This is a genomic window from Polaromonas sp. P4_F6 (assembly GCF_056401275.1).
Window position 1 is genome coordinate 440,376 of record NZ_JBFUJQ010000003.1, and the last position, 43,280, is coordinate 483,655.

Genomic DNA, 43,280 nt, shown 5'->3' on the forward strand with positions numbered 1-43,280 from the left:
TGCACGGCCTGGGCGAGCATGCCATCCGCTACGACCATGTGGCGCGCCAGCTGATGGAATGGGGTTTTGCCGTGCGCGCCTACGACCAGCGCGGCCACGGCGAGTCCGGCGGCGCGCGCGGCGTGCTGCCCGCCGACAGCACTTTGCTCGAGGACCTGGCCGAGGTGGTTGACGACACGCGGCTGCGCTGCATGCGCTTGCTGAAGGAATCTCCCTCGCACCATGCGTCGGCCGAACCCGACCAGATCCCGCTGGTCCTGCTGGGCCATAGCCTGGGCGGCTTGGTAGCGAGCCGTTTTGTCTCGCTGGGCATACGCCCCGTCGAAGGCCTGGTGATGTCTTCGCCGGCGCTGGATGCGGGCCTCAATCCCCTGCAGAAATTGCTGCTGGCCTTCATGCCCAGGCTGGCCCCCGACTTTTGCGTGGGCAACGGCCTGGACCCGCACTACCTCTCGCACGACCCGGAAGTGGTCAGGAAATACCTGGCCGACAAGCTGGTGCACAACCGGATCTCGCCCCGGCTGGGCAAGTTCATCGCGACGGCCGGCCCCGCCACCATAGCGGCCGCCGCCCAGTGGCGCACGCCCACACTGCTGATGTATGCGGGAGCGGACCGCCTGGTCGACCCGGCGGGCAGCCGTGCTTTCGCGGAAAGCGCCGCGAGCTCACGCGCCGTCAAGCCCGGCACGGTGACCGCGCGCTGCTTTGAGGACCTCTACCACGAGATCTTCAACGAAACCGACGCGGTGCCGGTGTTCGACACGCTCAAGGCCTGGCTGGACGCGCGGTTCTAGGCTGCGCTTGCGGGCGCCGGCCCCTTCAAGAAATCAGCGCGCCTGCTTCAGCAGGCCGCCCAGCATGCCCATCAAGTCCTCGCCGTTGCCCAGGCCTTGCTCGGGCGCCTGGCCTTCGGGCGTCAGGTGGTTGATCAGGCCCGGCAGGATGTGGGAGAGCTGGCTGGCGGCATCGCCGGGGTCCAGCCCCAGCTTCGCGGCGATGTCGGACACGGTGCCGGCACCCAGCGCGCTGGTGACCTGGTCGCCGGAGACGGGCTGGTTGGCCCCGCTGCCTATCCAGGACTGTATGGCGTCGCCCAGGCCGGCTTGTTCGAACTTGCTGACCAGACCACCCAGGCCACCCTGGCCGCCGTTGTTGGCCAGCATGTCCGTGGCGACCTGGATCAGCTGCGGGTTGCTGGCCAGCATGCCGATGAGGCCGCCCAGGCCCGCGCCGGCCTGGCCCTGCTGGCCATTGTTGTTGTTGAGGACGCTGCCCAGGACGGAATCAAGTAAACCCATGACGAACTCCTCAAGTGGGGGTGAAATAAAAACGGGAGAAAACGGGAGACACAACCGTGGAAGGCCTCAGGCATTCTGTTCCCTGCGCCGGCCCAGTGCAAGCCAGGCCAGCAACGCGCCGGTCAGGCCCAGCGGCAGCAGCGAACCGAGGTTGAGCAAGGCCCAGCCCTGGGTCGTGACCAGCACGCCCGAAGCCAGCGACGAAACCGCCAGCACGGCAAAAATGCAGAAATTGAGCGCGCCCTGCGCTTTGTCTTTTTCTTCGGGGCGGTAAGCCGTGAGCGCCAGCGTGGTGGCGCCGGTGAACAGGAAATTCCAGCCCAGCCCCAACAGAAAAAGCGCCCCCAGGAACTGCTTGAGGTCCACGCCCGAGAGCGCGATCAGCACGCACAGGAGGTTCAAGGCCAAGCCCACCGCCATGATGGGGAGGGTGCCGAAGCGGCGTATCAGGTGGCCGGTGAAAAAGCCCGGCGCGAACATGCCGATCACATGCCACTCCAGCACCAGCGCGACGCTGGAAAACGGCAGGCCGCAGACTTGCATGGCGATGGGCGTGGCGGCCATCAGCAAATTCATCACGCCAAAACCCAGGGCGCCGGCGGCCGCGGCCACGATAAAGACCGGCTGGCGCATGATTTCGCCAAGCGGCCTTCCGCCGCGGGCCGCATGCGCCGCGGGCGGTGGCGGGAACTGGATGAAGGCCAGCAAGGCCATGGACAGCAGCGCCACGCCGGCCAGCGCCAGGTAGGCACCGGCAAACGGCACAGCGGTCAGCTCCCGCGTGTGCGCCGCGAGGTTGGGCCCGGCGACGGCGCCCAGCAGGCCGCCGGCCATGACCAGCGAAATGGCTTTTTCGCGAAAGGCCGGCAGGGCCAGCTCGGCCGCGGCGAAGCGGTAGAGCTGCGCGTTGGCGCTGTAGTAGCCGGCCACCACCGTGGCCGTCACCAGCAGCCAGAAGTTGCGGCTGTAGGCCGCATAGCAGCACAGCAGGGCCGAGGCCACGGCCACCAGCAGGCCCAGCTGGAAAGAGGTCTTGCGCCCGAAGCGCGATTGTGTGCGGGCCACCACCGCGGTCGACAGCGCCCCGCCCACCACATAACCCATGACGGGCAGGGTGGCCATCCAGCCCAGCGGCGCCAGGTTCAGGCCGACCAGGCCGTTGATGGCGATGAAGGTGACGTTGTTGGTCAGGAACAGGCCCTGGCAGATGGCCAACAGCCAGAGGTTGCGGTTCATGCGGCTCCACCCAGCGTCAGCAGGGACAGGCAGGCCAGCGGCGCGGTTTCGGCCCGCAGCACACGCGGGCCCAGCGTGACGGGGCTGAAGCCGCCGGCGATGGCCGCGGCTTCCTCGGTGGGGCTCAGGCCGCCCTCGGGGCCGCTCAAAAACGTCAGCGCGCCGCTGCCCGGCACCGCCTGGGCCAGTGGGCGGCTGCCCTCGCGCAGCGACAGCAGCAGGCGGCTACCGTCCGCGGCCGCGTTCCCGGCGCTCTTGAGCCAGTCGGCCAGGCTGGCGACCTCGTGGATCAGCGGGACGCGGCTGCGGCCGCACTGTTCGCAGGCGGCGACGGCCACGCCGCGCCAGTGCGAGATTTTTTTGTCGGCACGCTCGCCTTTGAGGCGCAGCACGCTGCGCTCGCTCATCAGGGGCTGGATGCTGGCCGCGCCCAGCTCGGCGGCTTTTTCCACCAGCCAGTCCATGCGCTCGTTGGCCGGCATGCCGACCGCCAGGTGGATGGCGCGGCCGGCCTCGCGCATCGTCGGGGTGTATGCACCGATGGTGACTTCAACCTCGCTGCGCCCCATGCGCGCGACCGTGGCGCCGAACTCCCCTTCGCTGCCGGGCAGGCCGTCGCCCCGGCCGTTGAACAGCGAGAGGGCGTCCCCGGGCTGCAGCCGCAGGACCTGCACGTGGCGGGCGGCGTCCGGCGGCAGCTGGACCGTCGTGCCCGGCACCAGCGCGATGTCGGCGTAGAAACGGGCATTCATGGCATGGCCTTAAAACGTGTAGCCCACGCGGGTCTCATTGCCTTCGATCTCGTCGAGCAGCACCATCAGCGGGCCCAGCTGCCGGTAGCGCGCGGCGGTGTTGCGCGCGTATTTGATGAAGCGCGGGGTATCGGCCAGGTATTTGGGCTTGCCGTCGCGCAGCGTGAGGCGGGCGAAAATGCCCAGCACTTTGAGGTGGCGCTGCAGGCCCATCCATTCGACGGCCCGGTAAAACTCGCCGAAATCGTCACCCACCGGCAAGCCCGCCTTGCGGGCCTTCTGCCAGTAGCGCACGGTGATGTCGAGCACAAAATCCTCTTCCCAGCTCAGGAAGGCATCGCGCATCAGGCTGGCGATGTCGTAGGTGATGGGGCCGTAGACCGCGTCCTGGAAGTCCAGCACGCCGAGCGGCGGCGCATCCGCGGGGGCTGTTGACGCTCCATCTGGAATCATCAGGTTGCGGGGCATGAAGTCGCGGTGCACGAATACGCGCGCGCCGTCGAGCGAATTCAGGTTGCTGGCCTTGATCTGTGTGAACAGGACCTCGAGTTTGTCCCGCAGGCCGGTGTCCAGCGCGAGGCCGCGATGTTTGGCGACGTACCAGTCCGGAAACAGCGAAAGTTCGCGCGACAGCAGCGCATCGTCATAGGGGGGCAGCACGCCTGGTTTCGACGCGAGCTGCCAGCGCACCAGGACGTCCACCGCATGGGCGTACAGCTCGTAGTGCGCGGATGTGGGGCTGGCAATCGCGTCGACCGCGGCGGGCGGGGCGATCACTTCCATCATGGTCCGCGCGCCCAGGTCGCTCAGCAGCATAAAGCCCAGGGGCTCGTCCCATGCCAGCACGCGCGGCGCGTTCAGGCCGGCGTCCGCCATCAGGCCGGCGACCTTGGCAAAGGGTTTGCAGTCTTCCTGCGCGGGCGGCGCATCCATGATGATGCAGCTGCCCCCGCCGGATGCGGCGTCTACCCGGAAGTAACGGCGAAAGCTCGCGTCGGCGGAGGCCGGTCTCAGCGTGCTGGCTTGCAGGTGGTGCTGGCGGGCCGTGGCGGCCAGCCATTGCTCGAAGGCGGCGGCGCGTGCCGGATCGGCCCAGGCGATGGACGGTGCGGTCATGCTGGCGAAGCCTTCGCCGGGCGCGCGGCCGGGCTCGGGTTCGGCATTGTGGGGAGGGGATGGAGGGTCATGGATAATCAGGCCTGATTTTACAAACGGGTTTATCTCACATAAACGATGCGCCACGCATCCCGCTCGCCTTTTATTCTCTCCCCGGTAGCTCTTGCTGTCTCCAGGCTGGCTGTGTTTTGCGCCACGCTGGGGATGACTGTTGCCGGGACGGCGCACGCCCAGGCGGTGCCGCCGGCGGCACCGCGCGGCGCGTCCGCCGCCGCGGAGACGGCGGAACCCGGGGGCGGGCTCAAGCTCAAGCCCTCGCCCATGCTGGCTGAGGAAGTCTCCAGTGATCCGCAGGACCGGGGCCCGACCTTTGTCTTCGGCGACCGCGTGTCGGGCCGCCCCGACCTGGAGACGGTGATAGACGGCAATGCGGAATTGCGCCGCGGGGCCACCTCCATCCGCGCCGACCGCATCGAGTATTACCAGCCCGACGACCAGCTCAAAAGCCGCGGCAATGTCCGCGTCAACCGGGCCGGCAACCGCTTTGAAGGCCCCGAGCTGGAACTCAAGCTGGACCGCTTTGAGGGGTTTTTCACCACGCCGGACTACCGTTTCCTGAGCAATGGCGGCAACGGCCGGGCGCAGCGGGTCGACTTCCTCGATGAACACCACCTGACGGCCCAGCGCGCCAGCTACACCACCTGCGAGCGCGGCGATGAAGCGAGCTGGGAGCCGGCCTGGGTGCTGCGCGCCAACAGCTTTGAGTTTGACCTGGAGACCGAGGTCGGCGTGGCCCGGGGGGCCGTCATCCGCTTCAAGGATGTGCCCATCCTGGCTTTTCCCAAGTTCAGCTTTCCGCTGAGCGACAAACGCAAGTCAGGCCTGTTGCCGCCCAGCATCAGCATGGGCTCGACCGACGGCTTTGAGTTTCGCCAGCCCTATTACTTTGATATCGCGCCGAATCGGGACGCGACCTTCTCCCCGGCGATCATGACCAAGCGCGGCATAGACCTGGCCGGCGAGTTCCGCTACCTGGAGCCCACCTATTACGGCCAGCTCCGTGCCAACTACCTGCCGAGCGACAAACTGCGCGACCGTGACCGCTGGTCTTATGGTTACCAGCACACCGGTACCATTAATACCGGCTTTCCATCCATCGGCAACCTGGGGCTTAACCTCAACCTGAACCGTGTCAGCGACAACGACTATTGGCGCGATTTCCCGGCACGGCTGGGGTCCACCACCCAGCGGCTGTTGTCGCAGGACGCCACCCTGTCCTGGAACAGGGGCTTTTTCTCCTCCAGCTTGCGCACTCTGAAATGGCAGACGCTGCAGGACGTGACTTCGCCCATCGTCCCGCCCTATGACCGTCTGCCGCAGCTCACGGCCAGCTACACCCGGGTGGATGCCCCGCTGGGCCGCCTGGGCAATGGCTTTGACTGGTCCATCGAGGGCGACTACACGCGGTTTTCCGCGGACCGGGTGCTGACGAACCAGCCCAACAGCAACCGGGCCTACACCAAGCTGCAAGTCAGCCGCCCCTGGCTGTCGTCGTCCGGCTTTATCACGCCCAAGGTGCAGCTGCATGCCACCAGCTACCAGTTCGACGCGCCGCTGGTCGACGGCGCGCGCTCGGCCTCGCGTGTCGTTCCGACCTTCAGCCTGGACAGCGGCCTTCAGTTTGAGCGCGAGGCGAGCTTCCTGGGCCGCAACTTTACCCAGACGCTGGAGCCGCGGGCCTTTTATGTGCGTACGCCCTTTCGCGACCAGAGCCGGCTGCCGAACTACGATTCCGGCCTCAACGACTTCAATTTCGCGACGGTGTTCACCGAAAACGCCTTTGTCGGCAATGACCGCATTTCCGACGCGAACCTGTTGACGCTGGGCGTGACCTCGCGCCTGCTGGACCCCGCGACCGGCGCCGAGGCCGTGCGCGTGGGCATTGCCCAGCGCCTGCGCTTTGAGGACCAGCGCGTAACGCTGCCCGGCGCGCTGCCCGTCACCGACCGCATCAGCGACATCCTGGTCGGCGCGTCCGTCAACTGGGTGCCGCAGTGGTCTTTCGACAGCACGGTGCAGTACAACCCCAAGACCAAACAGTCCGAGCGCGCCTCTTTCGGTGTGCGCTACAACCCGAGCAACTACCGCGTCATCAGCGCGGCGTTCCGGCGCCAGCGCAATGTCAGCGAGCAGATCGACATCGGCTGGCAATGGCCCATCAACGACCTGTGGGGCGACAGGGGCAAGGACCTGGGCGCCGGGCAGGGCCAGGGCGGCGGGCGCTACTACGCGGTCGGCCGGCTCAATTACAGCGTGCTGGACAAGCGGCTGGTCGATTCCGTCATCGGCGTCGAGTACGACGGCTGCTGCTGGATAGGCCGCGTCGTGCTGCAGCGCTCGCAGACCGGTACGGGCACTACGGACACCCGGATCATGTTCCAGCTGGAGCTGGTGGGTTTCTCCCGCATAGGCGCCAACCCCCTGGAAACCCTCAAGTCAAATGTCCCGCGCTACCAGTACCTGCGTGAGAAAATCGAGGCTCCAAGCCGCTTTACCACTTATGACTAATCACCGCTTTGTTCCAGAATTTTTCTCGGGCCTGCCGCGCCTCGCCGGGACGGCGTTCGCGCTCGCCATGCTGCTGACGGCGCAGGCGCAAGCACAGGGGCTGAGGCCCTCCGCGCCGCTGCGCCTGTCGTCCGATCCGGCCGCGCGGGCCCCGGCTGGTCAGCGCCAGGCCGATTTCATCGTCGCGGTGGTGAATTCCGAGCCCATCACCAACAGCGAGGTCCGCCTCAAGCTGATCCGCACCGAGCAGCAAATCCTCCAGCAGGGCACGGCGCTGCCGCCGCGCAGCGAACTGGTGGTGCAGGTCCTGGAGCGCATGATCAGCGACAAGGCGCAGCTGCAGCTGGCGCGGGCTTCCGGTGTGCGGATCGATGAAAGCGCGATCCAGGCCGCGGTCCAGAGCGTCGCGACCCAGAACCAGATTACCGTGGACGAGCTGCGCAGCCGCCTGAAGGCGGACGGCATCGACTACACGCAGTTCCGCTCCGAAGTGCGCGACGAGCTTTTGGTGGGCCGCCTGCGCCAGCGCGAACTCGAGTCGCGTGTCAGCGTGACCGAGCAGGAGATCGACCAATTCCTGCGCGACCAGGAAGGCGGCACCGCCGAAGCTTCTGCCCTGGCCCTCAACCTGGGTGAGATCCTGGTGGCGGTGCCCGAGAACGCCACGCCCGAGCAGGTCGCGGCGCTGCAGGCCCGAGCCCAGCAGGTGGTCGACCGTGCCCGCGCGGGCGGCGATTTCGCCGCGCTGGCGGCCGAGTTCTCCGCTTCGGCCACACGCGCGACTGGCGGCCAGATGGGTCTGCGCACCGCGGACCGTTATCCTCCGCTTTTTGTGGATGCCACCAAAAACCTGCAAACCGGCGGAGTGGCCGGCCCGGTGCGAAGCGGGGCGGGCTTTCACATCCTCAAGGTGATTGAAAAGCGCCAGGGCGGCATGCCGGGCGCGACCGTGACGCAGACCCATGCCCGGCACATCCTGCTGCGGCTGAACCCCAAGGTGACGGAAGCCGCCGCGACCGAAAAGCTCGCTGAATTCAAGAAGCGTATCCAGGCCGGACAAGCCGATTTTGCCGCCCTCGCCCGCGAGAACAGCGATGACGGCTCGGCCAAGGAAGGCGGCGACCTGGGCTGGGCCAGCCCAGGCATGTTTGTGCCCGAGTTCGAAAAAGTCATGAACAGCCTGGCGCCCAACCAGGTGTCCGATCCGCTGGTGTCGCGCTTCGGCGTGCACATCATCCAGGTGCTGGAGCGCCGCGACACCCAGCTCTCGCAGCGCGACCAGCGCGAGATCGCGCGCAACGTGCTGCGCGAGAAGAAACAGGGCGAAGCCTACGCACTCTGGGCCCAGGAGGTCCGTGGCCGCGCGTATGTGGAGTACCGTGAACCGCCGCAGTGAGATGGCCCCCACGGTCGCTCACTGCGTGTAGCCTGCGGCTTCTCCCTGCCCCTTTCATTATGAGAGGGGCCGCCCGCCTGTGGCCCGGCAAAGCCGGTTCCACGGCTCATGCTGATTTAACGGGTAAGGCCGCTGCATCGTGAAACACATTCCTCGCAAACGCTTTGGCCAGCATTTCCTGACTGACCAGGGCATCATCGAAGGCATAGTCCAGGCGATCGCGCCGCGGCCTGGTCAGGCTGTGGTCGAAATCGGGCCCGGGCTGGCCGCCCTGACGCAACCCCTGGTCGAACGCCTGGGCAAGCTCACGGTGATCGAGCTGGATCGCGACCTGGCCCGGCAGCTGCGCGAGCATCCCCAGCTCAGCGTGGTCGAGTCCGACATCCTCAAGGTCGACATCCATGCGCTGGCGGGCACCGCCTGCGCGGCGGGGCAAAAACTTCGGGTCGTCGGCAACCTTCCGTACAACATCTCCACGCCCATCCTGTTTCACCTGCTGGGCGCCGTGGACGTGATTGAAGACCAGCACTTCATGCTGCAAAAGGAAGTGATAGACCGCATGGTGGCGACGCCTGCCACCGGCGATTACGGCCGGCTCAGCGTGATGCTGCAGTGGCGCTACGCCATGGAAAATGTGCTGTTCGTGCCGCCGCAGAGCTTTGACCCGCCGCCGCGCGTGGACAGCGCCGTGGTGCGCATGGTGCCGCATGCGGCACCGCCGGCGCTGGACGCCAGGCTGCTCAGCGAGCTGGTGCAGGTGGCTTTCAGCCAGCGCCGCAAGCTGCTGCGCCACACCCTGGGCCAGTGGCTGGCCGCGCGCGGCTTTGGCGGGACCTTTGACGTGCAGCGCCGCGCGGAAGAGGTGCCGGTGGCCGAGTACGTGGCGCTGGTGCAGGCGCTGCAAGCCTGAACGCCCGCATTCGGCATAAAAAAAGCCCGTCGTCGACGGGCTTTTTTGCGGGCGCCAGCGGCGCCCATTTCCATTTGGTTTACTTCAAGCAGCGGCGAGCCAGTAACCCGCGTTAAACGGGCTGCTCATACGCAATGCCAGAGGTGACACGTCCACCAGTTTGTCGGTAGGCATGACTTCTTCACCTTCTGCAACTGCTTGCTGGGCCTCATTCGCCCGATCCCCTTGGCCGATGTCTGGGGAGCGGGCTACAGAAAAGAATAGAAGCATCTGAACGGTATCTTTCGATCCGCCCAGTAGTCCGAGGCATCCCGGAAGATGTCGAGCAGCTGCTCGCGCGCTTCCTTGTCAAATTTGGCGTTGGCCGGAATCTGCTCGAGCACGACGATGAAGCCGGGCTGCGGGCCCGACTTGTGGACCAGGTCCGTCATGCAGTCGTACAGCGCGTCGAAATTCTTGCCGAAGTGGGCCGGGAAGGTGTACTGCGCCGCAATCATGTCCAGCACGTCCTGCTTGCTCTGGGCATTGCCCAGGTTGGCGTACAGGAAATGCTGGTTCAGATGCGTCGCGGCATCCTGCAGGTCCTGCACCCGGAAGGCGCGTATGGATTGAACGATATTGGGCCGCACGCCGCGCAAGGGCGTTTCGCTGTCCTTGCGCACCGGCGTTTCGTTGTCCCGACGAAGTGGTGTATCCATCTCCGCTACTCTTTCTCTGAAGTCAAAAACTCGTAATAACAACCACAGCTCATTTACTGAACGATTCTGCGAAAACTCGCATAGTGGTCGTCGGTGTAATAACAGGCATCCGGGGCGGTGGGTTTCAAGCCGCCACAAACAATGCGCCGGGCTCCCCGGCTGCGTTCATTGGGCGTTCGGACGGTGTATTCGCGGTAGTAACCGCGACGGTTGGCCGGAAGAAGTCGCTCCCGGTTGCCAAACACCACGCCGTCCTTGTCATGCCTGAACGGCCCACCCTGGTAAATCAGCGTCATCATGTCGCGCCCTTGCGGGGGCAATTGGGCCGCTGCGATCGTGCCGACCGGCGCCGGTGAATCCGCGCCCTTGGCCTGCACCACGCTGGGGATCAGCCCGCTCAGGCTGGTTGCCAAGACCAGCAGGCCGGCCATTCTGGCTGCCTGCCGACGTCCCCACCCATTGCGCAACATGAAAAAGAAGCCTTTCCTGAACCCAGGGTCCGCCCGCCGATTTCGGGTTAACCCTTAAATTTCAAGAGAGCTAGTTTGCCGCAAGTGGCCGGAAAACGCAAGTGGCTGCTGAAAATTTAGGCAGTAAAGAGCGGGGTTACTGCCTAAATAAGTTAGTACTGGCTATCTAATTAGGGCTTATCGGGCCGCGTTAGCGTCCGCTACCGTGAGGGCCGTCATGTTGACGATGCGGCGCACCGTGGCGGTGGCGGTCAGGATGTGCATGGGTTTGTTCGCGCCCAGCAACACGGGGCCGATGGCGATGTTGCCGCCGGCTGCCGTTTTGAGCAGGTTGTACGAAATATTGGCCGCATCAATATTGGGCAGCACCAGCAGGTTGGCCTCGCCGGCCAGCGTGCTGTTGGGCATGATCAGGCCGCGCGCGTCGGCGTCCAGCGCCATGTCGCCGTGCATCTCGCCGTCGACTTCCAGCCAGGGCGCTTTTTCGCGCAGCAGTTCCAGCGTACGGCGCATCTTCAGGGCGCTGGGCAGGTTGGAAGAGCCGAAGTTCGAGTGCGACAGCAGGGCCGCCTTGGGCTTGATGCCGAAGCGCATCATTTCCTCGGCGGCCATGGTGGTGATCTCGGCGAGCTGTTCGGCCGTCGGGTCGCAGTTGACGTGGGTGTCGAGCAGGAAGACCTGGCGGTTCGGCAACAGCAGGCCGTTCATGCAGGCATAGGTGTTGACGCCCTCGCGCTTGCCGATGACCTGGTCCAGGTAGTCCAGGTGGTGGGCCGTCGTGCCCCAGGTGCCGCAGATCAGGCCGTCCACGTCGCCCTTGTGCAGCAGCATGCCGGCGATCAGCGTGAGGCGGCGGCGCATCTCGATCTTGGCGATCTGCACGGTGACGCCGCGGCGCTCCATCATGCGGTGGTAGGTCTGCCAGAAGTCGCGGTAGCGGTGGTCTTGTTCGACGTTGACCACGTCGTAGTCGAGCTCTTCCTTCAGGCGCAGGCCGAATTTCTCGATGCGCTGGGCGATGATGGCGGGCCGGCCTATCAGCGTCGGCCGTGCCAGGCCTTCGTCCACCACGATCTGGCAGGCGCGCAGCACGCGTTCTTCCTCGCCCTCGGCGTAGGCCACGCGCTTGCGGCTGGCGGCCTTGGCGGCCGCGAAGATCGGCTTCATGACCGTGCCCGAGGCATAGACAAAACTCTGCAGCTTGTCGCGATACGCGTTCATGTCCTGGATGGGCCGCAGGGCCACGCCGCTGTCGGCCGCCGCCTGCGCCACCGCAGGTGCGATCTTCATCATGAGGCGCGGGTCAAAGGGCTTGGGAATCAGGTATTCGGGGCCGAAGGCGAGCTTCTCGCCCACATAGGCGGCTGCCACAACTTCACTCTGCTCGGCCTGCGCGAGTTCGGCGATCGCATGCACGGCCGCGATTTCCATCTCGACGGTGATGGTCGAGGCGCCGGCATCCAGCGCGCCGCGGAAGATATAGGGAAAGCACAGGACGTTGTTGACCTGGTTGGGATAGTCGGTGCGGCCGGTCGCCATGATGGCGTCGTCGCGCACGGACTTGACGTCCTCGGGCGTGATTTCGGGATTCGGGTTGGCTAGCGCCAGGATGATGGGCTTGGCCGCCATCTTGGCGACCATGTCCTTCTTGAGCACACCACCGGCCGACAGTCCCAGGAAGATGTCCGCGCCCGCGATCACGTCGCTGAGCGTGCGCGCGTCGGTCTTCTGCGCGAACTGGATCTTGTCCTCGTCCATCAGTTCGGTGCGGCCTTCATAGACCACGCCGGCCAGGTCGGTGACGAACACGTTTTCACGCTGAATGCCCAGCTTGAGCAGCAGGTTCAGGCAGGCCAGCGCCGCGGCGCCCGCGCCGGAGGTCACCAGCTTGACCTGGCCGGGGCCCTTGCCGACCACCTTGAGCGCATTCAGCACCGCCGCGCCCACCGTGATGGCCGTGCCGTGCTGGTCGTCGTGGAACACCGGGATCTTCATGCGCTTGCGCAGCTCGCGCTCCACATAAAAACAGTCGGGCGCCTTGATGTCTTCCAGGTTGATGGCGCCGAAGGTCGGCTCCAGCGAGGCGATGATGTCGACCAGTTTGGCCGGGTCTTTTTCGTCGATCTCGATGTCGAACACGTCGACGCCGGCGAACTTCTTGAACAGCACGCCTTTGCCTTCCATGACCGGCTTGGAGGCCAGCGGGCCGATGTCGCCCAGGCCCAGCACGGCGGTGCCGTTGGTCACCACGGCCACGAGATTGCCGCGGCTGGTGTACTTGAAGGCGTTGTTCGGGTCCTTGACGATCTCTTCGCAGGGCGCGGCGACGCCGGGGGAGTAAGCCAGTGCCAGGTCGCGCTGGTTGGTCAGCTGCTTGGTTGCCGCGATGGCCACCTTGCCGGGGGTCGGAAACTCGTGGTATTCAAGGGCGGCGCGGCGCAGTTCAGCGCGTTTTTCTTCACGGTCGGCGGGCGTCGCGGCGGTGGGTGTCGGCATCAGCAGGGTCTCCAGCGGAAACGGTCGGGCGACCGTCAATTTCTTGTAAGGGTCTGGATTGTAGGCCGTTGGACGGGAAAACCCTAGTAAGTGAATCTACGCAAAAAGGTGGATCGCTTTTGACTTTTCAGCATGGAAAGCCGTATTGCCGCGAAGCTGGTTCACGATAACAGCGCGTAGATGTTTTTTGGGCGCTTTAAGCGCGAAATACTGAACGGAGCGGCCGGGCGCGCAGCCCGGCCGTTCAACGCGCCACGCCCAGCAACTGGTCCAGGCGCTCGGGCTGATCGCGCAGCGCCTGGGCCGTGCCCGTGTGCACCACCATGCCGCGGTCCAGCACCACGGCGCTGTCGGAAATCGCCAGGATGGCCTGCGGGTGCTGCTCCACGATGATGGCGCTCAGGCCCTCTTCGCGCGTGATGCGGCGTATGGCGCGCAGCAACTCTTCCACGATGATGGGCGCCAGGCCTTCCAGCGGCTCGTCGAGCAGCAGCAGTTTCGGATTCAGCACCAGCGCCCGGCCCACGGCCAGCATCTGCTGCTCGCCGCCCGACAGCTGCGTGCCCAGATTGGTCTTGCGCTCGGCCAGGCGCGGGAACATGGCGTACACCCCATCGGGGTTCCACTTGCCCGGCCGCGCCACCGCCGTCAGGTTCTCGTGCACCGTCAGCGACTTGAAGATGTTGCGCTCCTGCGGCACCCAGCCTATGCCGGCCGCTGCGCGTTCGTGCGAGGGCAATTGGTGCAGCGCGACTATGGCCGGACCCGCGCCGAAAGAGATGGACCCGCCGTGCTGGCGGGTCGCTCCCGCCAGGGTGTTGATCAGCGTGGTCTTGCCGGTGCCGTTGCGGCCCAGCAGCGCGAGGGTCTGGCCCTCACCCAGCGTGAACGAGACCTCGTGCAGCACCACCGCTTCGCCGTAGCCGGCGCGCAGTTTGTCGACCTTGAGCAGTTCAGCCATGGGCCACCTCCCCATGCTCCTCGCCATGGCCCAGGTAGACCGCCTTGACCTGCGGGTCGGCTGCGATCTGCTCGGGCGTGCCCTCGGTCAGCAGCGTGCCGTTGACCAGCACCGTCATGGTGGTGGCAAAGCTGAACACCAGGTCCATGTCGTGTTCGATCAGCAGCACCGAGACATCGGCGGGCAGCGCGGCCACGGTTTGCAGCAGCTCCTCGCGCTCGCCGGCCGGCACGCCCGCCACGGGTTCGTCCAGCAGCAGCACGCGCGGCTCGCAGGCCAGCGCCACGGCGATCTCCAGCAGGCGGCGCTTGCCGTAGGCCAGCACGCGGGTCGGCTGGTCCATCACCTCCGTCAGGTGAAACTGTTCCAGCAACTGTTCGCAGCGCTCGGCCACGGCCCGGTTGCGGCCCAGCGCCTGCCACCATTTCGCGCCCAGGCCCACCTGCTGCGACACGGTGAGCGCCAGCGTCTGCAGCGGCGTGAGCGAGTCAAACAGCTGGTTGATCTGGAAGGTGCGCACCATGCCGCGCTTGACGCGCTGGTGCGGCGCCAGCCGCGTGATGTCCTCGCCCTCGAGGAAGATGCGGCCCTCGGTGGGTTGCAGCACGCCCGTCAGCAGGTTGACCAGCGTGGTCTTGCCCGCGCCGTTCGGGCCTATCAGCGCATGGCGCGCGCCGCGCCGCAGGTTCAGGCTCACATTGTTGGTGGCGGCGATGCCGCCGAAGCGCATCACCAGGCCTTGCGCGGACAGCACCGCGTCCTGGGCCGGCGCGCTCATGGCCGGCCCCCGCGCCGCGGCAGCCAGGTCCAGGGCCGGACCAGGCGTTCGCGGCCCACCAGCACCAGCACCACCAGGAACAGGCCTATCCAGAAGGTCCAGTACTGCGGCGTGATGGACGAGAGCGCGTCCTGCATCAGCTTGAACACAATCGCCCCGGCCACGCCGCCATACAGCCAGCCCACGCCGCCCACCACCAGGATCAGCAGCACATCGGCCGAGCGGTGGAATTCAAACAAATCCAGCGAGGCAAAGCCGGTGGTCTGCGTCAGCAGCGCGCCGGCCGCGCCCGCCACACCGGCCGCCACCGTGTAAACCACCGCCAGCCGGGACGCGACCGGAATGCCGATCGCCATGGCGCGCAGGCGGTTGTCGCGTATGGCCTTGAGCGTCGCGCCCAGCGGTGAATGCACCAGGCGGCGCATCAGCACAAACAGGACCAGCAGCACGGCCAGCGAGTAATAGGCGCCAGTGCGGCCCGAAAGGTCGAATTCGAAGCGGCCCAGCAGCGGGCCCATGACCACGCCTTGCAGGCCGTCGGCCCCGCCGGTCAACCAGTCCAGCTTGTTGGCCAGCTCCAGCAAAATCAGCGCCACGCCCAGCGTCACCATGAGCCGCGTCAGGTCGCTGCCGCGCAGGATGGTCAGCGAACAGACCGCGCCCAGCAGCGTGGCGGTGGTGACGCCCACGGCCAGACCCAGCAGCGGGTCGGGCATGACCAGCTTGGCGAACAGTGCCGCGGCATAACCGCCTATGCCGAAGAAGGCCGCATGGCCCAGCGAAACGATGCCGGTGTAGCCCAGCACCAGGTCCAGCGACACCGCGAACAGCGCGACGATGGCGATCTCGTTGATCAGGGACGCATGGCTGGGCATCAGCACCGGTGCGGCGAAGGCGATGAGCCAGAGCACCGGCTCCCAGGGTTTCCAGCGGCTGCTTTTGAGCAGCGATATCTGGGTGTTGCTCATGCTATTTGCCTCCCTTGCGCACAAAGAGGCCCTGCGGCCGCCAGATCAGGATCACGATCATCAGGCTGTAGACGATAAAGGCGCCCAGCTTGGGGATGTAGTACTTGCCCGCCACGTCGGCGATGCCCAGCAGCAGCGCGGCCAGCAGCGGCCCGGTGATCGATGAGGTGCCGCCCACGGCCACCACGATCAGGAAATAAATCATGAACTTGAGCGGAAAGCCCGGGTCCAGGCCCAGCACCTCGGCGCCCAGCGCACCGCCCAGGCCGGCCAGGCCCGAGCCCACGGCGAAGGTCGAGAGGAACACGATGTTGACGTTGATGCCCAGGCCGGCGGCCACGCGCTGGTCGTCGACCGAAGCGCGCAGCCGGCTGCCGAAGCGCGTGCGCGCCAGCAGGTATTGCAGGCCCACCGTCAGCGCCGCGCAGACCGCGATGATGAACAGCCGGTAGTGGCCCATGCCCAGCATCCAGGCGCCGCTGCCGATCTCGGTGCGGCCCTTGAGCCATTGCGGCAGCTGCACGATTTGCTGCGTCGAGCCGACAAAATAGTCCACGCTGGCCACCGCCATGAACACCAGGCCTATGGAAAACAGCACCTGGTCCAGGTGCGGCTTGTTGTACAGCGGCCGGTACAGCGTGCGCTCCAGCACGCCGCCCAGCAGCGCCGAGCCGATAAAGGCCAGCGGCAGGCACAGCAAAAAGGGCACGCCGAAATGCTGCATCAGCAGCACGGTGATGTAGCCGCCGGCCATGGCGAAGGCGCCGTGCGCGAGGTTGATGAAATTCATCAAGCCCATGGTCACCGCCAGGCCCACCGCCAGGATGAACAGCAGCATGCCGTAGGCGATACCGTCAAAAAGAAGGGTCAGCATGCTTTGGCCGGAGGATCAGTGTTTGCTTGAAAGAGGTCCATGCCAGGAACGGCGCGGAACCGGCTTTGCCGGGCCGCAGAGGTTGCCCCCAGCAGGGGGGAGGCGACGCGAAGCGGCGCTTCGGGGGGTTACTTATTCTTCCCGGGGTCTTTCACGTCCTTGATCACGTCAAATTCCACGTTGTAAAGCTGGCCGTCCTTCTTCTCGACCTTGCGCAGGTAGACGTCCTGCACGATGTCGCGCGTCTGCGCGTCGATGAAAATCTTGCCGCGCGGGCTTTCAAACAGCTGGCCCTTCATGGCCGCGAGCAGCGCGTCGCCGCCGCCCTGGCCCTTGCTGGTCTTGAGCGCTTCATAAATCACGCGCATGCCGTCATAGCCGCCGACGGCCATGAAGTTGGGGCGCAAGCCCTTGTTGGCCTTGGAAAAAGCCTCCACAAACTTCTTGTTCACGGCTGAAGGGTGGGCCGCCGAGTAGTGGTGCGAAGTCACCACGCCCAGCGCGCCATCGCCCATGTCGTTGAGCTGGTCGTCGTCCGTCACATCGCCGGTGGCGATCAGCCGTATGCCGGCCTTGTCCAGGCCGCGCTCGAGGAACTGCTTCATCACCGCGGCGCCCGCGCCCGAAGGCACAAAGACAAACAGCGCGTCGGGTTTGTTGTCCCGCACCTTTTGCAAAAAGGGCGCGAAGTCGGGGTTGCGCAGCGGCACGCGCAGTGCGTCGGTCACTTCGCCGCCGTTGAAGGTCAGGCGGTCCTTGAAGAATTTTTCGGCGTCTATGCCGGGGCCGTAGTCGGACACCAGCGTGACCACCTTCTTGATGCCGTTCTTGGGCGCCCAGTCGGCCAGCGCGACCGAGACCTGCGGCAAGGTGAAGCTGCTGCGCACGATGTAGGGCGAGGCTTGCGTGATGCTGGAGGTCGCCGCCGCCATCACCACCATGGGCGTCTTGGACTGCGTCGCGATGGGCGCGGTGGCCAGGGCCGAGGGCGTGATACCGAAACCGGCCAGCACATTGACCTTGTCGTTGACCACCAGCTCCTGCGCCAGGCGGCGCGTGGTGTCCGGCAGCGAGGTGTCGTCCTTCACGATCAGCTGTATCTTCTTGCCCGCCACGGTGTCGCCGTTTTGCGCCATGTAAAGCCGCGCGGCCGCCTCGATCTGCCGGCCGGTGGTGGCCTGCTGGCCCGTCATCGGCAGGATCAGGCCTATCTTGAAGGTGTTGTCCTGGGCCAGCACGGGGCCGGCGGCAAGTGTGGCGGCCGCCAGCGCGGCAGCGGTAAGAAAGCTACGTTTTTTCATGTTTGTCTCCTGGTGATTTTTCGGTGCTTGCCGCTGCGTCCCGGCATGCGGCTGCAAAACGCTGCGAGTCTAGTATGAGTGCGGTATCTGCACAAATGTTCTTTATGCGAACACGATTGGCTTTTATTCTGTCGCGGGTCATCCCCTGGTTCGACACCCGCTGATGGACGTTGCGCGATCATCGCGCGCATGGCCCGGTGATCGCACACAAGTTGCCTTGTCAAAGGTCAGGCCGGTAGGAAGAGTCCAGCGTCACCGAGCCGACCACCCGTGAGACACAGGCGCACAGCCGCGTGTTCCCCTGTTTTTCATGCTCGCTCAGAAAAACGTCGCGGTGGTCGATCTCGCCGTCCAGCGCCAGCACGTCCAGCGTGCACAGGCCGCACTCGCCGCGCTTGCAGTCGGACACCGCCTCCACGCCGGCCAGCTCCAGCGCGTCCAGCAGGCTGCAGTCGGCCGGCACGGTGATGTCCAGCGCATGGCGCGGAATTAGCACCCGGAAGGCCTGCGGCGCAAAACGGCCGCTGTTGCCGAAGGTCTCGTAACGCAGGTCGGTCGCCGGCCGGCCCGAGGCTTCCCAGGCGTGGCGTGCCGCGTCCAGCATGGGCACGGGGCCGCAGACATACATCTGCGCGCCGGCCGGCAAGGCCGCGATCTCGGCGGCGAAATCGATGCGCGCGTCGACGGCCGCATGCAGCCGCGGGCCCAGGCAGGCTTGCAGCGCCTGGCCGTAAGCCAGCTCGGCTTCGCTGCGCACGCCGTACAGCATGCGCAGCGGCCGGCCCGATGGCGCGCAGCGACCGGCCAGCGACTGGGCCATGCCCAGCAGCGGCGTGATGCCTATACCGCCGGCCACCAGCAGGTAGGCCGGCGCGTTGAGGTCCAGCGGGAAATGGTTGTGCGGCCCGCTCAGTTGCAGCCGGTCGCCGGCGGCCAGCTGCCACATCGCGCGCGAGCCGCCGCGGCCGTCGTCCAGCCGCTTGACCGCGATGCGCCACGTTTGCCCGTCGGGCTCGCCGACCAGGGAATAGGAGCGCTGCTGCGGCCTGCCGCCCACCAGCAGCTGCACCTGCAGGTGGCTGCCGGGTTCGTGGCGCGGCACGCCCTGCCCGCCCGCGGGGCGTATGCGGAACTCGCGCACGGTGGGCGTGAGGTCTTCAAAGGAATCAATGACCGCGTCGGTCCAGCTGGCGTTGGCTTTCATTCACTTCTTTCTTATGAGACGCACGCCCGGCATCTGGTCCAGGTTGTGGCTGGCCACGGCGGCGCGCAGGTTGCGTTGGGCCAGGCGCGAGTGCTCGCGCATGATGGCTTCGGCGCGCGAGCCTTCACGCTGCTCGATGGCGTCCAGCACCTGGCGGTGCTGGTCCTGCGCCACGATGAGCATGTCGCGCGCGCGCGGCGAGTTGGCCTGCACCACCACAAAGCCCGAGGCCGAGGCAAACGGCAGGCTGGAGACGCGGTCCAGTTCTTTCGCGATCACCTCGCTGCCCGCCATCTCGCTGAGCAGCGCGTGAAAACGCTCGTTGAGCGCCACATAGTCCGAAAACGCCTCGTCGTTCAGGGCCGGCTGGCTCAGCACCGCGTCGATGCGGTTCAGGCATTCGCGCGCTTCGCCCAGCACCACCGTGGGCGCGCCGCGCTCGGCCGCCAGCCGCGCCGACAGGCCTTCAATCGTGCCGCGCAGCTCGATCGCTTCGGACACGTCGCGCTCGGAAAAGGTGCGCACCGCGAAACCGCCATTGGGCAGCGATTCGAGCAGGCCTTCCTGCTCCAGCCGCATCAGCGCGGCGCGTATGGGTGTGCGCGAAACGCCCAGCTTCTCGACGATGGACAGCTCGGCGATGCGCGCGCCGCCGGGCAGCTCGCCCGCCAGGATCATCTCGCGCAGCTGCAGCTGCGCCCTCACCTGCGCGCTTTCCAGGCTGTTGTTGGGGGCGGCAGCTGGGTTGGCGGCGTTGGCCATAGGGAGTGCTTTCACCATGGGGGTCAGGCCGCCAGGCGGATCGGAATCACAGGCGCAGGCGGTGCTTCCTGCGCAATCATGCGGTCTATCAGGCGCCTGGCCCACATGGAGCCGGCATCGATGTTGAGGTTGTAAAACTGGTGGTCCGGGTGTTCCTCAATCGCGACCTGCTGGGCTTCCAGCACATGCTCGTCCTCGCGGAAGATGCCGGCCACGCCCTCGCGCAGCTGGTGTGTCAGGCGCTGCTCGCCCAGGCAGTAGTTGCGCGCGAAGGCCCAGAAGTAGTGGCAGCTGCCGTCGGTCTCGGGCGTCACGGTGTTCAGCACAAAGCCGTTGACGCCCTTGCTGCGGTCGCCCGGCTGTCCGTCTTTGGGCGGCGCGCCCGAGCCGGCCTCGGCCACGCCGACGTCGATGTTCACGGTGCAGGGCGCTTCGAACCGGATGATCTGCCAGCGGTCCACCTTGCCCCTGTAGCCGCGTGCGTGTTCGATCTGCCCGGCCCAGAAGGGCGGCGCGGCTATGTTTTCCATCCAGCGCGTCACGGTGGCGCTGCGGTCGCCGTGCGTGGCCACAAAAGGCGCCTCGGCCACGGCGCGCTGGCCAATGCTGGAGCCGTGCACAAAGGTCTCGTGGGTCAGGTCCATCAGGTTGTCCACTACCAGGCGGTAGTCGCACTTCACGGTGATCAGCTTGCCGTCGCCGGCCCAGTCCGGATCGTCGTTCCAGTGCATGTCGGGCACCAGCGCCGGATCCGCCTTGGCCGGGTCGCCGGGCCAGATCCAGACGAAGCGGTGCTTTTCCACCACCGGAAAAGCGCGCACGCAGGCCGAGGGGTTCAGGGTTTCCTGGCTGGGCATATGGGTGCAGCGGCCCTGGGCGTTGTAGACCAGGCCGTGGTAGCCGCAGGTCACTTCGTCGCCGTCCAGCGAGCCCATGGACAGCGGCAGCAGCCGGTGCCAGCAGGCATCTTCCAGCGCGGCCACCTGGCCGTCGGTGCGGCGGAACATCACGAGTTTTTGCTTGCAGATGGTGCGCGCCAGCAGCTTGCGGCCGACTTCAACGTCATAGGCGGCGGCATACCAGGCGTTGAGCGGAAAAGTGGGTTTTTTGGTATCCATGGATACTCAATGTATACATAAATAGCCAAAAAGCCAAGTAAAAGGTCGGAATTCAGGGTAAATACGAAGTCATTGTATTCAATGAGGCTGTTTCCAGCTGGAATACCATGATGCCTGTATCTGCCAATTCGCCAACCCTGGAGACTTTCCCATGACCGCCAAACTACCCGCCCGTTATGACCATGTCGGCAGCTTTTTGCGCCCGCAATACCTGCTGGAAGCCCGCGAGCAGAAAGCCAAGGGCCAGATCACGCCCGAACAGCTGCGCAAGGTTGAAGACCAGGCCATCACCGAAATCGTGAAGTTCCAGGAAGACGTGGGCCTTAAAAGCATCACCGACGGCGAATTCCGCCGCACCTACTTCCACATCGATTTCCTCGAGCAGATCGGCGGCGTGAAGACCGACATCCCGGTCACCATACAGCGGCCCGACGGCAGCATGGAACTGGCGCCGCCCGTGATGCGCGTGATCGACAAGGTGCGCCACGTGAAGGACATCCAGCTCGCCGACTTCCAGTACCTCAAAAGCCAGGTCAGCGCGGGTAACACGCCCAAGGTCACGATTCCCTCACCCACCATGCTGCACTTTCGCGGCGGCCGTGCCGGCATCAGCAAGGAGGCCTATCCCGAACTTGAACCGGATTTTTATGACGACGTGGCCAAGGCCTATGGCGACGAGTTGCGCAGCCTGGCCGCGGCCGGCTGCACCTACGTACAGATGGACGACACCAACCTGGCTTACCTCTGCGACGAAAAAATGCGCGAAGCGGCGCGCCAGCGCGGCGACGACCCCAACGAGCTGCCGCATCGCTACGCGAAGTTCATCAACAAGGTAGTCGCGCAAAAACCCGCCGGCATGACCCTGGCCATGCACCTGTGCCGCGGCAACTTCAAGAGCACCCACGCCGCGGCCGGCAACTACGAGCCGGTGGCCGAGGCGCTGCTCAAGGAGATGGACCTGGACGCCTATTTCCTCGAGTACGACGACAGCCGCAGCGGCGACTTCCGGCCGCTGCGCTACCTGCCCAAGGGCAAGACCGTGGTGCTGGGCCTGGTCACCACCAAGTTCGGTGAGATGGAAAGCAAGGACGACCTCAAGCGCCGCATCGAGGACGCCGCAAAATACGCGCCGCTGGAGCAGCTCGCGCTGTCACCGCAGTGCGGCTTCAGCAGCACGGTGCACGGCAACAACATCGCCGTCGAGGCGCAGCGCAACAAGCTTCGCTTGGTCGTGGAGACCGCACGCGAAGTCTGGGGTACGGCCTAAGCCGTATCCTCCAGCCGCACTAAGCCCTAGGCGCCCGCCGCTGCGGGCGCGGCCGCGCGCTGGCCGCCCCAGCGCTGCCAGGCTTTCTCATGGAAGAAAAAAGCAAAAGCCTGCACGCTCGGCTCCAGCAGGCTTAGCGTGATCGCCAGCAGAAAGCTGCCGGTTACCGCATAGGCGACCAGCGCCGCCACAGTCACGTGCACCACGTAATAGCTGGCAGTCTTTTTCAGGGTGGGCAGGTTGGCCCGCACAAGTTCAGTCATCAGCCTCTCCTTTGAAATAGCTAAAAACGATTGATTCGTTACCAATGGTAGAGATTGGCTAATTTTCTGGCCAATTGATTGGGCCTAAACAACCCATAGCGCCTGGGCCCGCAAACGGCCCACGCGCCGGCTATTTACAGATTGCAACATTTTGCGGGCCGCTTCACCGCCTGACCCAGTCGACATCAAAAAAGTGTGAAAAAACAAACAGATACGCGCTAAAGCTGCGTCCGAAACAGGGAAACTGTTGGACAGAATGAACCCAAAAGACTACAACCGGTTTACAACATTTTGTTGCAATCTGGCTTAAGGGTTTGCGCTTGTCCCGTCCTCATGTTTTGCTGCGCCAGGCTTGGGCCTGGTTTGTATGGGCTGCCTGCGCCGCCGGGGCTGCGCCTGCGCTGGCCCAGCTGCGGCCGGACGCCGGCACCCTGCTGGAGTCGCCCGGCTCCCTGCCCCAGCTGCCGCCGCGCGGCGAGCCGCCGCTGGAATTGCGGCCACCCCAGGCCACGCCGCCCGCCCCCGGTGCGGCGCGCATCACGCCGGCGGCTTTCAGCTTCACCGGCAACACGGTGTTCTCCAGCGAGCTGCTGGCCGCCCTGCTCGCGTCCCGCCTGAACCAGCCCACCGACATGGCCGGCCTGAGCGAAGCGGCCAACAGCGTCAGCGCCTACTACCGGCAAAAGGGCTACCTGCTCACGCAAGCCTATTTGCCCGAGCAGGCCTTCGCCGCCCAGGGCGGCAGCGTCACCATCGCCATCCTCGAAGCGCGCGTGGGCCGCGTCACCGTGCGCGTGGACGGCTCCGGCATTTCGCAGGCTTTCGCCGAAAGCCTGGTGGCCGGCCAGCTCAAGACGGGCGACGCCGTCACCGAATACGCGCTCGACAAACCCGTGCTGCTGCTGCGCGACCTGGCCGGCTTTGAGGCCGCCGCGACCGTCCAGCCCGGCGAGCGCCTGGGCCAGGCCGATGTGCTGGTCACCGTCCAGGCCAAGGGCCCGCGCATGGACGGCTCGGTCAGCATCGACAACCACGGCGCACGCACCGCCGGCGCCGTGCGCGCCGTGCTCAACGCCAATATCAACAACCTGCTGGGCCGCGGCGACGTGGTGGCATTGAGCGCCCAGCACAGCGATCAGGCCGGCTCCGCCCTGTATCGCCTCGGCTACACCGTGCCGGTGGGCAACTCCGGCACGCGGCTGGGCCTGAGTCTGGCGCGGCTCGATTACGCGCTGGGCAAACAGTTCGAGGCGTTGGGTGCCAGCGGCAGCGCCGACATCGCGGGCATCAGCCTGTCGCAGCCCCTGCTGCGCGGGCGCGGCGCAAATGTATACGGCTTCGTCAGCGCGGAACAAAAAAAGCTGGTCGATGAAACCCGCACGCCCGCGTTGAAAAGCGAACGCGACATCACCGCGCTCAGGCTGGGCTTGGCGGGCAATTTCGTCGACGAAGCGATGGGCGGCAGCGGCCTGAACAACTATGCCCTCAACCTCACGTTCGGCCGCCTCACGCTCAATGCGGCCGACCAGGCCCTGGACGACGGCCTGGGCGGCCTGCGCACGGCGGGCGGCTTCAGCAAGCTGAACCTGGAGTTCCAGCGCTCGCAGTTTTTCGATGCGCCCTACAGCGTTCACCTCGCGGCCCAGGCGCAGCTCGCCTCGAAGAACCTCAGCTCGGCCGAAAAAATGGTGCTGGGCGGGCCCAATGGCGTGCGCGGCTACCCGGTGGGCGAAGGCGTGGGCGACACGGGCTTCCTGCTCAACCTGGAGTCGCGCTACCAGTTCCCGCAAGCGCCGTGGGGCGAGCCCCTGACCTTGCTCGCCTTTTACGACTTCGGGCGCGTGCACTTCAACCGCAACGGCGCCACCGTGCCCGGCAACACCAACACCTTGAGCCTGGGCTCCTTTGGCGTGGGCGCCACGCTGGGCCGGCCCGGCAAGTTCCTCATCAAAAGCTACCTGGCCTGGCGCACCACGCCCGCGCAACCCTCCACCGGCGACCCGGACCGCGCACCGCGCGCCTGGCTGTCGGCCCAGACCTGGTTTTAGTACACCCCTTCATTCCGAATGCCCATCATGACCGCCACTGCATCCAACACCCACGCCACCTACCGCCCCTGGGCTGTGCGTACCGTGGTGGTCAGGATCTCGCGCAAGCTGCGTGCCACCTACCGCATCCGCAGCGGCCGCCGCCTGTCGCAGCTGCTTGCAACGCTGCTGGCCGCTGTCTCGCCCTGGGCTACCGCCTTGCCCGAAGGCGCGCAAGTCGTGGCCGGCCAGGCCAGCGTCAGCACGCCCTCGGCCAATGCCATGGTGGTCAACCAGGCCAGCGACAAGGCCGTGCTCAACTGGCAAAGCTTCAACATAGGCGCCGGCCAGTCCATGCAGTTCGTGCAGCCCGGCGCATCGTCCGTCGCGCTGAACCGCGTCATCGGCAACGGCGCCTCTTCCATCTTCGGCTCGCTCAGTGCCAACGGCCAGGTCTTCCTGGTCAACCCGTCGGGCGTGATGTTCGCGCCCGGCGCGCAGGTCAATGTGGGCGGCCTGGTCGCCTCCAGCCTGGACATCGGCAACGGGGACTTCATGGCCGGGCGCTACAGCTTCAGCGGCACGGGCACGGGCGCCGTCAGCAACTACGGCAGCATCAATGCCGCGCGCGGCGGCTATGTGCTGCTGGCCGCGCCGCAGGTCACCAACACCGGCGCCATCAGCGCCGAGGCTGGTTCCGTCGGCCTGTTGGCAGGCTCGCGTGTGTCGGTTGACGCTTCAGGCGCGGGGCTGGTGCGCTTCTCGGTGGACGCCGCGGCCGCGCAGGCAGCGATCAACAACAGCGGCAGCATCACGGCCGCGGGCGGCCAGGTGGCCGTGCTGGCCAGCGCCATGGGCGATGCGATGGCGACCGTCATCAACCAGTCCGGCGTGATACGCGCCAACTCGGCGGTGGAGCGCAACGGCACGATTGTGCTGAGCGGTGGCGGCACCGGCGTGGTCCATGTTTCGGGCACGCTGGACGCCAGCGGCGCGGCGGCAGGCCAGAGCGGCGGCACGGTGCAGGTGCTGGGCGACAAGGTGGCGCTCGACAGCGGCGCTTCCATCAATGTGTCCGGCGCCGCGGGCGGCGGCACCGCGCTGGTGGGCGGCGATTACCAGGGCTCCAATGCCGCCGTGCAGAACGCCTCGCGCACCTACATCGCGGCGGGCGCCACGGTGCGCGCCGACGCGACCGACAGCGGCAAGGGCGGCAAGGTGGTGGTTTGGGCCGACGGTGATACGCGCCACAGCGGCGCCATCAGCGCACGCGGTGGTGTGAACGGCGGTGACGGCGGTTTTGTCGAGGTCTCGGGCAAACAGCAGCTGGACCTGCACGGCAGCGTTGACGTGGCCGCGCCGGCCGGCACCGGAGGGCGGGTGCTGCTGGACCCGCAGGACATCCTGCTCAACGCCTCGGTCCAGCCCTCGCCGCCCAACAATGCCGACGGCACGCCCGACGTGGCTTTCGCCGACCCACCGGCCGCGAGCACCTACACCATCCAGGTCGCCGACGTCACCGGCTACAGCGAGCTCTACCTGCAGGCCACGAACAACATCACGCTGGCCAATGCGCTGGCCATGACGGCCGGCAACAAGGTCCGCTTTGAAGCCGGCAACATCATCGCCCTGAATGCCGCGCTGACGGCCTCCGGCGGCGTGAACCTCTCCGCCGCCAGCATCACCAGCATGGCGGCCGGCACCATCACCACCACCGGCGCGGCCAACACCAATGCCGGCAACGTCACCCTCAACGCGACCGGCACCATCAATCTGGCCGGCGCCATCACCGCCACCGGTGGTGCGGCCGGCGCCGGCAACCCGGGCCGCAGCGGCGGTGTCGTCAGCATCACAGGTGCGGGCGTCACGGTTGCCGCCATCACGGCCAACGGCTCCGCTGGATCGGGCGCGGGGCAAACCGGCGGCGCCGGCGGCAACATCGGCATTACCTCCACCAATGGCATCAGCGCTACCGGCACCCTCACGGCCAGCGGCGCCAGTGGCGGCGCCGGCCCTTCGGTGGGCGGCAACGCGGGCAGCATCAGCGTGGCCAACAGCGGCGCCGGCAATATCGCCATCGGCGCGCTCACCGCGAGCACCGGCAATGCCGTGACCACAGGCGCGGGCGGCGCGGCCGGCAGCATCTCGGTCACCAACAGCGCCGCCGGCGCCAGCCTGGGCACCGGCAACATCACCACGACCGGCGGCGCCAACGGCGACGGTGGTTCGGTCACGCTCAACTCTGCCGGTGCGCTGAGCGCGGGCACTGTCACCAGCAGCGGCGGCGGGACGCTGGCCAATACCTCGGGCCGCAATGCCGGCGCGATCAATATCACGGCAGCCGGCGCCATCACCGCGCTGGGCGCTGTGGCGGCCAGCGGCACCGGCGCCAACACGGCCGGCAACGGCGGCAATGCGGCCGCGGTCTCCATCACCGCGACAGGCGGCATCGCCGGTGCGGCCATCAGCGCCAGCGGCGGGGCCGGTGCGGGTGCCAATGCATCAGGCGGCAATGCCGCCGCTATCACCGTGACCAACAGCGGAAGCGGCAACCTGGTCACCGGCGCCCTGACGGCTCAAACCGGCGCGGCCACCGGCACCGGCGTTGCGGGCACAGCCGGCAGCCTGGCCGTCACCAACAACGCGGCCGGCGGCAACCTCAACACCGGCGCCATCAACACCGCGGGCGGCGCGGGCGGCAATGGCGGCGCGGTCACATTGGCCTCGCAGGCCGGCGTCACCGTGACCGGTACCCTGGGTACCAGCGGCACCGTGTTGGCTGCCGGCACGCGCGCCGGCAGCAATGCCGGCAACATCACGATCACGGGCGTGGACCGCTCAGTCACCGGTGCCATCACCGCCAGCGGCAGCGCGGCCAACGGCACCAACCAGGCCGGCGGCAATGCCGGTGTGGTCAGCATCACCGGCAGCGGCACACTGGGCACCGTGGCCATCGCGGCCTCGACCGGCGGCGCCACCGGCACAGGCACCGGCGGTACGGCCGGCAGCATCACACTGAGCGGCACAACGGTCGTGGCCGGCGCGCTGACCACCACGGGCGGCGCCAATGGCGACGGCGGCAATATCAGCGCCACCTCGACGGCCGGCGTGCTGACGACGGGCGCCATCATCACCAGCGGCGGCACGGCCAATGCGGGTACCTCGGGACGCAATGCAGGCAGCGTGACGCTGCAGGCCACGGGCGGCCTGCTCACCGGCACCACCATCACCGCCAGCGGCACCAGCGGCACGCTGACGGGTGACCAGGCCGGCGGCAACGGCGCGGCGATTTCCATCACCGGCAACAGCGGCATCACGGTCACCAGCCTGGTGGCCAGCGGCGGCTCGGCGGTCGGTACCAACGCGGCCGGCGGCAATGCCGGCAGCATCACGCTCAACAACAGCGGCAGCGGCAACATCGCCACCGGTACCCTGATCGCGCAGACCGGCAACGCGCTGGGTACAGGCGCGGGCGGCACGGCCGGCAGTGTCAGCGTCACTAACACCGCCGCCGCAGGAACACTCTCCACCGCGGCCATCACCACCACCGGCGGGATCAAGGGCAACGGCGGTAACGTCAGCCTCTCGGCCCTGGGCCAGGTGTCCGTGCTCAACAACAACATCAACACCAGTGGCGGCGTCACGGTCAGCGGCCTGGCCGGCCGCAATGCCGGCACGGTCACCATCAGCGGTGGCGGCCTCAATATGGGCACAGGCACCATCACGGCCAGTGGTGGCGCGGCAGCGGCCACGTCCAACCAGAAGGGCGGCGGCGGTGCAGCCGTCAGCATCACGAGCACCGATGCCGTGACCATCAGCACCATTACCGCCAGCGGCGGCGCGGGCGGCACCACCAACGGTGACGGCGGCGACGCCGGCAGCATTACGGTACAGAACAATTCGGCCACGACGGGCGCCATTGCACTGGGCGCGCTCACGGCGCGCACAGGTGCAGCGGCGGGTACAGGCGCGGGCGGCGCGGCCGGCAGCATCAGCGTCAGCAACAGCGCGGCCGGCGCCAACCTCAGCACCGGTGCCATAGACAGCAGCGGTGGTGCCGGCGGCAATGGTGGTGCGGTCACGCTGGCCTCGCAGGCAGGCGCCACGGTCACCGGAACACTGAACACCAGCGGCACGGTATTGGCCGGCGGCACCGGTGCGGGCCGCAGCGCCGGCAACATCACGGTGACCGGCGCCAACCGCTCCGTCACGGGAGCCATCACGGCCAGCGGCAGCGCCGGCCTGGGCACCAACCAGGCCGGTGGCAATGCCGGTGTGGTCAGCATCACAGGCAGCGGCACGCTGGGCACCAACACCATCAACGCCTCCACGGGCGCGGCCACCGGCACAGGCACGGGCGGCACAGCCGGCAGCATCACGCTGGGCGGCACAGCACTCAACGTCGGCGCGCTGACCACCACGGGTGGCGCCAACGGGGACGGCGGCAATATCAGCGCCACGTCAACAGCCGGCGTGCTGACGACGGGCGCCGTCATCACCAGCGGCGGCACGGCCAATGCGGGCACCTCGGGACGCAATGCAGGCAGTGTGACGCTGCAGGCCGCAGGCGGTTTGCTCACAGCAACCACCGTCACCGCAAGCGGCAGCAATGGCACGCTGGCGGGCGACCAGGCCGGCGGCAATGGCGCGGCCATCAGCATCACCGGCAACAACGGCATCACGGTCACCAACCTCGCGGCCAGCGGCGGCGCCGCAGTGGGCGCCAACGCGGCCGGCGGCAACGCCGGCAGCATCACCGTTAACAACAGCGGCAATGGCAACGTCAGCACCGGCACTTTGACCGTGCAAACCGGCAACGCGCTGGGCACGGGCGCCGGCGGCACGGCCGGCAGCGTCAGCGTGGCCAATACCGCGGCTGGCGGCACCCTGTCCACCGCGGCCATCACCACCACAGGCGGCACCAAAGGCAACGGCGGCAATGTCAGCCTGTCGGCACTGGGCCAGATTGCCACCGCCAACAACAGCATCAACACCAGCGGCGGCGCCACCATCAACGGCCTGGCCGGCCGCAACGCCGGCACGGTCACCATCAGCGGTGGCGGCCTCAACATGGGCACAGGTACGATCACGGCCAGTGGTGGCGCGGCAGCTGCCACGTCCAGCCAGAAGGGCGGCAGCGGCGCGGCCATCAGCATCACTAGCACCGATGCCGTGACCACCGGCGCCCTCAGCGCCAGCGGCGGCGCGGGCGGCACCACCAACGGCGACGGCGGCGATGCCGGCAGCATCAGCGTGCAGAACAGCTCCACCACGACCGGCGCGATCGCACTGGGTGCGCTCACGGCGCGCACCGGCGCGGCGGTGGGTACAGGTGCCGGCGGCGCGGCCGGCAGCATCAGCATCACCAACAACGCGGCCGGCGCCAACCTCGGCACCGCGGCAATAGACAGCAGCGGCGCGGCGGGCGGCAACGGCGGCGCGGTCGCGCTGGCGTCGCAGGCCGGGGTGACGGTCGCCGGCACGTTGAACACCAGCGGCACCGTGCTGGCCGGCGGCACCGGCGCCGGCCGCAATGCGGGCAATATCACGATCACGGGCGTGAACCGCTCGGTCACGGGCCTGGTCACCGCCAGCGGCAGTGCGGGCCTGGGTACCAACCAGGCCGGCGGCAATGCCGGTGTGGTCGGCATCACCGGCAGCGGCACCTTGGGCGTCGCCGCAGGCATCACGGCTTCGACCGGTGGCGCCACCGGCACAGGTGCGGGCGGTGCGGCCGGCAGCATCACGCTGAACGGCACAACCATCACGGCCGGTGCGCTGACCACCACGGGCGGCGCCAACGGCGACGGCGGCAATATCAGCGCCGCTTCAACCGCCGGCGTGCTGACGGCGGGCGCCGTCAGCACCAGCGGCGGCACGGCCAATGCCGGCACCTCGGGGCGCAATGCAGGTACCGTCACGCTGCAGGCCACGGGCGGCCTGTTGACCGGCACCACCGTCACCGCCAGCGGCACGGCGGGTACGGCCGCTGGCGACCAGGCCGGCGGCAACGGCGCGGCGATTTCCATCACCGGCAACAGCGGCGTCACGGTCACCAACCTGGCCGCCAGCGGCGGCGCAGCGGCCGGCACCAACGCGGCCGGCGGCAATTCCGGCAGCATCACGCTCAACAACAGTGGCAGCGGCAACATCAGCACCGGCACCCTGATCGCGCAAACCGGCAATGCGCTGGGCACGGGCGCGGGCGGCACGGCGGGCAGCGTCGGCGTCACCAACACGGCAGCAGCAGGAACGCTCTCCACCGCGGCCATCACCACCACAGGCGGCACCAAAGGCAACGGCGGCAATGTCAGCCTGTCGGCCCTGGGCCAGGTGTCCGTGCTCAATAACAACATCATCACCAGCGGCGGCACCACGGTCAGCGGCCTGGCCGGCCGCAATGCCGGCACGGTCACCCTCGGCGGCGCCGGCGTCAACCTGGGCACAGGCACCATTACCGCCTCGGGCGGCGCGGCCGCGGCCGGCGCCAATGAAAAAGGCGGCAGCGGCGCGGCCGTCGGCATCACTTCCAGCGGAACGGTCACCACGGCGGCGATCACCGCCAACGGCGGCGCGGGCGGCACGACCAACGGCGACGGCGGCAATGCCGGCAGCATCAGCCTGGCCAACACGGTGGCCGGCAATGTCACCATGGGCGCCCTCACCGCGCAAAGCGGCAATGCGGCGGGCACCGGTGCCGGCGGCACGGCCGGCAGCATCAGCGTGAGCAATGCCGCCGGCAACCTCACGACGGGTGCGATTTCCACCGTGGGCGGCACCTCGGGCCTGGGCGGCAATGTCAGCGTTTCAGCCGCGAGCGGCACCGTGACGGTGGGCGGCATCGCCACCTCTGGCGGCGCCGCCACCGGCACGGCCAACGGCCGCAATGCCGGCACTGTCGATATTTCGGGGGCCGGCGTCAGCACGGCCGCCATCTCGGCCAACGGCAGCAATGGCAGCGGCACGGGCGCGGGCGGCAACGGCGGCGCGATCACCGTGAGCTCCACGGCGGCCATCAACAGCAGCGGCACGCTGAACACCATAGGCGGTAACGGCGTGGGCGCCAACCAGGCCGGCGGCCAGGGCGCGGCGGTGTCGCTGGTGTCCACGGGCGGCAATGTGTCGGCCGCCGCCATCGTCACCTCAGGCGGCAACGGCGGCACGGGCGTGGCGGCGGGCGGCAACGCGGGCAGCATCACGCTCGATGCGGCGGGCGCAGCGCCCACCATCACGCTGGCCGGCGGCCTCACGGCGCTGGGCGGCAACCAGGTTGGCGGCGCGGTTTCGGGCGCCGGCGGCGCGATCCGCATCAAGGACGACGCCCTGCTCAACGCGGCCAGCATCACGCTGGACTCGCGCGGCGGCAATGCCGGTGCGGGCGTAGGCGCCAACATCCAGTTTGACGGCGCCGTCAACAGCCAGGCTTCGGGCCGCGCGCTGGTGCTGCAATCGGGCAACGGCGACGTGAGCATTGCCGGAACCACAGGCGCTGGCCTGGCCCTGTCGGCGCTGACCGTGACGGCCAACGACATCGCCGTGGGCGCCATAGGCGGCGCCTTGGCGGGTGTGACCGGTGCCACCTCGCTGACGGCCACCACCGCCGGCGCCGACACCGGCGACATCAGCCTCAATGGCGCGCTCAACGTCAACGCACTGACTTTGACGGCGGGAAGCGCCCTCACCCAGACCAGCGCCATCAAGGCCAGCACCGCCACCCTGACGGCTGGCGCCGGCAACAACATCACGCTGAACAACGCCGGCAACGATTTCACCGGCGCGGTGACCGTGGTCTCGGGGCTCAACGTCAGCCTTGCGGACGCCAATGCGCTGGCGCTGGGCACCTCCACCGTCTCGGGCACGCTGGACGTGAACACGGCGGGCGCCATCACACAAAGCGGCGCCCTCACCGTGACCGGCACCACCACGCTGGCGGCCGGCGCGGCCAACGACATCACGCTGGCCAATGCCGGCAACAATTTCTCCAGCGTCGCCGTCACCAGCGGCAACAACGTTTCGCTGCGCGACAGCAACGCCATCGTGCTGGGTGCTTCCACGGCCAATACCAGCCTCACGGTCGTGGCTGGCGGCGCCATCAGCCAGACCGGCGCCATCACGGCGCCCACGCTGGTGGCCAAGACGCTGTCCGCAGCCACGGCGAACATCACGCTGAACAACGCCGGCAACGAGGCCGCCAGCGTCGACCTGCGCGCGCGCGATGCCGCGGACACGGTCAATGCCGCCGGTGCAATTTCCTACCGCGACGCCACCGGCTTCAACGTGGCCGCCGTCAACACCACGGGCGCGCTGGCGCTGCAATCGAACGGCAACATCACCCAGTCGGGCTCCGTGACGGCCGCTTCGCTGGCCGTGGCCGGCACCGGCGCCGGCTCATTGAACTTCGGCAGCTCGGCCAATGCCATCGCCGCCCTGAACGGCATCACGGCGGCCGGCGGCTTCGCGCTGAACAACGGCAACAACGGCGTGACGGTGACGGGCAACCTCGGCACCACCAACGGCGCGGTGTCTATAGACACCGGCACCGGCAGCTACACACAGAACAATGTCGACGTGACGGCCGGCAGCGGCCCCATCACCATCACGGCCGACACGGTCGCCATCGCCGCGAACACCGGCAACAACGCGTTGACCACCAGCGGCGTGCTCACGCTCAAGGCCAAGACCGCGAGCCGCGCCATGTCGTTGGCCGGCGCGTCCGGCTTTGACCTCACGGCCGCGGAAATCACCGCCTTTGCCACCGGCGCCACCGGCCCCATCGTCATCGGCGACACGGCCAGCACCGGCGTGATGACGATAGGCGGGCCGGTCGCCCTGGCCGGCAAGACCCTGACGCTCAACGCCGGCTCCATCACCGACGCGGGCGTGCAGACCATCACCGCGCAGAACGTCTCGCTCAACGCCAACGGCCAGATCGGCACGGACGCCAGCAACGGCATCGACGTCGCGGCGAGCAACCTCAGCGTCAACACCACGGGCAATGCCAACGCCTTTGTACGCAGCGCGGGCGCCGTCAACCTGGGTGTGGGCGGCACGGCCTCCAATGTAGGCAGCGGCACGCTGGACCTGGTGGCGGCGGGCGCGGTCACCCAGACGGCGGGCACGGGCAACGTCACGGCCGGCACGCTCAAGGTCAAGACCCTGGTCAACGCCGGCGGCGCCATCACACTCAACAACGCCGGCAATACCAACACCGCCATCAACCTGCAGTCGCGCAACGCCGCGGACACGGCCAATGCGGCGGGTGCCATCCAGTACGGCAGCGCCGCCGGATTTGACGTGGCGGCACTGGCCACCACAGCCAACGCCACCTTGTCCGCCGGTGCTGTGGTCGGCCAGTCGGGCGCCATTGCCGCCTCCGGGCTTGCGCTCACGGGCACGGGCGGCTACACCTTCGCAAACGCAGGCAACGCCGTCACGACGCTTGCCGCCAATACCGGCAGCGTGGATTACAAACAGGCGGGCGCGCTGATCGTGGGAACCGTGGGCGCTACCGCCGGCGTGACGGCCAGCGGCACGGTCAAAATCGAAACCACGGGCGCAGCCTCCAACCTCACGCTGAACAATGCCGTGAGCTCTTCCGCCACCGGCGATGCCGTGGTCCTGAAGGCCGGCAGCTCCAATGCGGCCGGCGTCAGCACCGGCGGCCAGCTCATCAACAACGTGGGTGCGGGCGGCATTGTGGCCGCCTCCGGCCGTTACCTGGCCTACAGCGGCGACCCGGGTACCACGCTTGAAGGTGTTAGCGGCTACAGCAAGCGCTACAACAGCGATGCGAGCTATGTGCCGGCCGGCGGCGCCAGCACCTTCCTCTATCGCATTGCGCCGACCCTGACCGTCACGGCCGACAACAAGACCAAGGTCTATGGCGACAGCAACCCGCTGCTGACCGGCGTGGTCGGCGGCCTGATCGACGGCGACACCGCCGCCGGCGTGGGCGTCGGCTACAGCACCACCGCGGTGGACAGGACGGCCGTGGCCGCCGGCCCGGTGGCGATCACCGCGGGCGTCACCAACAACGAAAACTACACCCTGGCCCTGACCAACGGCGCCTTGACCATCACGCAACGCGCCCTGACGGTCAGCGCCACGGGAAGCAACAAGGTTTACGACGGCGGCACCACTGCCGGCGTGACCCTGTCGGACAACCGGCTGGCCGGCGACGTGCTCAGCGCCAGCAACACCTCGGCCGCCTTCCTCGACAAGAACGTGGGCATCGCCAAGACGGTCAATGTGGGCGGCATCAGCATCAGCGGCACCGACGCCGGCAACTACAGTGTCAACAGCACGGCCGCCACAACGGCCAACATCACGCAGCGTGCCCTCACGGTCGGCGCCACGGGAAGCAACAAGGTTTATGACGGCAACACCACCGCCGGCGTCACCCTGACGGACAACCGCGTGGCGGGCGATGTGCTCACCACCAGCAACGCGGCCGCGAACTTCGCCGACAAGAACGTGGGCGTCGCCAAGACCGTCAACGTGGGGGGCATCAGCATCAGCGGCACCGACGCGGGTAACTACAGCGTTAACACCACAACGGCCACCACGGCCGACATCACGCAGCGCGCCCTCACGGTCAGCGCCACCGGCCAGAACCGGGTTTATGACGGCGGCACGGTTGCCACCGTCACCTTGAGCGACAACCGCGTTGCGGGCGATGTGCTCAGCGCCAGCAATACCGCTGCCAGCTTCGCCGACAAAAATGTAGGAACCGGCAAGGCCGTCAGCGTGAGCGGCATCGCCATTACCGGCACCGATGCGGCTAACTACAGCGTCAACACCACGGCCGCCACCACGGCCAACATCACGCAGCGCGCCCTCACGGTCAGTGCCACGGGAAGCAACAAGGTCTATGACGGCAACACCACCGCTGGCGTGACCCTGACGGACAACCGTGTCGCGGGCGACGTGCTCAGCGCCAGCAACACGGCCGCGAACTTTGTTGACAAGAATGCAGGAACCGGCAAAGCCGTGAGCGTCAGCGGTATCGGTATCAGCGGCACCGATGCCGGCAACTACAGCGTCAACACCACGGCCGCGACCACGGCCGACATCACACAGCGCGCCCTGACGGTCAGCGCCACGGGAAGCAACAAGGTTTACGACGGCAACACCACCGCCGGCGTGACCCTGACGGACAACCGCGTGGCCGGCGATGTGCTCACCGCCAGCAACACCTCGGCCAGCTTTGCCGACAAGAATGTGGGTACCGGCAAGGCTGTGAGCGTCAGCGGTATCGGTATCAGCGGCACCGATGCCGGCAACTACACGTTCAACACCACGGCCGCGACCACGGCCAATATCACCCAGCGTGCGCTCACTGTGGGCGCCGCGGCACAAAACAAGGTGTACGACGGCGGCACCGCCGCGACAGTGACGCTGGGCGACAACCGGGTCGCCGGCGACGTGCTCTCCACCAGCAACACGTCGGCGAACTTCACCGACAAGAACGCGGGCGCCGGCAAGACGGTGAATGTGGGCGGTATCGCCATCACGGGCACCGACGCCGGGAACTACAGCGTCAACAGCACGGCCGCCACCACGGCCACCATCACGCCGGCTTCGATCGCGAACGTCAGCGGCATCACCGCCGCCGACAAGGTGCAGGACGGCAGCACGGCCGCCACGCTGGCGACCGGCGCCGCCGCATTTACCGGCCGCATCGGCACGGATGTGCTCACGGTGGGCACGGCGACCGGCAACTTCGACACCCCCGCCGTCGGCAGCGGCAAACCCGTCAGCATCACCGGCATCACGCTGTCGGGCGCCGACGCCGGCAACTACGTGCTGCTCAACACCACGGCCGCCACCACGGCCAGCATCACGCCGGCGCCGGCCAATATGGCCGAGCGCAGCGGCGACGCGCGCATGGCCAATGGAACGGCATTGCCGGTGCTGGAGGCCGACGACAGTCGCGAGCAGGCTTTCCGCCGCGCGGCCGGCATGCGGCCCGCGACCGAGCTGGCCGGCGCGGCGCAAACGCCGGCTTTCCGCCTGGCGGGCTTTCCCGATACACGCAGCCCCGACGGCCCGGCCCAGGCCGATTGCACCGGCGCGGGCAGCCGCGTGGCCTGCCTGGCCGACCCGGTGGAAGCGGGCCAGGGGCAGTAAACGGCGCGGTCCGGCGGCGCCGTCCTTTTCCAGCCTGTTTTTGCGGAAAGAAATGGCTGCCCGGGCGCCATTTCCCGCGGTTATCATGTGGCCGACAACTCACTTCAAAGGGAGCGCGCCATGGCCTTAATGGACTTCATCAAGAAACAGTTCATCGACATCATCCAGTGGACGGAGGACGGCGACGGCACCCTGGCCTGGCGTTTCCCGATGGCCGACATGGAGATCCAGTACGGCGCCTCGCTGACCGTGCGTGAGTCGCAGATGGCGGTCTTCGTCAACGAAGGCAAGGTCGCCGACGTGTTCGGTCCCGGCATGTACAAGCTGACCACGCAGACCATCCCGGTGCTGACCTACCTCAAGAACTGGGACAAGCTGTTCGAGTCGCCCTTCAAGAGCGACGTTTATTTCTTCAGCACGCGCCAGCAGATAGACCAGAAGTGGGGCACGCCCCAGCCCATCACCATACGCGACAAGGACTTCGGCGCCGTGCGCCTGCGCGCCTTCGGAAACTACAACTTCCGCATCGCCGACCCCAAGCTCTTCCATACGGAGATCTCGGGCACGCGTGATCGCTACACCACGGCCGACCTCGACGGCCAGCTGCGCGGCCTGGTGCTGCAGAACATTTCCAACGCCATCGCCTCCAGCGAAATCGCCTTTCTGGACCTGGCCGCCAACCAGCTGGCTTTCGCGCAGGCGCTGGTCACCCAGCTCACGCCCGAGTTCGCCAAGATAGGCCTGAAGCTTGAGGGCATGACGGTGCAGAACGTCTCGCTGCCCGAAGAGCTGCAAAAAATCCTGGACCAGAAAATCGGCATGGGCATGGTCGGCAACGACATGGGCAAGTTCATGCAGTACCAGACGGCGCAGGCGATTCCCAAATTCGCCGAAGGCGCGGGCTCGGGCGGCGGCATTGCCGGCGACGCCATGGGCCTGGGCGCCGGCGTCGCGCTGGGCCAGGTGCTGGCGCAAAACCTGCAGCAAGGCCTGCAGGGCGGCGGCAACGCGGCCCAGGCCGCCGCGGCGGCGGCGGCCGTGAAGCCCGACGACGTGATGGCCACGCTCGAGAAACTCGGCGAACTCAAGGCCAAGGGCATACTCACGCAGGAAGAGTTCGACGCCAAGAAGGCCGAGCTGCTCAAGAAGCTGGTCTGATGCCGGTCGTGCCGCGCATCGTTTACTGACCGTTCATCTTGGCATCCGAGCCCCAGCAACGCGCCTACCGCGCGCCGTGCCCCGGCTGCGGCGCGCCCGTTGAATTTCGCAGCGCGCAGTCCACGCACGCGGTGTGCGGCTATTGCCAGAGCACCGTCGTGCGCGACGGCGACACCTTGTCGCGCATCGGCAAGATGGCCGAGCTGTTCAACGACTTCAGCCCGCTGCAGCTGCAGGCCTCAGGGACCTGGCAAGGCCGCAATTTCACGCTGGTCGGCCGGCTGCAATACCAGTACGCGCAAGGTACCTGGACCGAGTGGTACGCGGTGCTGGACGACGGCAAAGCCGCCTTCCTGAGCGAAGACAACGGCGCCTATGTCTTCAGCCTGCCCACCAGCCTGCAGCGCGCCGTGCCGCCGGCCGAGAATTTCCGCGTGGGCGCGACCACGGCCATCAATGCCAAGCCCTTCAGCGTGGCGTCCAACGAACGTGTGTCGCTGCTCTCGGCCCAGGGCGAGCTGCCGCGCCTGCCGGCATTGGGCTCGCCCTTTGCGATGGTGGAGCTGCGCAGCGCCGACGGCGATGTGCTCAGCGTCGACTACGGCACCGTTGCCACCGGCGGCGCGCCCGTGCTGTCGCTGGGCCGCTCCGTGCTGCTGGAGGACTTGAAGCTCACGGGCCTGAAGGATGAATCCGCCAAGGACGAAAGCGGCAAGCAGTTCAGCTGCCCGAATTGCGGTGCACCTGTCGAGGTCACGCTGGCCGGCAGCAAAAGCATTACCTGCCGTTCCTGCAACAGCATCATCGACCTCACGCAGGGTACGGGCGCCGCGCTCAAGCACGCGATCCAGGACGAGCCCGTCAGCCCGCTGATCGCTCTGGGCAGCACAGGCCAATTGCAAGGCGTGCAGTGGCAGGTCGTGGGTTTCCAGCACCGCATGGGCTACGAGGCCGACGACCCGGACGAGCACTTCGGCTGGGATGAATACCTGCTCTACAACCAGAAGCGCGGCTTCACCTTCCTGGTGGATTCCGAAGACGGCTGGAGCCTGGTCAAGCCGGTCACGGGTGCGCCTATCTTCAAGCCCGGCCAGAACAGCGCCGTTTACCTCAAGACAAACTACCCGCTGCAAAGCAGCTACAGCGCCGAGACGACTTATGTCGCCGGTGAGTTTTACTGGCAGGTTCAGCGCGGGCAGAAAACCTTTAACCGCGATTTCGCGAGCGGCAGCGCCCTGCTGTCGCAGGAAGAAGCGCCCAATGAGATCACCTGGTCCAGCGGCAGCAAGCTGGACGGCGACTTGGTCGCCAAGGCCTTCAAGCTCGAAGGCAAGAAGGACTTGTTCAAGCGCTCGGACGCCAAGCCCCTGAGCAGCTCGGCCGGCATGGGCTGCGGCACCATCATCATCGTGGTGTTGCTGATACTGGTGCTGCTGTTTGTCATAGGCCGCTGCTCAAGCTGCGACCCGAAGTATGAAAATTGTTCCTCGTCCAGCAGCTCGCGCAGTTCGGGCGGCTCGTTCGGCGGTTTTTCCGGCGGGGGCGGCCACAAATGAAGGCCGCCTCTTTTTGCTTCTTTGTCTTCTGCGCAAGCTGGCAGACCTTTTCTGGAGACCATCATGGGACTTGAATGGCTTAAACCCGCGGCTTTCCTGGGCTCGATCCTGTTCGCGCTGATAGGCGTGATCATCTTCTGGCTCAGCTTTGTCATCATCGACAAGATGACGCCCTATGACCTGTGGCTGGAGATTGTCGAGAAGCAGAATGTGGCGCTGGCGCTGGTTGTGGCCGCGATGGCGTTGGGCATCTGTGTAATAGTAGCCGCCGCCATCCACGGCTGATCTTTCCCGGCTACTGCGCGGACCGGGGGCGGCGTTGGTCCGGTGCTCGGAATCCTCACGTACTTCAAGTACGTTCCGGTTCGTCCGCTCCGTCCGCCTTGCCCGCGGCCCGCTCGCTACGCCCTACGCGCCGTCGTGATCGGCTCGCTGCGCATCGCGCTTCATTTTTCCTTCCATTTCATTTTGAACACTGAGTCATCTACTCCCCCCACCCCGCGCCCCCTCGAGGTCGCGCTGCTGGCCAGCGTCTTTGTCGTGGCGGCATGCGGGCTGGTGTATGAGCTGGCGGCGGGGGCCTTGGCTTCTTACCTGCTCGGCGACTCGGTGCTGCAGTTTTCGACCATCATCGGCAGTTATTTGTTCGCCATGGGCATAGGCTCCTGGCTGTCGCGTTTTTTCGAGCGGCAGCTGCCGGCGCATTTTTTGCGCATTGAATTGATGGTGGCGCTGGTGGGCGGCGCGCTGCCGGCCCTGTTGTTTCTGGCCAATGCCTATGTGCCCGGCGCTTTCCGGTTTTTGCTCTATGCCCTGGTGCTGCTGGTGGGCACGCTGGTGGGGCTGGAGATTCCGCTGGTCATGCGCATACTGCGGCGCAACGTGGCGCTCAAGGAGCTGGTCTCGCAGGTGCTGACCTTCGACTACCTGGGTGCGCTGGCCGTGTCGCTGGCCTTTCCGCTGGTGCTGGTGCCGCATCTGGGCCTGATACGCACCGGCCTGCTGTTCGGCCTCATGAATGCGGCCGTCGCGCTGTGGGCGCTGTGGCTGTTTCGCGCCGAGCTGCGGCACCTCAGGTCGCATGCAGTCGCCTGCTTCGCCGTCTTGTTCGCATTGGCGGCCGGTTTTGCGGGCGCCAACCAGATCACCACGCTGGCCGAAGACCATTTCTACCAGGACCGCGTGGTCTTCACCGCCACCACGCCTTACCAGCGCATCGTGGTGACCAACGGCCGCGGCGGCCACAGGTTGTTCCTCAACGGCAACCTGCAGTTCGCCGAGCGCGACGAATACCGCTACCACGAGGCGCTGGTGCACCCGGTGATGAGCGCGCACGGCGCGCCCAAAAAAGTCGCCGTGCTGGGCGGCGGCGACGGCATGGCGGTGCGCGAGATCCTCAAGTACCCCAGCGTAGAGAGTGTCACGCTGGTCGAGCTGGACCCGGCCATGACGGATCTCTTCAGCCAGCAGCCGGCCTTGAAGCGCCTGAACGGCGAGGCGCTGCTGTCGCCCAAGGTGAAGGTGGTGAACGCCGACGCCTTCCAGTGGCTGGACAAAAGCGCGGACATGTTCGACATCATCGTGGTCGATTTCCCGGACCCCACCAATTTTTCCATCGGCAAGCTCTACACCAACTCGTTTTACGCGCTGCTGGACCGGCACCTGTCGGCCAGCGGTTATGCCGTGATCCAGACCACCTCGCCGCTGGTGGCGCGCCGCAGCTTCTGGACGGTGGTGGCCACGCTGGAGGCCGTGGGCCTGAAGACCGCGCCCTACCACGCCAATGTGCCCAGTTTTGGCGAATGGGGTTTTGTGGTCGCCAGCCGCCGGCCTTTCAGCCCTACGACGCAAACCGGCGCGCTGCCGGCCGGCCTGCGTTTCCTGGATGCACAAACCCTGCCGCTGCTGTTTGATTTCCCGGTTGACATGGCGCGCGTGCCGGCGCCCGTGAACCGCCTCTCCAACCAGGAACTGGTGCACAGCTATGAGCAGGAATGGGGCAAGGTGCTGCGTTGAAGCGCCGTGACTTTCTGGCGGCCTCCACGCTGCCGCTGCTGGGCTGCAAGGAAACCCGACAGATCGAAGGCGGCTTCCTGGGCGCGAACCATGAACGCGGCCACCTGCTGCGGCCCGGTGAGCCCGGCAAAGACCGCGCCTGGCCCGCTCCCTCCGTCACCCGGCGCACCCGTGTGCTGATTGCCGGCGGCGGCGTTGCCGGCCTCGCGGCGGCGCGCGCGCTGCGCCTGCGCGGCATGGACGATTTCGCCATGCTGGAGCTGGAGGACAACGCCGGCGGCAACAGCCGCGGCGGCGTGGTCGGCGGCCTGCCCTGTCCGCTGGGCGCGCACTACCTGCCGGTGCCCGGCGACGCCGCGCGCGATGTGCAGGACCTGCTGGAAGAGCTGTCGCTGCGCCGGCGCGTGGCCGGGCGCTGGGAGTATGACGAGCGCCACCTGTGCCACAGCCCGCAGGAGCGCCTCTTCATCCACGGCCAGTGGCAGGAGGGGCTGCTGCCCCTGCCGGAGATGGACATCGCCTTGCTGGCCGACTACCAGCGTTTTGCGCGCCTGGTGCAGCAAGCCTCGGCCGCCGCGCCTTTTTCGATTCCGCTTTCAGCCGGCGCAACGGCGCCGCAACACCGCGCGCTCGACGCCCTGACCTTTGAAGCCTGGCTGGACCAGCAGCAGCTCACGCGCGCGCCGCTGCGCTGGTACCTGGACTACTGCTGCCGCGACGACTACGGCGCGGGCCTGGACAGCGTCTCGGCCTGGGCCGGCATCCATTACTTCGCGAGCCGCCACGGCTTCCAGGCGCCCGGCGAGCCGCCTTCGGCCGAACGCGATGCCGGCGTGCTGACCTGGCCCGAGGGCAACGGCTGGCTGACCCGGAAACTGGCCGCGCCGCTGGGCGAGCGCCTGCACACGGGCCGCATTGTGATCCGCGTCGCCGCGGGCCGGCACGGCGTGGAGGTCGACGCCTTCAATGCGGCCACGCAGGCGGTGGAGCGCTGGCAGGCCGAGCAATGCATCCTGGCCCTGCCCCTGTTCGTGGCCGCGCGTGTCGTCGAAAACCCGCCGCCTGCGCTGGGCGAAGCCGCCGGCCAGCTGCGTTACGCGCCCTGGCTGGTCGCCAACCTGCACATCGATGCGGCCCTGCACGACAGGCCAGGCCCCGCGCCCAGCTGGGACAACGTGATCTACGGCGACAAGCCCGGCCTGGGCTATGTCGACGCCACACACCAGAGCCTGCAGGCCGTGCCCGGCGCCACGGTGCTCACCTATTACCGCGCCTTCGGCATAGGCGCGGCCGGCCGCAAAACCTTGTACGAACGGCCCTGGACGCACTGGCGCGACAGCGTGCTGGCCGAACTTTCGGTGCCGCATCCCGACCTGCCCGGCAAGGTCACGCGCATGGAGGTCATGCGGTATGGGCATGCGATGAGCACGCCGGTGCCTGGCGTTCGCAGCAGCGCGGCACTGCGGGCGCTGCAAGGGGCTTTGCCGTTGCCTTGGCGGCGGCTGCATTTTGCGCACAGTGATTTGTCGGGGTATTCGGTGTTTGAGGAGGCGTTTACGCAAGGGCATAGGAGAGGGGTTTCTTTGGTTTTGGCTTGAGGTGTTTCCGACGGAGGGCTTTCCTCCCTCTTCTCCCTTTGCTAAGTTCAGCTGGCCGGGTCTCGCCCCGGCGAGCGACCTACTTTCTTTGCTTCGCCAAAGAAAAGTAAGGGCGGTCTCAAGGGTGAAGTGCAACACTGCTCAACCCCAAAGACAGGAGCAGCATGACGAGCCACTACAGACACTTGAGCGCGGAAGACCGTGGAGCCATCATGACGATGAGTCTTCAGGGATGCAGCGCCAGAGCTATCGGGCGCGCCTTGTGCCGAGCCCCCAGCAGCATCACGCGTGAACTGCGGCGCAACGGCTACCTGCCTGTTGCCCATCAAACACACATGGGCAGGCCCCGAATCGCAGGAG

The 43,280-nt window shown here is 67.1% G+C and carries 29 protein-coding genes (1 of these 29 only partly in view); 13 read left to right on the top strand and 16 right to left on the bottom strand.

Annotated features, from left to right (window positions below; translation table 11 throughout):
* A protein-coding gene (locus AC1DUN_RS11555; RefSeq protein WP_477714063.1) for a lysophospholipase crosses the window boundary here: on the top strand, nucleotides 1-794 show its 3' portion. It extends 133 nt beyond the left edge of the window; the window shows 794 of its 927 coding nt (coding positions 134-927); its start codon lies off the left edge, out of view; it ends in the stop codon at nucleotides 792-794.
* A 33-nt stretch (nucleotides 795-827) separates the two neighbouring features.
* On the opposite strand, the gene AC1DUN_RS11560 is transcribed toward AC1DUN_RS11555, so the two are convergent.
* From AC1DUN_RS11560 to AC1DUN_RS11575, 4 genes are all read right to left on the bottom strand, one after another.
* Complete coding sequence (locus AC1DUN_RS11560) at nucleotides 828-1,298, bottom strand: YidB family protein (RefSeq protein ID WP_477714064.1); 471 nt, start codon at nucleotides 1,296-1,298, stop codon at nucleotides 828-830.
* A gap of 66 nt (nucleotides 1,299-1,364) precedes the next feature.
* Nucleotides 1,365-2,534, bottom strand: coding sequence for an MFS transporter (locus AC1DUN_RS11565; protein ID WP_477714065.1), 1,170 nt, complete (start codon nucleotides 2,532-2,534; stop codon nucleotides 1,365-1,367).
* Nucleotides 2,531-3,286: a 16S rRNA (uracil(1498)-N(3))-methyltransferase gene (locus AC1DUN_RS11570; protein ID WP_477714066.1), complete on the bottom strand. Its 756-nt coding sequence runs from the start codon at nucleotides 3,284-3,286 to the stop codon at nucleotides 2,531-2,533. Before AC1DUN_RS11570 ends, AC1DUN_RS11565 begins: the two co-directional genes overlap by 4 nt.
* Nucleotides 3,287-3,295: 9 nt before the next feature.
* The gene (locus tag AC1DUN_RS11575) at nucleotides 3,296-4,402 is read right to left on the bottom strand and encodes an aminoglycoside phosphotransferase family protein (protein WP_477714067.1); all 1,107 of its coding nucleotides are present in this window, start codon (nucleotides 4,400-4,402) and stop codon (nucleotides 3,296-3,298) included.
* Nucleotides 4,403-4,519: 117 nt separating this feature from the next.
* Here AC1DUN_RS11575 and AC1DUN_RS11580 point away from each other — a divergent pair, with 117 nt between their 5' ends.
* The 3 genes from AC1DUN_RS11580 (at nucleotide 4,520) to rsmA (ending at nucleotide 9,276) form a co-directional block, all read left to right on the top strand.
* Nucleotides 4,520-6,970, top strand: coding sequence for an LPS-assembly protein LptD (locus tag AC1DUN_RS11580; RefSeq protein WP_477714068.1), 2,451 nt, complete (start codon nucleotides 4,520-4,522; stop codon nucleotides 6,968-6,970).
* Entirely contained in the window at nucleotides 6,963-8,366 is a 1,404-nt protein-coding gene (locus AC1DUN_RS11585) for a peptidylprolyl isomerase (protein WP_477714069.1), read from the top strand. The genes AC1DUN_RS11580 and AC1DUN_RS11585 overlap by 8 nt, the downstream gene beginning before the upstream one ends.
* Nucleotides 8,367-8,505: 139 nt before the next feature.
* A complete protein-coding gene (rsmA, locus tag AC1DUN_RS11590) occupies nucleotides 8,506-9,276 on the top strand; it encodes a 16S rRNA (adenine(1518)-N(6)/adenine(1519)-N(6))-dimethyltransferase RsmA (protein WP_477714070.1) in 771 nt (256 codons plus the stop codon).
* A 248-nt stretch (nucleotides 9,277-9,524) separates the two neighbouring features.
* Here the strand turns inward: rsmA and AC1DUN_RS11595 are convergent, their stop codons facing one another.
* The 11 genes from AC1DUN_RS11595 to AC1DUN_RS11645 form a co-directional block, all read right to left on the bottom strand.
* Entirely contained in the window at nucleotides 9,525-9,974 is a 450-nt protein-coding gene (locus tag AC1DUN_RS11595; RefSeq protein WP_477714071.1) for a barstar family protein, read from the bottom strand.
* A 53-nt stretch (nucleotides 9,975-10,027) separates the two neighbouring features.
* Nucleotides 10,028-10,405, bottom strand: a complete 378-nt coding sequence (locus AC1DUN_RS11600; protein WP_139201092.1) for a guanyl-specific ribonuclease — start codon at nucleotides 10,403-10,405, stop codon at nucleotides 10,028-10,030.
* A gap of 216 nt (nucleotides 10,406-10,621) precedes the next feature.
* Complete coding sequence (locus AC1DUN_RS11605) at nucleotides 10,622-12,940, bottom strand: NADP-dependent malic enzyme (protein WP_413328782.1); 2,319 nt, start codon at nucleotides 12,938-12,940, stop codon at nucleotides 10,622-10,624.
* Nucleotides 12,941-13,184: 244 nt separating this feature from the next.
* On the bottom strand, nucleotides 13,185-13,901 hold the full coding sequence (locus AC1DUN_RS11610) for an ABC transporter ATP-binding protein (protein WP_477714072.1): 717 nt from the start codon (nucleotides 13,899-13,901) through the stop codon (nucleotides 13,185-13,187).
* Complete coding sequence (locus AC1DUN_RS11615) at nucleotides 13,894-14,679, bottom strand: ABC transporter ATP-binding protein (RefSeq protein ID WP_477714073.1); 786 nt, start codon at nucleotides 14,677-14,679, stop codon at nucleotides 13,894-13,896. Before AC1DUN_RS11615 ends, AC1DUN_RS11610 begins: the two co-directional genes overlap by 8 nt.
* Entirely contained in the window at nucleotides 14,676-15,647 is a 972-nt protein-coding gene (locus AC1DUN_RS11620; RefSeq protein ID WP_477714074.1) for a branched-chain amino acid ABC transporter permease, read from the bottom strand. Before AC1DUN_RS11620 ends, AC1DUN_RS11615 begins: the two co-directional genes overlap by 4 nt.
* Nucleotide 15,648: 1 nt before the next feature.
* Nucleotides 15,649-16,521 carry a branched-chain amino acid ABC transporter permease gene (locus tag AC1DUN_RS11625; RefSeq protein ID WP_074580221.1) on the bottom strand — a complete coding sequence of 291 codons (873 nt, stop codon included), beginning with the start codon at nucleotides 16,519-16,521 and terminating at the stop codon, nucleotides 15,649-15,651.
* A 128-nt stretch (nucleotides 16,522-16,649) separates the two neighbouring features.
* Nucleotides 16,650-17,822 carry an ABC transporter substrate-binding protein gene (locus tag AC1DUN_RS11630; RefSeq protein WP_477714075.1) on the bottom strand — a complete coding sequence of 391 codons (1,173 nt, stop codon included), beginning with the start codon at nucleotides 17,820-17,822 and terminating at the stop codon, nucleotides 16,650-16,652.
* A 220-nt stretch (nucleotides 17,823-18,042) separates the two neighbouring features.
* On the bottom strand, nucleotides 18,043-19,026 hold the full coding sequence (locus AC1DUN_RS11635) for a PDR/VanB family oxidoreductase (protein ID WP_477714076.1): 984 nt from the start codon (nucleotides 19,024-19,026) through the stop codon (nucleotides 18,043-18,045).
* The gene (locus AC1DUN_RS11640; RefSeq protein ID WP_477714098.1) at nucleotides 19,027-19,788 is read right to left on the bottom strand and encodes a GntR family transcriptional regulator; all 762 of its coding nucleotides are present in this window, start codon (nucleotides 19,786-19,788) and stop codon (nucleotides 19,027-19,029) included. It abuts the gene before it with no gap.
* Nucleotides 19,789-19,811: 23 nt separating this feature from the next.
* Complete coding sequence (locus tag AC1DUN_RS11645) at nucleotides 19,812-20,906, bottom strand: aromatic ring-hydroxylating dioxygenase subunit alpha (RefSeq protein ID WP_477714077.1); 1,095 nt, start codon at nucleotides 20,904-20,906, stop codon at nucleotides 19,812-19,814.
* A 151-nt stretch (nucleotides 20,907-21,057) separates the two neighbouring features.
* Here AC1DUN_RS11645 and AC1DUN_RS11650 point away from each other — a divergent pair, with 151 nt between their 5' ends.
* Nucleotides 21,058-22,173, top strand: coding sequence for a 5-methyltetrahydropteroyltriglutamate--homocysteine S-methyltransferase (locus tag AC1DUN_RS11650; RefSeq protein WP_074580226.1), 1,116 nt, complete (start codon nucleotides 21,058-21,060; stop codon nucleotides 22,171-22,173).
* 26 nt (nucleotides 22,174-22,199) lie between these two features.
* Here the strand turns inward: AC1DUN_RS11650 and AC1DUN_RS11655 are convergent, their stop codons facing one another.
* On the bottom strand, nucleotides 22,200-22,436 hold the full coding sequence (locus AC1DUN_RS11655; protein ID WP_477714078.1) for a DUF2061 domain-containing protein: 237 nt from the start codon (nucleotides 22,434-22,436) through the stop codon (nucleotides 22,200-22,202).
* A 320-nt stretch (nucleotides 22,437-22,756) separates the two neighbouring features.
* Here AC1DUN_RS11655 and AC1DUN_RS11660 point away from each other — a divergent pair, with 320 nt between their 5' ends.
* The 8 genes from AC1DUN_RS11660 to AC1DUN_RS11695 all read left to right on the top strand — a co-directional run.
* Nucleotides 22,757-24,484 (top strand): ShlB/FhaC/HecB family hemolysin secretion/activation protein, encoded by a 1,728-nt coding sequence (locus AC1DUN_RS11660; RefSeq protein ID WP_477714079.1) that lies wholly within the window; start codon nucleotides 22,757-22,759, stop codon nucleotides 24,482-24,484.
* 27 nt (nucleotides 24,485-24,511) lie between these two features.
* A complete protein-coding gene (locus tag AC1DUN_RS11665; RefSeq protein WP_477714080.1) occupies nucleotides 24,512-36,592 on the top strand; it encodes a beta strand repeat-containing protein in 12,081 nt (4,026 codons plus the stop codon).
* A gap of 120 nt (nucleotides 36,593-36,712) precedes the next feature.
* Complete coding sequence (locus AC1DUN_RS11670) at nucleotides 36,713-37,750, top strand: SPFH domain-containing protein (protein ID WP_477714081.1); 1,038 nt, start codon at nucleotides 36,713-36,715, stop codon at nucleotides 37,748-37,750.
* Between the two features lie 38 nt (nucleotides 37,751-37,788).
* Complete coding sequence (locus AC1DUN_RS11675) at nucleotides 37,789-39,306, top strand: DUF4178 domain-containing protein (protein ID WP_477714082.1); 1,518 nt, start codon at nucleotides 37,789-37,791, stop codon at nucleotides 39,304-39,306.
* 63 nt (nucleotides 39,307-39,369) lie between these two features.
* Complete coding sequence (locus AC1DUN_RS11680; RefSeq protein ID WP_007871890.1) at nucleotides 39,370-39,591, top strand: DUF350 domain-containing protein; 222 nt, start codon at nucleotides 39,370-39,372, stop codon at nucleotides 39,589-39,591.
* Nucleotides 39,592-39,774: 183 nt separating this feature from the next.
* Nucleotides 39,775-41,322 (top strand): polyamine aminopropyltransferase, encoded by a 1,548-nt coding sequence (locus AC1DUN_RS11685; protein ID WP_477714083.1) that lies wholly within the window; start codon nucleotides 39,775-39,777, stop codon nucleotides 41,320-41,322.
* Complete coding sequence (locus AC1DUN_RS11690; RefSeq protein ID WP_477714084.1) at nucleotides 41,301-42,920, top strand: FAD-dependent oxidoreductase; 1,620 nt, start codon at nucleotides 41,301-41,303, stop codon at nucleotides 42,918-42,920. The genes AC1DUN_RS11685 and AC1DUN_RS11690 overlap by 22 nt, the downstream gene beginning before the upstream one ends.
* Nucleotides 42,921-43,084: 164 nt before the next feature.
* Nucleotides 43,085-43,280: helix-turn-helix domain-containing protein (locus AC1DUN_RS11695; protein ID WP_477714085.1), on the top strand; the 196-nt coding region annotated here is incomplete at its 3' end.

Bases quoted from the DNA above. Each gene is read 5' to 3' on its own strand.
- AC1DUN_RS11560 (WP_477714064.1), bottom strand. From the start codon at position 1,298: ATGGGTTTACTTGATTCCGTCCTGGGCAGCGTCCTCAACAACAACAAT.
- AC1DUN_RS11565 (WP_477714065.1), bottom strand. From the start codon at position 2,534: ATGAACCGCAACCTCTGGCTGTTGGCCATCTGCCAGGGCCTGTTCCTG.
- AC1DUN_RS11570 (WP_477714066.1), bottom strand. From the start codon at position 3,286: ATGAATGCCCGTTTCTACGCCGACATCGCGCTGGTGCCGGGCACGACG.
- AC1DUN_RS11575 (WP_477714067.1), bottom strand. From the start codon at position 4,402: ATGACCGCACCGTCCATCGCCTGGGCCGATCCGGCACGCGCCGCCGCC.
- AC1DUN_RS11580 (WP_477714068.1), top strand. From the start codon at position 4,520: ATGCGCCACGCATCCCGCTCGCCTTTTATTCTCTCCCCGGTAGCTCTT.
- AC1DUN_RS11585 (WP_477714069.1), top strand. From the start codon at position 6,963: ATGACTAATCACCGCTTTGTTCCAGAATTTTTCTCGGGCCTGCCGCGC.
- AC1DUN_RS11595 (WP_477714071.1), bottom strand. From the start codon at position 9,974: ATGGATACACCACTTCGTCGGGACAACGAAACGCCGGTGCGCAAGGAC.
- AC1DUN_RS11600 (WP_139201092.1), bottom strand. From the start codon at position 10,405: ATGGCCGGCCTGCTGGTCTTGGCAACCAGCCTGAGCGGGCTGATCCCC.
- AC1DUN_RS11605 (WP_413328782.1), bottom strand. From the start codon at position 12,940: ATGCCGACACCCACCGCCGCGACGCCCGCCGACCGTGAAGAAAAACGC.
- AC1DUN_RS11610 (WP_477714072.1), bottom strand. From the start codon at position 13,901: ATGGCTGAACTGCTCAAGGTCGACAAACTGCGCGCCGGCTACGGCGAA.
- AC1DUN_RS11615 (WP_477714073.1), bottom strand. From the start codon at position 14,679: ATGAGCGCGCCGGCCCAGGACGCGGTGCTGTCCGCGCAAGGCCTGGTG.
- AC1DUN_RS11620 (WP_477714074.1), bottom strand. From the start codon at position 15,647: ATGAGCAACACCCAGATATCGCTGCTCAAAAGCAGCCGCTGGAAACCC.
- AC1DUN_RS11625 (WP_074580221.1), bottom strand. From the start codon at position 16,521: ATGCTGACCCTTCTTTTTGACGGTATCGCCTACGGCATGCTGCTGTTC.
- AC1DUN_RS11630 (WP_477714075.1), bottom strand. From the start codon at position 17,822: ATGAAAAAACGTAGCTTTCTTACCGCTGCCGCGCTGGCGGCCGCCACA.
- AC1DUN_RS11635 (WP_477714076.1), bottom strand. From the start codon at position 19,026: ATGAAAGCCAACGCCAGCTGGACCGACGCGGTCATTGATTCCTTTGAA.
- AC1DUN_RS11640 (WP_477714098.1), bottom strand. From the start codon at position 19,788: ATGGCCAACGCCGCCAACCCAGCTGCCGCCCCCAACAACAGCCTGGAA.
- AC1DUN_RS11645 (WP_477714077.1), bottom strand. From the start codon at position 20,906: ATGGATACCAAAAAACCCACTTTTCCGCTCAACGCCTGGTATGCCGCC.
- AC1DUN_RS11650 (WP_074580226.1), top strand. From the start codon at position 21,058: ATGACCGCCAAACTACCCGCCCGTTATGACCATGTCGGCAGCTTTTTG.
- AC1DUN_RS11655 (WP_477714078.1), bottom strand. From the start codon at position 22,436: ATGACTGAACTTGTGCGGGCCAACCTGCCCACCCTGAAAAAGACTGCC.
- AC1DUN_RS11665 (WP_477714080.1), top strand. From the start codon at position 24,512: ATGACCGCCACTGCATCCAACACCCACGCCACCTACCGCCCCTGGGCT.
- AC1DUN_RS11670 (WP_477714081.1), top strand. From the start codon at position 36,713: ATGGCCTTAATGGACTTCATCAAGAAACAGTTCATCGACATCATCCAG.
- AC1DUN_RS11680 (WP_007871890.1), top strand. From the start codon at position 39,370: ATGGGACTTGAATGGCTTAAACCCGCGGCTTTCCTGGGCTCGATCCTG.
- AC1DUN_RS11690 (WP_477714084.1), top strand. From the start codon at position 41,301: ATGGGGCAAGGTGCTGCGTTGAAGCGCCGTGACTTTCTGGCGGCCTCC.